Below are 45,686 nucleotides of genomic sequence, written 5' to 3'. Positions count from 1 at the left end.
TTGCGCCGTGCGGGACGGGTCTTTGACCCGCCATCACGTGAGGGTTTTCAACTCGTTGGCCACCGCGAAGTCACAACCGGTCATCCGGGCGAGCTGTTCCAGCGTGACTTCGGCGGCTTTTTCCTTCAGCAGCAGTCCGTTCTGCGCGTCCACATCAAAGACGGCATACTCGGTGATAATCATGTCGACACACCGCCGTCCGGTCAGCGGCAGGTTGCACTCTTTGAGAATCTTGTGCGAGCCGTCTTTGGCAGTGTGAGTCATCGTGACGATGACATGCCGGGCCCCGGCCACCAGATCCATCGCCCCGCCCATTCCCTTGATCAGTTTGCCGGGAATCATCCAGTTGGCCAGATCGCCGTGCTGCGACACCTGCATGGCGCCGAGGATGGTAATGTCGATATGGCCGCCGCGGATCATGGCGAAGGAATCGGCCGAGGAGAAATACGAGGAGCCGGGAATCTCGGTGATCGTCTGCTTGCCGGCGTTGATCAAGTCGGGATCTTCCTCGCCGGGGTATGGGAAGGGCCCGATCCCAAGGAGGCCGTTCTCCGACTGCAGGATAATGTTGACGCCCGGCGGGATGTGGTTGGCCACGAGGGTCGGCATCCCGATGCCGAGATTGACGTAGTAGCCGTCGCGCAGTTCCTGCGCGGCGCGGCGGATGATGCGATCCTGTGGATTGCTCGGCATGGCGGCTCAGGGACGGGGACGCGTCGTGCGCTGTTCGATGCGCTTTTCGTAGCGCACGCCCTGGAAGAGATGGTGAACGTAGATGCCGGGTGTGTGCACATGGTCCGGATCGATCGCGCCGACCGGAACCATTTCCTCGACTTCCGCCAGCGTGATGCGCCCGGCGGTGGCCATCATCGGGTTGAAATTGCGCGCGGTCTTGCGGTAGACCAGATTGCCGAGCGGATCCCCGCGCCAGGCCTTGATCAGCGACAGGTCGGCCGTCAGGCCGCGTTCGAGCACATACTCGCGCCCGTCGATGACCCGCGTCTCCTTCCCTTCGGCCACCAACGTACCGACACCGGTGGGAGTGTAAAACCCCGGAATCCCGGCGCCGCCGGCGCGGATGCGTTCGGCGAAGGTGCCCTGCGGGACAAATTCGATCTCCAATTCGCCGTTCAAGTATTGCTGCTCGAAGATCGCGTTCTCGCCGACATAGGTGGAGATCATTTTGCGGATCTGTCGTGTTTGCAGAAGCAAACCCAGACCAAAATCGTCGACGCCCGCGTTGTTGCTGATGACGGTGAGATTCTTGATGCCGGAGTCGCGCAAGGCGGCGATCAGGTTCTCCGGAATGCCACAGAGACCGAATCCGCCGGCCATGATGGTCATTCCGTCGCGTAGATCCACTTTCGACAGCGCCTCGCGGGCATCGGCAACGACTTTGCTCATCGTCTCATCCCTCAGAGCCGGGGAAGATACAGGAGCGCAGCGGGCGAAATCAACCCATCAGGGGACCGTTTGACACAAAGTCGAAGCCCGATGGCCGACTGTGACCGTCGTGCCTGCGGGAAAGCGGCAAGTCGCCTATTTTTTCAGCGGCTCGGACAATTCGATCAGCGTGCCAAGCGCCGAGGACGGGTGCACGAACGCGATCTTGTCGTGCTCGGCCCCGCGACGGGGGGCGGCGTCGATCAGTTTCACGCCGTGATCGGACAGGAAGGCCATCTGCTTTTCGATGTTGTCGGTCTCGAAACAGATGTGGTGGATGCCGGGGCCATGCTTGGCCAGAAACCGCCCGACCGGCGAATCCTCCCGGGTGGGCGCGATCAGCTCGATCTTGGTGCCCGCGGAGAAGTTGACGAAGGCGACCTCCACCTTCTGGTCGTCGACACGGTGACGGTCGGTGATCTCGCCGCCCATGACATCGTGATAGAAGGCGCAGGCGCGATCGAGGTTGGTGACGGCAATCGAGATATGGGCGATCTTCTTAAGCATCCTGGTCTCCTTCCAGAAGGGACGGACGGTCGGGTTTGACAGACGGGGTCGGCAGTCACCCGCCTTGGGCGCGTTGGTATTCTCCCCAGACTGCGCGGAGCGTGTCGGCGATCTCGCCGAGAGTGGCCTGTGCCTCGACGCAGGCGACGATTTGCGGCATCAGATGGCCGTCGCCGCGCGCCAGCGTCTCCAGTTGCGCCAGCGCGCCGGCAACCTGCGCCGCATCGCGGCCGGCGCGGGCGGCGGCCAGGCGCGCGCATTGCTCGCGCTCCAACGCCGGATCCAGCTGGGCGATGGCAATCGTCGCGGTCTCGTCTTTGACGAAGCGATTGACCCCGACGACGGTCATCTCGCCACTTTCGATGCGTCGCTGGTAGTCGACGGCAGAGCGCTCAATTTCGCGGGCAAAGTACCCCGTTTCGACGGCGGCGACCGCGCCGCCGAGTTTATCGACCGCGTCGAGCAGGGCGGTCACCCGCGTTTCGAGTTCGTTGGTCAGTGATTCGATGAAGAACGAGCCGGCGAGCGGGTCGGCGGTCTCGACGGCGCCGGACTCATAGGCGATCACTTGCTGGGTGCGCAGCGCCAGCTCGGCCGATTCGGCGGTCGGAAGCGCGAGCGCTTCGTCGTAGGCGTTGGTGTGCAGCGACTGCGTGCCGCCGAGAACGGCCGCCAGCGCCTGCAGCGTGACGCGCGGAACGTTGACCAGCGGCTGCTGGGCGGTGAGCGTGGAGCCGGCGGTCTGTGTGTGGAAGCGGAAGCGCATCGACTCGGCTTTCCGCGCGCCGTAGCGTTCCTTCATGATCCGGGCCCAGAGGCGGCGGGCGCAGCGGAACTTGGCGATTTCCTCGAACAGATTCTTGTGCGCGTTCAGGAAGAACGACAGCCGCGGGGCGAAATCATCCACCTCCAACCCGGCGGCGCGCGCGTTGTCAACGTAGGCGATGCCATTGGCCAAGGTGAAGGCGATCTCCTGCGCCGCGGTGGAACCGGCCTCGCGGATATGGTAGCCGGAAATCGAAATCGGGTTCCAGCGCGGCAGGGTCGCGTGGCAATAACGGATCGTGTCGGCAATCAGCCGCATCGACGGCTTCGGCGGATAGATGTAAGTGCCGCGGGCGATGTACTCCTTCAGGATGTCGTTCTGGATGGTGCCGGAGAGCCCGTCGAGGGGCACACCCCGCCGTTTGGCGACCGCGACCACCAGCGCCAGCAGGATGGCGGCGGTCGCGTTGATGGTCATCGAGATCGACACCTGTTCGAGCGGAATCTGATCGAGGAGGACTTCCATGTCCCAGAGTCCGTCGATGGCGACGCCGGTGCGGCCGACTTCGCCGCGCGCCAGGCGGTGGTCGGAGTCGTAGCCCATCTGCGTGGGCAGATCGAAAGCAATCGACAGCCCGGTCTGCCCCTGCGCAAGCAGATGGCGATAGCGGGCGTTGGATTCGCGCGCGGTGCCGAATCCGGCGTACTGGCGCATGGTCCACAGGCGCCGGGTGTACATGCCCTCGTAGATGCCACGCGTGAAGGGGTAATGGCCGGGGACGCCGAGATCACGCGATGGATCGAAACCATCGGGCCAGCGATCGTAGAGCGGCGCAATGGGAATTCCGGAGGACGTGGTGGGCGGGGCTTTTGGTTTATCGTCCATGGGCGGCGCTCAACCCTGATAGGCCTTCCAGGCCTGGTAATAGGTGCTGACGGCATCGAGAAAGCCGCCGTGACGCGGATGCCAGCCGAGCACACGCACGGCCTTGCGCGAGTCGATGTGCTGATCCAGCGCGAGGCAATCGGCGAACAGGCCGAATTTGGCGCGCGCCTCCTCCATCGGCATGGTCGGGATCGTCCCTTGGTAGCCGGCGGCACGCGCCGCGGCGGTGGCCAGTTCCAGCACGGTGTGGCGCGAGCGGTCGGTCAGGTTGAAGATGTCCGACGACCGTCCGCTCTCCACGGCCTTCACGTAACCGGAGGCGACGTCGTCGACATGGATCATCGACCAGCGGTTGCGTCCATCGCCGACGACCAGCGGCGGTTTGCCTTCGGAGGGCCCCTTGAACCAGAGTCCGGTCATCCCGCCCTGCCGACCGTAGACACACCCCGGACGGATGACGATGCCGCGCAGGTTGCCGGCCTTGAGCACCATCTCCTCATGCGCGGGGCGCCATGGCTTGAGTTTGACCGGGTTGAGCGGCGCGGTCTCATCGATCAGCGCATTGCCGGTGTCGCCGTAGACCCAGACGCCGCTGGTGTAGACCAGCGTCTTGGGTTGCGGCCCCTTGCCGGCGATCTGGAGGAATGCCTCGAGGCACTGGTGGTCGAGCCGCTCGTTGTCGGTCTTGTCCTCGGCGGCGTGCACGATGACCGAACAGCGGGCGGCGGCGTCAAGGAAGCCGGTGATGTTGTCGAGGGCGCCGACAACCGGATGAATCTCATGCCGGGTCAGCTTAACGCCCTTCTCCGCCGAACGCACCAGTCCCCAGACCTCATGGCCGGCGCGCCGCAGCGCAAGCGCAACGTTCATGCCGATGTATCCGGTGGCGCCGGTGACGAAGATGCGCATATGAATCCATCCTGTTCTATTCAATGACCGCCAGTTCACGCCCGCCTTCGACCGCCTGGCCGGCGTTGACCGACAAGGATAATACGCGTCCGGCGCGCGGCGCCTTGACATCGTTTTCCATCTTCATCGCCTCGAGCACCAGGAGCCGGTCGCCCTTCTGCACCTGCGCGCCCGCCTCGACGAGGACTTTCACGACCAATCCGGGCATCGGCGCCTTGACCACGGTGCGTCCGGCGGGGCGATCGGAGAGGCCAGCGCGCCGCTGCAGATCGGCCAGCCGTTCATCAAGCACGGTGCAGTGATAGCGATTGCCGACGTAAGTCAGCGCCAAACGCCCCTCTTCCTCTTCCACGCGCAGATCATAGGAGCGGCCGTTGACGATCAGGTGCAGGTTGTGTCCGGTGCCGCCGATCCAGGCGTGAGAGTACTCGACCGGGCGACCATTGAGGATCACCCGATGGTCTTCGGGAGGAAATTCGATCCTGATGCGGTCGTCTCCGATTTCAGCGATATAACCTTTCATAGACTCCTCACCGTGGGTCCCTGGTGCGCCATGGGCCAGCGCAGGGTTGATTCAACCCGTCCCTGTCGCAGCCAGTTGGATGCCTCCACCGCAACGCCGTCGCGGGTGACCGGGGCGTGCCGCTCCGCCTTATTGCGCGTATAGAGCGCGGCGGCCAGTGCGATGGCGTTGGCGACGCCATCGGAATGAATCGGCACCGGCTTGAACTCGCCGAGGTAGCGGGAGATGAAGTCGGTGGTCGTATTGCCCTTGCGGAACTCGGGATGCACCAGGATGCGGCGGTGGAACTCGATGGTCGAGACCACGCCGACGATTTGATACTCCTCCAGCGCCGCCGAAGCGCGCGCCATGGTCTCCTCGCGGTCTCGTCCCCAAACCACCAGTTTCGAAATCATCGGGTCATAGTAGATGGGCACGGTATAGCCCGAATAGACGCCGGAGTCGACGCGCACACCCGGCCCCTGCGGCTGACGGTAGACCGCCAGCCGCCCCGGCGTCGGCAGGAAGTTGTTCTCCGGATCTTCGGCGTAGATGCGAAACTCCATGGCGTGCCCGAACGGCCGTTCCGGTATCGCCGGCGGGGTCCATTGCACCCCCGAGGCGATGCGGAACTGCTCGATCACCAGGTCGACGCCGGTGACGGCTTCGGTGACCGGGTGTTCGACCTGCAGCCGGGTGTTCATCTCGAGGAAATAGAAATTGCGGTCGTTGTCGACGAGGAACTCGACGGTGCCGGCGCTGACATAGCCACAGGCCTCGGCGGCGGCCACCGCCGCGCGCGACATGCGGGCGCGCAGATCATCGGTCATCAGCGGCGACGGCGATTCCTCGATGACCTTCTGATGCCGCCGTTGGATCGAGCATTCCCGCTCAAACAGCGAGATGGCGCGTCCATACGGCCCGCCGAGCACCTGGATTTCGACATGGTGGGGGCGCTGGACGTATTTTTCCCAAAACATGCGTCCATCGCCAAAGGCGCGCTGGGCTTCGCGGCGGGCGCCCTCGAAGGCGTCGTTCCAGTCCTCGGGACGCTCGACCATGCGCATGCCCTTGCCGCCGCCGCCGGCCACGGCTTTCAGCAGGATCGGGAAACCGGCCTGCTGCGCCGCGCGCAATGCCTGCGCGGGATCCTCGATCGGCGAATCAGATCCGGGGACGACCGGCACCCCCGAGTGCCGCATGAGACGCCGGGCGGCAATCTTGTCGCCCATCAGCGAGATCGCCGAGGGCGGCGGGCCAATCCAGATCAGTCCCTCATCGACCACCCGCTGGGCAAAGGCCGCATTCTCCGACAGGAAGCCATAGCCGGGGTGAATCGCATCGGCGCCGGCTTTCCTGGCGGTGGCGATGATCATGTCGACGTTCAGGTAGCTTTCGCTGGGCGGCGGCGCGCCCAGATGGTAGGCGTGATCGGCCATGCGCACGTGGAGGGCGGCGCGATCGGCATCGGAATAGACCGCCACCGACTCGATGCCATAGCGTCGGCAGGCGCGGATGACCCGGACGGCGATCTCTCCACGGTTGGCGATCAGTACACGGCGCATGATGCGGCTCCCCTATGCGGATCGAATGCTTGTTACAGCCGGTCAGCGGCGTTCGGGCGCCCTCGGCCGCCGGACGTCGCCGGCGATACGTCCGCGCGGCGTTGTCATCACAGCGGAATGTTGCCGTGTTTTTTCGGCGGGTTCTGCTCGCGCTTGGTCTCGATGATGTCCAGGGCGCGAATCAGGCGCGCCCGGGTTTCCCGCGGCTCGATGACATCGTCGATATAGCCATACTGGGCCGCAACATACGGGTTGGCAAACTTGGCGCGGTACTCTTCGGCCAGACGTTCGGTCTCGGCCGCGGGGTCCTTGGCCGCCGCGATTTCCTTGCGGAAAATGATCTCGGCGGCGCCCTTGGGGCCCATGACCGCGATTTCGGCGGTCGGCCAGGCGACATTGTAATCGCCGCGGACGTGCTTCGAGTTCATGACGTCGTAAGCGCCGCCATAGGCCTTGCGCGTGATGACGGTGACCTTGGGCACCGTCGCCTCACAGAAGGCATAGAGCAGCTTGGCCCCGTGCTTGATGATCCCGCCGTGTTCCTGGGCGACACCGGGCAGGAACCCCGGGACATCCTCGAATACGACCAGCGGAATGTTGAAGGCATCGCAGGTGCGCACAAAGCGCGCGCCCTTAATCGACGAGGAAATGTCGAGCACGCCGGCCAGAACCGCGGGCTGATTGGCGACAATCCCGACGGCACGTCCGGCAAGCCGGGCGTAGCCCACCACGATGTTGCCCGCGTAGTCCGGCTGGATCTCGAGGAACTCGCCGTCATCAACCACGCGGGTGATGACTTCCTTGATGTCGTAGGGCTTGTTGGGATCCAGCGGCACGACGTTGTCCAGTTCGGCGTCGGCGCGGTCGGGCGGATCATCGGACTTGCGGCGCGGCGGCGTGTCGAGGTTGTTCTGCGGCAGGAAACTGAACAGCTTGCGCGTCAGGAGCAGGACCTCGGCGTCGTTGTCGGCGACCAGGTGGGCGATGCCGCTTTTTTCGGCGCAGACCTGCGCGCCGCCCAATCCCTCGAAATCGATTTCCTCGTGGGTGACGGTCTTCACGACATTCGGTCCGGTCACAAACATGTACGAGGTGCCGCGCACCATCAAAATGAAGTCGGTGATCGCCGGCGAGTAGACCGCGCCGCCGGCGCAGGGACCCATGATGAGCGAAATCTGTGGAATCACCCCTGAGCAAAGGGTGTTGCGCAGGAAGATGTCGGCATAGCCGCCGAGCGAGACCACGCCCTCCTGGATACGCGCGCCGCCGGAATCATTGAGTCCGATGACGGGCACGCCGGTCTTCAGCGCCATGTCCATGATCTTGCATATCTTGCGCGCGTGGCCTTCGGCCAGGGTGCCGCCGAAGACGGTGAAGTCCTGGCTGAAGACATAGACCGGGCGTCCCTCGATCCGTCCCGAACCGGTGACGACGCCGTCGCCCAGGGGGCGCTGGTCGGCCAGTCCGAAGTCGGTGGAGCGGTGGGTGACGAAGCGGTCCAGTTCTTCGAAGCTGCCTTCATCGAGGAGGATTTCGAGCCGCTCGCGGGCCAGCAGTTTGCCTTTGGCGCGCTGGGCGGCGGCGCGCTGCGCCCCGCCCGGCTCGGCGGCCAGGGCCCGCATCTCATGAAGTCGTTCGATCGGTGTGGGTTTGTTCATCGGTCTGACTCCCAACGATGGATTGTCATGCGGTGGTCGCGTTGGTGCCCGGCACGGGCTCGACATCCAGCCACTTTTCCTTCTGCACCAGACGTCCGAACATGATCGTCGTGTCGTGGTCAAAACCGATGATCGTGCGCGGATCGAGCGCGTCGGCCAGCAGCTTCTTTTTGGCCTTCATTGTGTCCATCGGGAACATGTCGACGGCCGCGACATAGGCGCCTTTGAGATGGAAGCGCGACGGGATGATATCGGCGTAGTAGAAAAAGCGGTCGTCGCCGCGGGTGACGCGTACCCCCTGGTGGCCGCGGGTGTGCCCGCCGGTTTTTACCACGCGGACGCCGGGAATGATGTCGATGTCGCCGTCGAGCAGGTGCAACTGGCCCGATTCCTCCAGCGCGCGCAGCCGGTGCTGGATGTAGACGGCGCTGGTGCGCTCGTCGGGGTGGGTCGCGTCCTCCCACTCGTCGCGCTGGACAAAGAAATCGGCGTTCGGGAAACGGAGACGCGGAGCGTCGGGATCGCCGGCAAATGCGCCGTTGGAGTGATCGGTATGCAGGTGCGTGAAGATAACGTGCGTCACTTCCGTGGGATGAACGCCGAGGGCCGCCAGCGATTCGTTGATCCGCGACGGCCCGCGGGGATCGTAGAGACGGATATCGAACTTCGAGAGGGCGTCGCCGAGGCCGGTGTCGAGCAGGACCACGGCCGTGCCGGTCTTGACCACGAACAGATTGGCCTGCAGCGGCACGCGGTTTTCGTCGTCGGGCGGGATCAGCTTCTGCCACATCATGCGCGGCACGACGCCGAACATGGTGCCGCCATCGAGCGCGAAGCGGCGTTCGACAAACCCGGCGATGTCCCAATCGCCCAGACGGATCGACTGCAGCTGCGGACCGTCCCCCGCCGTCATAGCAACCTCACTGACCGCTACGCCGGATCGCGCAGCATCGCGGCGGCGATGACCAGGCGCTGGATTTCCGACGTGCCCTCATAGATTTCGGTGATCCGCTGGTCGCGATACAATTTTTCGATCATCGAGAATTCGCCGATGTACCCGTAGCCGGCGTGAATCTGCATGGCGCGATCGACGCAGAAGTTGGCGGTCTCGGTGCAGTACAACTTCGCCATCGAGGCCTCCAACCCGAACTTGGCGCCCTTGTCCTGGAGCATGGCGGCGCGGTAGGCCAACCCGCGGGCGGCTTCAGTGCGCGTCTGCATGTCGGCGATCATCCACTGGATCGCCTGCTTCGAGGCCAACGGCTCGCCGAAGACCTTGCGCGACTTGGCGTAGTTGATCGACTCCTCGAGCGCGCGCTCGGCGATCCCCAGCCCCTGCGCCGCCACCCCGATGCGGGCCGAATCGAGCGTCGCCATCGCGTAACGAAAGCCCTTGTCGACTTCGCCCAGCAGGGCCGACTGCGGCACGCGCGTGTTGTTGAACCAGACGCGTCCGGTGGTCGCCGCGCGCATGCCCATCTTGTACTGCAGCACTTCCTTGCGGATGCCGTTGTGGCCGTTGTCCTCGACGATCCAGGCGGAAATTTTGTGGCGCACGCCCGGCTCGTTGATCTTGCCGAAGACGACGTAGAGGTTGGCCACGTCGCCGTGCATGATAAAGATCTTCTCGCCGTTGATCACCCACTCGCCGTTGTCGAGCACCGCCTCGGTGCTCTGATTGGCCGCGTCGGAGCCCGCGTTGGGCTCGGTCAACGCGAACGCGGGAATGATCTCGCCGGTCACGATGCGGGGGATGTACTTCTTCTTTTGTTCCTCATTGGCGAAGTGCCAGATCGGCTCGGTCGCCAGCACGGCGACCGCCGCCAACAGGCAGGTCGGCGGATCCCAGAAGGTCAGCTCTTCGCAGAGGGTGCAGTATTCGATCGAGGAATGACCGGTGCCGCCATACTCCCTGGGCAGCGGGAATCCGATGAAGCCCTGTTTGGCGAGTTTGCGATAGTAGTCAACGGGGAACTTGATCGGCTCGGGCATGCGATCCATGGCGGCCGCGACAGGCGTGATTTCCTTTTCCGCGAAGGCGCGAACCATATCGCGGATTGGCTGCTGGCGGTCATCGACGTTGAAACGATACATGTGTTTTTCCCTCCGTCTGTCGTCTGCCGCCCCACGCGGCGAAGGGAAGCATGCTAAGAGTTGTGGGAAGCAAAATCAAGCGCGGCCGCGCGGGCGCGGAATGTTTATGTCATTCAGCATCAGAGACTTGCCGCCGACGCACGGCGCGCAAATGACAATTGCCCCAACGGCCGCGGTCAATAACGAAACGAACGCGTCGCTGGGGTCATGTATTCCATGATGAATACAGTAGCAAGACCACTGCGGCAATGTCCTATTTTCGTCGTTGGGGCACGCACGCGCGACGTGTCAAATTCGCGCGCCGGGTGTCACGGAGGCCCGGAGAGGGATACACTCCCGGCGCGGCACATCGTATCCTCGGATGCGGGATTCAGGTCGAATACCGCGAGGAGAAACCGATCATGAGCACAAAGCCATTCAACGCGTTCGCCATGGCGCAAGCGCAATTCGACAAGGCCGCCGACGCCCTGGGGCTGGACGCGTCCACCCGCGCGCTGTTGCGCGAGCCGTTGCGCGAGTACCACTTCAGCATTCCGGTGCGCATGGACGACGGCACGGTGCGGGTGTTCAAGGGATTCCGGGTGCAGCACAACGACGCGCGCGGCCCGGGCAAGGGCGGACTGCGCTTCCATCCGCATGAGACAATCGACACGGTGCGCGCGCTGTCGATGTGGATGACATGGAAGTGCGCGGTGGTCAATATCCCGCTGGGCGGCAGCAAGGGCGGCGTGATCTGCGATCCCCATCATCTGTCCGACCGCGAGCAGGAGCGCATTTGCCGCGGGTGGATGCGTCAAATGGCCCACGACGTCGGCCCGAATCGCGACGTGCCGGCGCCCGATGTCATGACCAACGCCCAGCACATGCTGTGGATGCTGGATGAATACGAAACGATCGTCGGCGAACGGCGCCCGGGGATGATCACCGGCAAACCGGTGGGCATGGGCGGGTCACTCGGCCGCGCGGAGGCCACCGGCTTCGGCGTCGTCTATACCGTGCGCGAGGCGCTGCGCGAACTGGGCATCCCGATTGAGAAAACCACCGCCAGCGTGCAGGGCTTCGGCAATGTCGGGCAGTACGTCATCAGGTTGTATCAGCAACTCGGCGGCAAGGTGATCTGCGTCGCCTGCTGGGACCAGACGTCGCAGAAGGCGTTCAGCTTCCGCCGGAATTCCGGCATCAATCTCGACGAACTGCTGGGCATCACCGACCGGTTCGGCGGCATCGACAAGACCCAGGCGCAGAAACTGGGGTACGAGGTCCTCGACGGCGACGCCTGGATCGCGCAGGATGTGGACATCCTCTTCCCGGCGGCGATGGAAAACCAGGTCACCGGCGACAACGTCGGACGAATTTCCAAGCAGGTGAAGTTGGTGGCCGAGGGCGCCAACGGCCCGACGACGCCGGAAGCCGACGCGGTGCTGGCGCAGCGGGGCATCTTCGTGATTCCCGATTTTCTGGCCAATGCCGGCGGCGTGACCTGCAGCTACTTCGAGCAGGTCCAATGCAACATGAACTACTTCTGGCAGAAGGAAGAGGTCCTCGCGAAGCTGGACACGACGATGACCGCGGCCTATCTGGCAGTGAGCGAACTGGCGCGTAAGAAGAAACTGTACATGCGCGACGCGGCCTACTTTATCGCCATCAGCCGCGTGGCCGACGCCTGCCGCGCCCGTGGCTGGGTGTAGAACGACTTCCAAGCCCAAGACGACACGGCCGGGACGGGACCACCGTTCCGGCCGTTTCTGTGTCCGACAAAAGCGCACCGGTCACCGCTTGAGACTCGCCGCGCCGGGTCCGACCTCTTATCTTGAGACGCGGTTTGCGCGCGCCGATTGTCCGGCGTCGCGTTCAACCGGCGACCGCTATGAGCGACCCCCATCCTTCGACAGAACGACTGCTGGAAGCCCTGCGCGAGCGGGCCAAGGAGCTCAACTGCCTGTATGACGTTGAGGAGATCCTGCGGCACGATGAATTGGACGCCGCCGGAATTTGCCGGCGTTTGGTGAAGACCATTCCGGCCGGGTGGCAATTCCCCGACCTGTGCCGCGCGCGCATTGTGCTGGACAAGCAGACCTATCAGGATCACGAGTTCGATGACACGCCATGGAAACTGGAGGCGCCGATCCTGATCAACGGTCGCCCGGCCGGCGCGCTGCAAATCTTCTATACGCAGGCCGCCCCGGGAATGGAGGAAACGCCGTTTCTGCCGGAGGAGTCGCGGCTGCTGCAGGTGATCGCCGAGCGGCTGGGGCAGCATCTCGGACACCGCGAGACGCGGCGCGTGGCCGCCGGGGCCGACACGGCGCCCACGGCCGCTGCGCGGACACGGCCGGAGTGGCATGCGGTGCTCGAACTTTTGCGGCAGACCGACCGTGATCTGCACCTGCGCGTCTGCCGTCGCATGCTCACACGTCTGGCGTTGGCCGGCATTCCCGAGGCCGACGAGCTGCGCCGCCGTCTGCAGGCCGGCACGGAAGCCACCGCCGAGGACGATCCCAACCGGCCGCAGCGCGCGGTCCCCTCGCCGCACCGCTTAAGCGAGATGAGCGACGAATTGTTTGCGATCGCGGCGCGTTATCAGCCCGAGGACGAGCTGCTCGCCGATCTGCGCCGCTGGATCCAGGAAGATAAGCTCAGCGTGTTGTCGATGATCATCAGCCGGCAGGTCCCGCTGCCGGCGGTGGCCGACGCGATCCGCCGGTATCAATTGCTCGCCTCACCGGCGTCGACGGAATCCTCGACGACCAAGCGCGGGGTCGAAGTGGCGCTGATCCGCCGCTTTCTCTCGGAGCAGTTGGAGTACATCAACTGTGCGAAGCGATACCTGGAGCTGGCGGATTTCCATGACCTGCTGTCGCGACTGGTCTTCGCCACCGACAGCCATGGGCGTCTCGGCGGCAAGAGCGCCGGGCTCTACCTGGCCGCCGGCATCCTGAAGCGGTCGCCCGACCCGACGGGCCTGCTGGCGGGCATCCGCATCCCCAAGACCTGGCACCTGACATCGGATCTGATCCTGCATTTCATGCACTACAACGATCTCGATGACCTGATCGAACAGAAGTACAAGGACCTCGATCAGATTCGCCAGGAGTACCCGCACGTGGTCCAGTTGTTCCGTCAGTCGCCCTTTCCGCCCGATGTGCTCAAGGGCCTGTCGATGGCATTGGACGATTTCGGCGACAAGCCGTTGATCGTGCGCAGTTCGAGTCTTCTGGAAGACCGGATGGGCGCGGCCTTCGCCGGAAAGTATAAGAGTCTGTTTCTGGCCAACCAAGGCGGCAAGCAAGAGCGCATGAAAGCGCTCACCGATGCGATCGCCGAGGTCTATGCGTCCACGTTCGGCCCCGATCCGATCGAGTACCGGATCGAGCGCGGGCTGATCGATTTCTCCGAGGAGATGGGAATCATTCTCCAGGAGGTGGTCGGCACGAGGGTCGGGCCCTATTTTTTCCCCTCCTATGCGGGCGTGGCCTTCAGCCGCAACGAATTCCGCTGGTCGCCGCGCATCCGGCGTGAGGACGGACTGGTTCGTATCGTGCCGGGGCTGGGAACACGCGCGGTGGACCGTCTCAGCGATGACTACCCGATTCTGATCGCTCCCGGCCAGCCACGCATCCGCGCCAATGTGTCGGTCGATGAGGCGTTGCGCTATTCGCCGAAGCACATCGACTTGATCAACCTCGAGTCCAACTCCTTCGAGACGGTGCCCCTGGCGCCGCTGTTTCGCCGCTACGCCGACGACATTCCCGCGTTCGACCAGATTGTGTCGATCGTCGATCCGGCCGGGATGCTGCGTCCACCGGGATTCCATGTCGACATCAGCCAGGGGGATTTCGCCGTCACCTTTCTTGGCTTAAGCGAGCGTTCCGACTTCGTCCACCGCATCGGCGCGACCTTGCGCACGTTGGAAGAAGCGATCGGAACGCCGATCGATATCGAGTTCGCCTCCGATGGCAAGGATCTCTACATCCTACAATGCCGGGCGCAAAGCTCTCCGGCGGCGTTCACCGCGGCCGAGATCCCAAAGGACATCGCGCCCGACCGGGTGATCTTTTCGGCGCGTCGTCATGTTCCCAACGGCCAGATCAGTGGGATCACCCACGTTGTCTATGTGGATCCGCAGCAATACCAGCGGCTGTCGGATCGCGGCGACTTGTTGGCGGTCGGCCGAGTGGTCGGCATGCTCAACGAGCGTCTCCCCCGCCGCAAGTTCATTCTGATCGGTCCGGGCCGCTGGGGCAGCCGCGGCGACATCCGTCTGGGCGTCAGCGTCACCTATTCCGACATCAACAACACCGCGGCGCTGATCGAGATCGCGCGCCGCACCGGAGACTATGTGCCGGAGGTCTCCTACGGCACCCACTTCTTTCAGGACTTGGTTGAGGCGGGGATTCACTACCTGCCGCTGTACCCGGATGAGCCCGGGAACGCCTGGAAGGAGGAGTTCTTCACCGGTTCGCAGAATTTCCTCACCAAGGTGCTGCCCGACTACGAGCGCCTGGCCGGCGCGGTGCGTCTCATCGACGTCCGCCGCGCTTCGGGCGGTCACACGCTGGATTTGCTGATGAACGCCGATCTCGGCGAGGCGGTGGCCATCCTCGCCGGGACATAAGTCCGTTGCGGGGGCTACATCACCGACTCGGGCCTGCGCCCGGCGGCGACCTTTTTGATGTAGGCGACAATGTCCTGCGTGGTGGTCCCCGGCCCGAACAACTTGCCTATGCCCTGCCGCTCGAGTTCTTTGGCCTCCTGATCGGGAATGATTCCGCCGCCAAAGAGATGAATGTCGGCGGCGCCGCGTTCCTTCAGCAGGCGCTGGACTTCGGGGAAAAGCGTCATGTGCGCCCCGGAGAGAATCGACATGCCGATGAAGTCGACATCTTCCTGGATGGCGGCTTCGACAATGCGTTCCGGGGTCTGGCGCAGGCCGGTATAGATCACTTCAAAGCCGGCGTCGCGGAGTGCGGCGGCGATCACCTTGATGCCGCGATCATGGCCGTCGAGGCCTGGCTTGGCGAGGAGGATGCGGATCTTCTGCATAGAGTTACTCGTGGATGTCCCGGGCATGCTCGTCCGGTTTGAAATACTCCGCCAGCCAGCCGCGCCGTCCGACGGAGTGGAAGACGAACTGGGCAATCTTTTCATCGTCGCCGGAAAAATCGGGCGGAATCGGGAAGGGTGTCAGGGTACCCAGCAAATGCGTGTCGACCAGATGGCGCACATACGCGGCCAGATACTCGGGAGTCTGCTGGTCGAACGGCTCCTCGCCGGGGACCCAAAGGCGGGTGATGCGGGCGCCGGCCGACGGGATGCGCAGGAAGTTGGACATGAAGATAAGTTGCCCGGACCAGCTGCGGCGGAAGTAGATGCGCGAGCCGATGCAGTCGATCATCCACATGTCTTCGGCGACTTGCGGACGCATCCCCCCGGCGATCGCTTCGGCTTGCTCGAAATCGAAACGCCAATCGACCGCGACCAGCCAGGCGTTGTCGGGCGACTTCCCCTCAATCTCGCTGCCATCGGAAGAGCAGTTTGCGCTGAACCGTTCCAGCGCTTCCTTGTCCTGCGTGATCAGCTGCACGCCCAGGGCGTAGGCACGGCAATCCAAGCAACGCCGTCCCGTGGGCGAGTCCTCTCCGTTGAGCCACTTGACCTCGGGCAGATCGGCCATCGACCCTTCGGCTTCGGAGGCCCCCCGCTTGCGCCCACGATGGTAGGCGAAGTGGATGGCCCAGGCGATGACCGCCAGCGCCAGTCCGCCGTAGAATGCGTATGAGGTCAGTGGATCCATCTCGTCAGTTCGGCCTTCTGTAAAGCGCCGGCCCCAGATCCTCACCGCGACCTTCGCCCCGCTCCCGGGAGAGGGGACCTGCAAGGGCAGGCGGGCGGCAGACTTGTGGCTGCCGCGGAGGACTCAGATCATCGGCGGTTCTTCGTACTCGCCGTACACCCCACGGAGTACGTCCACTATCTCTCCCAAGGTACAATAGACGCGGGCGCAGTCGATAAAAGCGGGCATCAAATTGTCACCGCGCTCGGCGACCGCCTTCATCTCGGCCAGAGTGCGCTGAACCTTGTCGTTGTCGCGCGCCTGCTTCAATTGGCGCAACGATTCGATTTGTTCGCGTTCGACCGCCGGGTCAATTTTGAGTACGGGGATTTCCAGCGTTTCGTCGTCCATCGTGAACTTGTTGACGCCCACGATGATACGTTCGCCCTTTTCAACTGCTTGTTGATAGACATAGGCCGACTTGGCCAGTTCGCGTTGGAAGTATCCCTGCTCGATGGCGGCCAAGACGCCGCCACGACGCTCGATTTCAGCGAAGATCTCCTCGGCGCCCTCCTCCATTTGTTTTGTCAACGACTCGACAAAGTATGACCCCGCCAACGGGTCGATGGTGTTGGTCAAGCCGCTCTCGTAGGCGATCAGTTGCTGGGTGCGCAACGCGATCAGCGCCGCCTTTTCGGAAGGCAGGGCGAGCGTCTCATCCATCGAGTTGGTGTGCAGCGACTGCGTGCCGCCGAGGGCGGCGGCCATCGCCTGCCAGGTGACGCGGACGATATTGTTTTCCGGCTGCTGCGCGGTGAGCGAGACGCCGGCCGTCTGGGTGTGGAAGCGCATCAGCAGGGAGCGTTCGTTCTTGGCGCCGTAGCGGTCGCGCAGGTGACGGGCCCAGAGCTTGCGCGCGGCGCGGTACTTGGCGATCTCCTCGAAGAAGTCCAGATGCGAGTTGAAGAAAAGCGACAGCCGCGGCGCGAACTCGTCGACATTCAGCCCGCGCTGCATCGCCGCCTCGATATAGGCGAAGCCGTCGGCCAGCGTGTAGGCCAGCTCCTGCACGGCGGTCGCGCCCGCCTCGCGAATATGGTAGCCGGAGATCGAAATGGTGTTCCACTGCGGCATGAACCGCGTGCCGTACTCGATCGTGTCGACGATTAGCTTCATCGACGGCGGCGGCGGGAAGATCCACTCCTTCTGGGCGATGTACTCCTTCAGGATGTCGTTCTGGAGCGTGCCGCGCAATTGATTGGGCTTGACCCCCTGCTTTTCGGCGACGACGATGTAAAAGGCGAGAATGATCGCTGCCGGGGCGTTGATCGTCATCGAGGTCGAGATCTTGCCGAGGTCGATCCCCTTGAAGATGACCTCCATGTCCTTGAGTGAATCGACCGCCACGCCGCAAACGCCGACTTCGCCCTTGGAGCGCGGGTGATCGGAATCGTAACCCATCAGGGTGGGCAGATCGAAGGCGACGGACAACCCCATCTGGCCGTTGGCAAGCAGGTAGTGATAGCGCTCGTTGGTCTGCGCCGCCGAGCCCATGCCGGAAAACTGGCGCATGGTCCACAGCTTCTGGCGGTACATCGAGGGGTGCACACCGCGGGTATAGGGCCAGAAGCCGGGATAGCCGATGTCACGGTCGAAGTCGATGTCAGCGACATCCTCGGGGGTGTAGAGCGCCTTGACCGGGACGGAGGAGACGGTGATGAACTTGCGGCCATCAAGCTGGTCGGCGTCGGTGCACTTTTCCGCCCACAGGTCCTTGACGCTGGGCGAACGGCCGGGGATCCGTCCGAGAATGCCGCGGTCCGCATTGGGTTTCTTGGCCGGTTTGGAAATGTCGGTCATGGATGATTCATCCTCTATCTTTTCGGGGTAGATCGACGCACGCGAGCGCGGAACTGAACCAAATAAATATGCTCCCGTTGGGTCATGTTGTCCAATGGTTTATACCACCGCCGCTGTCATAATGTTGCCGGCGGCGACACACCCGGCCGGTTCGGCATTATGCCTGACCGCGCCAGTCCGCGAAGAGCTTCTGCGCCATCGTGTACGGGTCGGCTTGGCTGGAAACGATCTGATCGACCGCCTGCTCAAGTCGCGGCGATTCGAGCAGGTCGGCGTCCAGCTGGCGACGCGCCAGTTCGAGCAGCGCCAGGATGAGATCGGAACGCACGCGCAGCCGCATATGTCCGGTCGGGTCGCGTTGCTCCCGGTAGGCGCGGTGCTTCTGGATTGAGTCCCAGAGCGCGGGAATTCCCTGCCCCGAGGTCGCCACCGACATTGTCACCGGTGGGTGCCAATCGGAGAACGTGCCCAGCGACTTGCGAACCTCGCGGCGCACTTCAAGGATCGATTCCAGTTCGGCCTTGATGCGATCGGAACCGGGACGGTCGCTTTTGTTCAGGCAGAAGACATCGGCGATTTCCATCAGGCCCGATTTCATCGCCTGAATGGCATCGCCCGATTCGGGCACGAAGACCACGGCCACGGTGTCGCAGACGGCGGCGACATCGAGTTCGATCTGGCCGACACCGACAGTTTCAATCAACACAATGTCGAAGCCGAATCCCTCCATGACCACGCAGACGTCTTTCGTGGCGGCGGCCAGCCCGCCGGAGGAACCGCGGGTGGCCATGCTGCGGATGAAAACATTCTCGATGCCGTAGAGCGACTGCATGCGCACCCGGTCCCCCAGAAGCGCACCGCCGGTAAACGGGCTGGAGGGATCGACCGCGATCACGCCGACTTTATGCCCCTCGCCGGCCAGCATCAGCGCCAGCTGGTTGACCAGCGACGATTTCCCGGCGCCGGGCGGGCCGGTCAGCCCCACACGATAGGCGCCATGGCGGTGCGCAAAGATGCGCGCGAGCACCTCGTGGTAACCGGGCGCGCGGTTCTCGACATGCGTGATGATGCGGGCCAAAGCCACACGGTCGCCGGCAAAGAAGCGGTCGAGGAGCGTCATCGCCTCCTAAGGAAACGTGGCGGGCCGGAGACCGCCAGTCTTCCCTCAGAAATGACGGCCGGAGAAGGCACAAAACGTCAAAAATCCAATTGACGGATAAAAGTTGTCCGGTTAACATAATTCTGCTGTTGTCGAGATTCTTTCCGTTGTGGCAGTCCCATCGACCTTCCGATACGGCCGTCCCGCCGGCGGCCGCCATAGTAGTACGATGCCGTCTTCGGGGATGGCCCGGGGACATCAGCAGGTGGAGAATGCACCTTGCCCGACAGCATTCCTGTGGTGGTTATAGGACAACGCCCGGCCCGGCCCTGACTGGGGGCCGCATCCTCGACCTCGGTCCGCACTGCAAGGAACCGCACACACCGTTTGCGTACTCGCGGGTTGTCCCAACGTCGCGACACCCTGGCCCGACGGCAGTGCGGAAGGCCACGCGCCGCAATGATTGCAAAGTCGGTCGCGTGGCTGACGGCCCCTGTCGGAATGGACTCCCACGCGGTGCGAGTTCCCTGCCCGAAATCTCGCGGTCACGAAACCGATACCCCGGCGGGGGAGTGCGCGCGCCTTCTCCTGCCGTTCCGACGACGTGAAGCGGGTCTGAAGCAACACCATGAAGAACAGTCCGTCTTGCAGACATAGCCGCAGTTTTCATCCCCCGGTCCGAGGCCGGGGCCAGCAGGAGGTGGATCGTGAACACTGTTCGACAGCGTTCCTGGAGTTTCTCCCGGGCGACTGCTCTATCCGTCGTGCTTGCGACAGGGTGGGTAGGGACAAGAGCGCATTCCGCCGTCTACACGGTGACAAACACAAGCGACATGGGCCCGGGATCGCTGCGTCAGGCAATAACCGACGCCAATAACAATCCTGGACGGGACTCCGTCGTCTTCAGTATTCCCGGAGCCGGCCCCCACGTGATCACTCCCATTGGAGTCGGCTTCTCAATCGGGGAGCAAGCAATGATAGACGGATACTCGCAGCCCGGGAGCAGCCCCAACACGCTGGCTGTTGGCAATGACGCGGTTCTGAAGATTGTGATCGATTGTGGTTCCTTAGGGCCTTTTCAGGACGCGCTGACCGTGAGCCAGTTTCCCGCCGCAAGGGGGACCATAATCCGCGGACTCGTCATCAACAATGGAATAGGGAACGCGTCAAATGCGGGCAAATACCTGGAGCTGCGAGAAGCCGATACACGGCTTCAAGGGTGCTTCATCGGGGTCGACGCAACCGGCACATCAGTGGTAGGTTCCGTGGGATCATGCATGGAGATTTGGGACTCCTGCCTCATCGGTGGTGATACACCCGCGGATAGAAACGTAATCGCCGGTGGAAGCAGTGAGAATGTGATGCTGGGAGGATCAAATGGCATTGGAGACAACATCCTGAAAGGCAATTACATCGGTGTCAACGCCCAGGGAACGGCTGCTTTCAGCTTATCTTCGCCCGACAAGAGCGTGGTTACGTCGGGGAGCGGCAACATCATCGGTGGCCCGACCTCCGCGGAGCGAAACGTCATCGCGCCCGCCAAGAACTTCGCAGTGTGGGTGACGCGGCCAGCCGAGGTCACCGGCAACTATATCGGAGTCGACGCCACCGGGATGTCAGATTTGGGCGAAGGCACGGGCTTCAACTACGGCGTTTACGTCGAATACTCCCCTGCCGGCGGAACGACAATCACCGACAATCTCATTTCGGGTTTTGGCAGCGGCATCTTGCTTGTGAATGCCTCACATGTCACCATTCAGGGCAACCGCGTCGGCACGGATGCATCGGGAAGTCCCACACTAGGCAATTATGTCGGCGTCCGGATTTATGGTGTGCCGGGCCAGGGAGGCGACAGCACACTGATTGGCGGCGATCTGCCAGGCCAGGGAAACGTGATTGCGGGCAACGACTTTGGCATCGTCATCGAAAGCGACTTGCACTCGATCTCCATACTCGGAAATTCCATCTGTTGCAACATCGTGTCGGGGATCGACCTGGGCTTCTACAATGGCGTCACCGCCAACGACCCGGGTGACGCCGACGGCGGTCCCAACTTCCTGCAAAACTTCCCGGTGCTCGTCGAGGCCCTGGACCAGCCAACTCAGAGCTGGATTACCGGAACACTGAACACCACGCCGAACACGCAAATTCATGTCGAGTATTTCTACAGTCCGGCGTGTGGTGCGTCCGGCAATGGTGAGGGACAGACATTCCTCGGTTCTCAGACGGCTTCCACGGACGGGGCGGGAGATGTCGATCTTGATTTCATCGGCCCCCCGATCGCCGCGGGCGGAGTGGTCACCGCGACGGCAACCGACCCGGATGGAAACACCTCCGAATTCTCCGCCTGCCTGCTGGTTGTCGCGGACAACGACGGCGACAGTCTGGCTGACGCCAACGACAATTGCCCGCTGATCAGCAATTCAGATCAGGCGGATGCCGACGGCGACAACATCGGCGATGTGTGCGACACCCTGGTCGTCACCGTCTACTCTCCGGTGGACATCATCGTCGTCTCTCCCGACGGGCAGGACTCCATCGGGCTCGATTTCAACACCATGGGAGCAACAGCAGGTTACATCACGACGACCGATTTCGGCATCGGGCCCAATGGCGTTGCCGGTGAACTCGACGACCGCGTCTGGATTCTGGCCCCGCGGTACGGCAGCTACAAGATCCGGATTGTCGCGGAGATCGGCGCCGATCCATCCGACAACTATTTCCTCGGGATTCGTGACCCCGGCGGCAACGTAAGCGGATACGTCTCTGTGACAGGAACGGGAGCGTCCACACAGGTGGCCTTCTCGAACACTCCGGTCGCCAACGCGGTGCCGCCACAGGGAGAGTCGTCGAATCTGCTGATGCTCTCGGCCCCGCAGCGCCGCGGTGACATGAATGACGACCACATTTTCAATGTCTTGGATGTCACTATGATGATCGGGGTAACATTCCGGAGCGCCGCGCTCCCGAACCCTCCGGACGTGGCCGATCTCAACGGCGATGGAATCACGAATGTTCTGGACGTCATCTACATCATCAACACGACATTCCGTAATGGACCGGAGCCGATTCCGTAGTTGACTCTGCCCAGCAAAAGGGCGGGTGCGATCTCGCACCCGCCCTCTCATTTTTCCGCACCCGCTCACGCCCCCGCGGGCGGCTCCCAGAGTTCGATCTTATTGCCCTCGGGGTCCATGATCCAGCCGAACTTGCCGAGCTCCGACTCGTCAACCTTGTCGGCCACCCAAACGCCTTCGGCGCGCAGGGCCGCCAGGACCGCGTGGAGATCACGCACGCGATAGTTGAGCATCATCGGCGATTCGCTGGGCTTGAAGTAGTCGGTGTCCTGGTTCATCACCGACCAGACCGTGGTGCCGGGGGTGTCGGACTTCTCATCGCGCCAGCGGAAGGCGATGTAGCTGTCCCCCTGCCAGGGATCGCTGCCGGCCGCGGGGAAGCCCAGGTGTTTGCGGTACCATTCCATCATCCTGGCGGGGTCTTTGGCCTTGAAGAAGACGCCGCCGAGGCCGGTGACGCGGGGGGCGTTTTCGGACATACGTTTCCTCTGGTTTTGGGTTGCGCGGCTTGAGAGCCGCTTCTACATCGTCGGTGTCTGGGACGGCAGGCGGCTCAAGAGCCGCCACTACGCCGGGTTCAGCTGTGGCCACCCGGGTCGGCGGGATCACGACAGCCGGAAATCCTTCACACGCAACTGCAGGCGCTTGTTGTTGTCCCACTCGGTGCGTTCGGGGACATAGACCAGGTCGATGGTGCCGGTGTGCGATGCGAGCGAGCCGAGACGGTCGCCCATGTTGAACCCGATGCAGTCGAAGACCTGACCGTTGCGCCGGATACGGAACTTCAGGTGGTTGTTGCCGACGATGAACGGGTTGCCCGCCAGTTGGATGTTGTCTGTCACGAAGACGGGGCGCGTGTTCTGCGGCCCGAACGGGGCGAACCCCTCGAGGATGTCCATGAACCCCTCGGTGAGCGCATCGGGATCGAGCCGCGAGTCGATGGACAACTTCGGCACCATGTCGTCGCTGGTGAGCCGGTCGATGGCGACGCGTTTGAAGCGCTCGATGAAGGCCGGAATCTTGTCCGTGGCGATCGACATGCCGGCGGCGTACTTGTGCCCGCCAAAGCGCAGCACCAGATCGCTGCACTCGCGGAAGGCGTCATAGAGGTCGAAGGCGGCAATCGAGCGCGCCGACCCTTTGCCCTCGTCGCCGTCAATGGCGATCATCACCGTGGGCACATGGAAACGCTCGACCAGCCGTGAGGCGACAATCCCGATCACACCCTGATGCCAGCCGGGCGAGGCGAGCACGATGGCGCGGTCGCGGTCGGGATCGAAGTGCTGCTTGACCTGCCGCAGCGCCTGGGTGAGGGTCTCCTCGTCGAGTTTCTTGCGCTTCTGGTTTTCCCGTTCGAGGTGGTGGGCGATGTCGGTGGCGACGCTCTCGTCGCGGGTGGTCAGCAGGCGCACCGCCTGCTTGGCGTCACCGAGCCGTCCCACCGCGTTGATGCGCGGCGCCAGCACAAAGACAATCTGTCCGGTGGTGATCGGCCGTCCCATGAGACTGGCGACAAAGCAAAGCGATTTGAGCCCCGGCTTGCTGGAGCGTTCGATCTGGCGCAGGCCATACTTGGTGATGATGCGGTTTTCGCCGGTCAGCGGGACAATGTCGGCGGCGGTGCCGAGCGCGACCAGATCGAGGTGCTCCTCCAGTTCGCTTTCATCCTGCGACAGGGCGCGGTAGAGCGCCTGCGCGAGCTTGAACGAGACACCGACACCGCAGAGATCATCGATGGGGGTGCCGGGCGCGAGGAGTTTGGGATTGATGATCGCCGCCGCCGCGGGCAGTTGCGGACCGGGCTGATGGTGATCGGCGACGATGACCTCGATTCCCTTGGAGCGGGCGTATTCGACCTCCTCGACCGCGGTGATGCCGCAGTCGACGGTCAGGATCACGCCCACGCCGTTGTCGACGGCGTAGTCGATCCCGTCCGGCGAGAGTCCATACCCCTCGATCAAGCGGTTCGGCAGGTAGTAGATGACTTCGGCGCCGAGACGGTTGAGCACGAGATAAAGCAGCGAGGTCGAGGTGATCCCGTCGACATCGTAGTCGCCGTAGACCATGACGCGTTCGCGTTCGCGCATGGCGCGGACGAGGCGTTCGACGGCCTGGTCCATCCCGGTCAGCATGAAGGGATCGGCCAGTTCCCCCAGGCGCGGTTCGAAAAACTGCCGCACCCGCTCGGGGGTGTCGACATGACGAGACAACAGCAGACGGGCGATTGGCAGGGGAAGATTGCTGGCCTCGGCCAGATGGCGCGCTTCATCCCCGTTCGGCGAGCCGGAAAACTCCCACTGAACTGGTAGCAAGTGTGACCTGTGTCGAATGAGAAGAATAAGCGCGGATCGGCAGGCGGTAAGCCGGGTTCTGTGTCACCGTTGCGGCGGGCAGGCCCGCCGCGGACGGGGAATGGCGGCCATTGATCTGAGCCGTCCTGTCGCCAGTACGGTCATGCAGCCGACCCGGGAATCAATCGGAGCGAGCGACTCCTCTTCCCTGCTTGGCCTTGCTCCGGGTGGGGTTTACACGGCCGCCACGGTTGCCCGCGACGCCGGTGGTCTCTTACACCACCTTTTCACCCTTGCTCCATCCTGCTTGCGCGGGACGGGGCGGTAATTCTCTGTCGCACTTTCCGTCGGATTGCTCCGCCCAGCCGTTAGCTGGCACCCTGCTCTGTGGAGCCCGGACTTTCCTCATCCGCCGGCGCCCAAGGGCGCTACGGACGCGGCCGCCTCACCTACCGATCCGTCGTTCTCCTCTCTCACTCTATGCTTGAGGTTATATGACCAAACTACAATAACTTGCGCGTTTGAGGGGCGGTGGACTCACGCCCGGCAACTCTCTGACAATATAGTACGGAATCGGCGGCGAAAAAGTCGAAACTGTCTGGCGTCCCGATGTTCGGATCGCGCGCCGAACCGCTCCGGCATCCCCGCGCCCGTGTCGGGCACCGCTGTTCAGGAGTTTTTCGCACACTTCAATTCCGAATTCCCGATATCGCGCGGCTAACTCCTCTGGCTGATTGCCCCCTGCTTTGGCCGGGACGGATCGCGGAAGTTGATCAGTGTAAATCCTGATCAACGCCCGGCGTGTCGATCGGGGTTTTTTTCGCGGCATGGCGGATCGCTCTCAAGTTTGACGCCGAGGCGCGCCGAAGAGAGGAGTGCGAGTCAGGCCGGCACCATGTACCACCGTCTGTCGCCGCAAGTCAGCGAGACACTCAACGCAAGTAAGGAGGAACGGCATGCGTCTGGCATTATGGATCGTGGCAGTGGCCATCCTGATTGTGCCTTTGATCGCCGGCAGCGTGGATGCGCAGCCGGCGGCGGTGGAGACCTCCACCGACACGCTCGGCGCCAACGAAGTGACCTGGTCGTCGGCCTTCGCGGACACCAACTACACCGAAGGCGCGCCGGTGACGTTCACCGTGACCTGGAGCGCCACGGGCGCGGTGGCGTTCGACGGCGTCTCCCTGCGCGGTTACAACCCCAAGTCCAAGGGCGCGGTGCAGGGCACCGACCTGGTGTTTGCCTATCCGGGCAGCGCCGGCGCCAACTCCGTGGACATCACCGTGCAATTTCTGTCGCTGCACTTTGATGGCAAGACCAACGCCGAAATCGGCATCGGGCACTACACTCTGAAATTGCTCGTGGATGAGGACGGCGACGGGGCCACCGACGGCTCCGCGGGCTTCGGCGTCAACCTCTGTGTCGCCGATCCGCTCTAAGTCGCCTTGGTGAAAGCGTGCCGGCCTGCTCGCATTCACCGTCCGCGCGCGGACGATTACGCCCGCGGATAGTTCGGCGCTTCCTTGGTGATCGCCACGTCGTGCGGGTGGCTTTCGCGCAACCCCGCGGCGGTGACCCGCACAAACCGCGCGGTGCGCCGCAGGGTCTCCAGATTGGGCGCGCCGCAGATGCCCATGCCGGCGCGCACACCGCCGATCAACTGGTGGATGGTCTGGGCCAGTTCGCCCTTGTAGGCGACGCGCCCTTCGATCCCCTCCGGCACCAGCTTTGACAGCTCCTCTTCACCCTGGTAGTAGCGGTCGCGTGCGCCCTGGGTCATCGCGCCGATCGATCCCATGCCGCGGTAGACCTTGAAGGAGCGTCCTTCGAGGAGGACCTTTTCGCCCGGGGCTTCCTCGGTGCCGGCAAACAGCGAGCCGATCATCACCGCCGAGGCGCCGGCGGCCAGCGCCTTGGTGATATCGCCGGAGTATTTGATCCCACCGTCGGCAACGACGGCGGTGTTGGTCTTGGCGGCTTCTTCGCAGCAATCCATGATGGCGGTCAACTGCGGCAGGCCCGCGCCGGTCACGATGCGGGTGGTGCAGATGGAACCGGGCCCGATGCCGACTTTGATCACATCGGCGCCGGCGGCGATCAGGTCATGCGCCCCTTCGCGGGTGGCGACGTTGCCGACCATCAACAGCACCTGCGGATACCGGGCGCGCAATTTCGCCGCGGTGTCCATGACCGAACGGGTGTGCCCATGCGAAGTGTCGATGCAGATGCCATCGACGCCGGCATCGACCAGCGCCTGCGCCCGCGCCAGCCCTTCCTGCTCGCCCACGCCGACCGCGCCCAGCACGCGCAAACGGCCGCGCTCATCCTTGCAGGCGTCGGGGTACTGCCCCTTCTTGATGATGTCCTTGACCGTGATCATGCCGCGCAGATTGCCGGCGCGGTCCACGATCAGCAGTTTTTCGATGCGATTCTTGTGCAGGATTTCCTGCGCCGCGGCCAGGTCGGTCCCCTCGGGCGCGGTGATCAGCGGCGCCTTGGTCATCACTTCGCTGATGGCCACCGACGGGTCCCGCTGAAAGCGCAGGTCGCGGTTGGTGATGATGCCGACCAGACGGCCATTGTCGGTGATCGGGATGCCGGAGATCGAGTAACGGCGCATGACTTCGAGGGCGTCGCGGATCGGCCGATCGGGGGCCAACGTGATCGGGTTGTTGATCATGCCGCTTTCGGACCGCTTGACGCGCTCGACCTCGGCGGCCTGACGGTCGATCGACATGTTCCGATGGATGGTGCCGATGCCGCCCAGCCGGGCCAGCGCGATCGCCAGGCGTGATTCGGTCACCGTGTCCATGGCGGCCGAGATGATCGGGATCGGCAGCTGGATCGGGCCGATGCGGGTGGAGACATCGGTCTCACGCGGCATCACCTCAGACTTGGCGGGCACCAGCAGGACATCGTCGAAGGTGAGCGCCTCGGCCAGGATGCGATCGCGCGGGGCGACGGTCTCCGGGGTCATGACGGGCCGCGGGGCGGTCTGGTTGGCGGGGCTGCTCACTGGATTCATCGGTCGGTCCTCGTGTTTGGTCTGTCAACGCAGACAGCGCGCGGGAGGTTCCCCCCCGCGCGCTGTCTGGTGTGTCTCGGTCTCATTTGGCCTCTGATACGGTGATCGAGGCGGCGTGTTGGCGCCGCGGCGCTATTCGTCGTCGGACCAGATCAGGATGCGTCCGCAGGAGTCGCAGGTGATCAGGCGCTCGGCGCGGCGGATCTCCTGCACCAGTTGCGGCGGCATCCGCTTGAAGCACCCCGAACAGGCGCCGTGGCGGATGTGCACGATCGCGCCGCCGCCCTTGCCGCGGCGCACGCGCTCGTAGATGGCCACCGTGGCGTCATCGAGGCGCACGATGATGTTTTTGCGCTCGTCTTCCTTGATGCGGATCTTGTCGCCGACCGAGTCCATCTCGCCCTTGATCGAGGAGAGCTGGGCGCCGTTGGCGGTCTGCACCTGCAGCGTCCGCTCTTCCTTCTCCTTGATCTCGTTCTGGAGCGCCTCGATGCGGTCGAGGGTGGAGAGGATGCCTTCCTCGCTGGCCGTGATGTCGGCTTTGACATGGTCGATCTCGCGCGCCAGGGCGTCGTATTCCTTGTTGGTCTTGATGACCATCATCTGCTTTTGCAGCCGCTCCAGTTCGCCCTGCTTTTCCTTGACGCGCAGTTCGAGCCGTTTGTTTTCCAGGCGGGTCGCTTCGAGCTGGTCCTTGGCGTTGGCCAGCTCCTGCAGGGCCTGTTTGATCTCTCCTTCGAGAGTGCCGATCATGTCGGGGAGGTATTCCTTGGAGCGTTCGAGTTCGCCGAGCTGGTAGTCGAGGCCCTGCAGCTTGAGCAGCAGGTCCACGGCTTCGTGCATGGTTGCTTTAGTCGCCATAGTCTGTGTCATGGAAGGGGACGGAAACGAAAACGCGCGCACCGGGATGGTGCGCGCGGCAGACGCGGCCCGGACCGTAGGCGGCCCGCGGCGCAAGAGCGTGAGCAGAAAGCGTTGTCGGTATATCAGTCACAGCCATCGTAGAGCTTTCAGTGGTGGGCAATACTGGACTTGAACCAGTGACCTTTCGGATGTGAACCGAACGCTCTAACCAACTGAGCTAATCGCCCGCCTTATCCGTTCGACCAGTCCCGGTTCGTCCTGCCTTGCGGCGCGACCCCTTGCGGAACCTGGCCCTGTCCTTTCCCCCGTGGTGGGCCCACCAGGACTCGAACCTGGGACCTACTGATTATGAGTCAGCAGCTCTAACCGCTGAGCTATGGGCCCTGCGTAGAGCCGAAATCTGCCGCGAACTCGCCGCCGCTTGCGCGGTGGTAACCCTCATTATGCCCGATTTTTGCCATTTCAGTCAAGGGGTTTTTCCCCCGCCGTAATCTCCTTTACCCGCTTTTCCCTCAGCAGGTTCCGTCTTATCGAGGCGCAGTTGTTCGGCGAGCCGTTCGGTCAGTTCACGCGCCTTGGCAGTCTCGCCCGCGCGCTCCGCCTGCGCAATCAACTGGCGCAACTGCGGCGCGGGACGCCGTCGTTGCGCGAAGTCCCGCAAGCCGTCCTCAAAAGCGCGGTCGCGCGTGGCGGGATCGACGCTGTGGGTCATCAGCCGCGACCAATGCTCGACTTCCTCCGGCGTGGCGCCCAGTTCCTGCGGCGTAGTCGGCCAGGAACCATCGGCGGTCTTGTCGAGCAGCGCCTGGTACATCGCGCGCAAAAGCGGGTGGTCGAAGTCATCGGCGAGCACCGCCAAGCGGGCACGCGCGACATAGTCGGGCGATTCAAGCAGCAGGCGCAGGAAGCCGGCGTGGCCGCTCAGCAGTTCGCGCGGCGGCGCCTCCGCCTTGGGCGGACGCGGGGCCGGCGCCAGTTTCAGCGCCTGGCGCACCACTGACATCTCGACTCCGACGGTGGCGGCGACTTCGGCGAGGAAGGCCTCGCGCCGGGTTGGGTCGGCCAGTTTCACCGCCAGCTCGCCGAACTCCTTGATCAGTTTTTCCTGCGCCAGAAAATCCAAACGGCCCCCGGGGGCCTTGGCACGCTCGTTTTCGACCCGGTACTCAACGATGCCGACCGCCGCGTTTAGCACCCGGCGCAGGGCCTGGCCGCCCTGCTTGCGGATCAGGCTGTCGGGGTCTTCGCCTTTGGGCAGCACCGCGATGTCGACGCCGAGGGCGGCGTTGTAGGCGATGTCGATGCCGCGCAGCGCGGCGCGCTGGCCAGCTGCATCGGCGTCGAACATCATGGTCACCCGCTCGCAGAAGCGCGACAGCAGCTTGGCCTGCATGTCGGTCAGCGCCGTGCCGGAGACCGCCACCACGTTGTCGATGCCGGCTTCGACCATCGTCAGCCAGTCCATGTATCCTTCGACCAGGATTGCGCGATTCTCGCGACGGATCGCATCGCGGGCGACCACGAGCCCATAGAGCAGGCGGCCCTTCTGATATAGCGCCGTTTCGGGGGAGTTCAGGTATTTGGGCTGATCCTCATCGGAGAGGGCGCGGGCGCCGAAGCCGACGGTCTTGCCGGAGAGGTTGACGATGGGAAAGGTGACGCGGTTGCGGAAACGGTCGTAGGGATTTCCGCCCTTGGCCGAATGCGTGATCAGCCCGGCCGCCTCGAGGATCTTGCGCGTGATGCCGCGCGCTTCGGCGGTCTTCAGCACGGTTTCGTAACCGGGGGGCGCATAGCCGATCCCGGCGCGCTTGAGCGTCTGTTCCTGGAAACCACGATTTTTCAGATAATCGAGCGCATGCTTGCCGACGGGAGTGAAGAGGGTGTGCCGGAAGATCTTGTCGGCCAGTTCGAGCGCCGCTGACATTTCGTCGCGCAGTCGCGACTGCGGGTCATCGCGCTCGCGGCGCTCCGGCAGGGTGATTCCGGCTTTCTCGGCGCAGTACTTGAGCGCCTCGGGAAACGACCATCCCTCATGCTCCATCAGGAACGTGAAGACATCGCCGCCCTTGCCGCAGCCGAAGCAGTGGAAAAACTGCCGGTCGGCATGGACCGTAAACGACGGCGTCTTCTCGGTGTGGAACGGACAGAGGCCGATCAGGTTGGTGCCGCGCCGGCGCAGCGTGACATACTGGCCGATCACCGCGACAATGTCGGTCGCCTCCTTGACCTGATCTTTGATGGCATCGTCGGGCATTCGACCGTCAAGATACGAAAAACGCGCGGCCAATGCGCGGGGTCCACGTCGCTGTATCCACCGGGGCGGCCCTGACCCTGGTCAGAGCCTGCAGCTGGTTGTGCGTGAGCGAATGGTACCGATCAATTTACTGGCACCGAGGAGCAGGCTCGGCGGGAGCCTCGCCCTCCACAAATGCCATCTCCCAGCAGGGGTGGCCCTGACCGAGGTCAGGGCCACGGCGATGTGCGCACACGATTACGATGATTTCAACCGCGCGATCGTCACCCCATCGGCGCCTTCGTTCCACTCGCCGAGGCGGCGCGATTCGACGCGCTTGTCCTTGGCGAGGAACTCGGTCACGGCGCGACGGAGGATGCCCTCCCCCTTGCCGTGCACAATGCGCACTTCCTGCCAGCCGGCGAGGATGGCGTCATCGAGGTAGCGATCAAGCAGGATCAGCGCATCCTCGGCGGTCTCGCCGCGCAGCGAAAGTTCGGGGCCGATCTCGGTGGTCGATTGCACACGGATGCGGATCACCGGTTTGGCGGGTTCGGACTCTGCGGCGCCCTTGACCCGGGTGACCGCCGAGCGGTCGAGCGCATAGAGGAAATCGCCGATGCGGACTTTGAGCTTGCCGCGGGCGGTGTCGAGGTCGATCACCTCGCCTTCCTTGCGGAAGGCCTCGATCCAGACCTTGTCGCCAACGGTCAGCGGGCCTTGGAGCTGCTCCGGCGCCGCTGGTGTCGGGGCGAGTTCGCGTCTGCGTTCGCGGATGTCCTCGAGGCGGGCGGTGATGGTGTGGTGCGATTGCTTCACCTTGTCCTTCTCCGCCTGAGTTTCGCGGATTTCACGCACCAGGTTCTCCATCTCGCGGCGGGTGCCCTCGACGATTCGTTCGGCTTCGGCCAGCGCCTCCTGCTTGCGCTCGCTGGCCGACTTCTCCAGCGTGGCCACACGGGCCTTGTACAGTTCCTCCAGCGAGGCGGCGGCGCGCTGCTTTTCCTCCAGGTCCTCCTGTTGGGCGCGCAGCGTCTCGAGACGCTCATCGAGCTCATTGAGCAGACTGGTGAGGTCGCGTTCCTGCGCATCGACCAGGGACATGGCGCGGTCAATGACCGTCGGCGACACCCCCAGCCGGCGGGCGATGTCGATGGCATAGGAGGCGCCGGGCAGCCCGACACGGAATTGGTAGGTCGGCGAGAGCGTCTTCACATCGAAGACCAGCGACGCGTTCTCGATGCGGGGATCGTGCTGGGAGAGCGTCTTGAGCGCCGAGTGGTGGGTGGTGACCACCAGCCGGGTGCCGCGTTCGGTCAATTCGCCGATGATCGCCTCGCCCAGCGCCGCGCCCTCCTTCGGGTCGGTGCCGGCGCCCAGCTCGTCGAGCAGGACGAGCGTGCGGTCGTTGGCGCGCGCCAGCGCGTCGTTGATGCGCATCAGGTGCGACGAGAACGTCGACAGCGAAGACTCGATCGATTGCTCGTCGCCGATGTCGGCGATCACATGGTCAAACAACCCGATGGCGGTGCCCTCGGCGACCGGCAACGGCCAGCCCGCCTGCGCCATGAGGGTCAGAAGCCCGACGGTCTTCAGCGCGACGGTCTTGCCGCCGGTGTTCGGTCCGGTGACGATGATCGCGGTGTGCTGATCGCCGATGGCAAGACTCATCGGCACCACCGGCGCGCGCTCGGACTTCGGCAGACGCGCCGCCTTAAGCACCAAAAGCGGGTGACGCGCCTGCCGCAGGGTAATCGACGCGGTGGCGACCCGTCCGGGCACAATCCCGTCGATGTGCAAGCCGAACCGGGCGAGCGCATGGACGGCGTCGAGCGCGCCGATCGAGTCGACATCATCGGCAAGCGGTTCGCGGTGGTCGCGGACCTGCTCGGTGAGGGCCAGGAGGATGCGGCGCACTTCGCGCGCCTCTTCCAGACCGAGCCGTTGCAGCCGGTTGTTCAGCTCCACCACCGCCATGGGTTCGACATAGAGCGTCGCGCCCGAGGAAGAGCGATCCTGGATAATGCCTTCGCCGGCGGCGGGATCGCCCTCGCGGACCGGAATGACAAACCGGTCATTGCGCAGGGTGATGAGGTCATCCATGCGCGACGGATCGGTCTTGCGCTGGGCGAGGATGCGTTCGAGGCGTCCGACCACCGCGTCGCGCGCGCCGCGTTTTTCCCGACGGATCTTGGCCAACTCGGGCGAGGCGGAGTCGGCAACCTCTCCTTCCGGGGTGATCGAACGGCTGATCGCCTGGCGCAGGGGGTAGATCGCCGAGAGCGATTCGAGATATTCCTCCACACGCGGCGCTGACTCGCGCGACGTCCTGGCGAAGGCCAGAAGCGCATCGACCCCTTGCAGGAATTCGCCGATCTGAAGAAGCTCGGGTGGATCGAGAAAGGCGCCGTCGAGGGCCGACTTTTCGAGATGGGGACGAATGTCGGGCAGTCGGTGCAGCGGGAATCCGCCGGTCGCCGCCAAAGTCATCATCTCGCGCAGTTCGGCAAAGCGGGCGTCGACCCAGTCGGGATCGGCGCTGGGTTGGCGGCGACGGATTCGTTCGCCGCCCATCGGCGTCAGACAGAAGCCGGCGGTGGATTCGACGATGCGGTCGAACTCGAGGACCGAAAGCGTATGGGCGTTGGCAACCGGAGTGTCGGGCATGGGGTGAATATAATGCCCCGGCGCGCGGGATGGAGATGTCGTGGGCCGATTCGTTTACGCGCTGATGTCGATCGGGGCGGGCGGCGGTTGAATCTGCGCGAGCGGGATATCGACCGTGACGGTGGTGCCCTGACCTTCAATGCTGTCAATGCGCAGGGTGCCGTTATGCGCCTCCACGATGCGGTAGCTCACGGGCAGCCCCAGTCCCATGCCAATGCGTCCTTCCTTCAGGTTGTCATTCGGATGGTCCGCCAACGAACAGGCATCGGGTGTCTTCCCGACGGCAATCCCAGGCACATCGGCCGACAACGGACGAAGTGAATCCGGCGGCCGGGCGGCCTACCGCTCGCGGTGCGGGTCGGTCAGTATCGAGGTGAGCCGTTCGACGCGCTGGGTAAGCGTCTCGATCATCTCGCGCAATTCGGCGATTTCGGCGCGCGACTCGCGCTGCTCGCGGGCCAGCGATTCGAGTTTCGGCGCGGTCTTTTCCGCCTGATCGGCCAATTCGCCCAGGAGTTCTTCAAACTCCAAGAGACTGGTGTCCAAGACTCCCAGCAGTTCCTCAATGCGCTGGTCGCCGCTTGCGCCCATGCAGGGAAGGTACTCAGTTTCGGGAGAGGGAGGAAGATACAACATCAAAGGCCCAGTGCAACGCGCTGGAAAGCGAGGCGAAGCGCTGGGTCGAGGTGCGGGCGCCGAGGACCACGGCGGTGACATCGTCCCCCTGCCCGGAGAGGGCGCGGGCGGCGATGCACCAGCCGGCGTCGTTGATATACCCGGTCTTGGCGCCGAGGAACTGCAAATCGGTCTGCAGGAGCCGGTTGGTGTTCGACAGCGCCACGTTGCGGCGGCGATTGAGTGGCCGGATGGTGTGGCCGGTCAGGGACGTGATGTGGCGGATCAGATGATTCTTCAGCGCCGCGTTGACCAGAATGGCGCAATCGTGCGCAGTGGAGCGGTTTTCGTTGGACAGGCCGGTCGGCTCGACGACATGGGTCGAGTCCATATCGAGTTCGCGCGCCTTGTCGTTCATGCGGGCGATGAACATCGCCTGGGTCATGCCGGCCGAACGCGACAGCGCCCGTGCCGCGCGGTTGTCGGAGGAGATCAGCGCGGCGTGGAGAAGGTCGCGGACGGTGTACTCTTCGCCGGGACGCAGACGCGAGCGGGATGACTCGTAGGCATCCTCGGGGGTGATCGTTGTGGTGGTGTTCAGGTCTACGCCGGATTCGAGGAAGACCAGCGCGGTCAGCAGCTTGGTGATCGAGGCGATCGGGCGCACCTGGTGGGCGTTCTTCTCGAGGATGATCTCCCCGGCCTTATTGTCGAGGATGAAGGCCGATGCGCAGCGCAGATTGGGCATCGACTTCAGTTCCGCAAACGAGGTCTTGGGCACCCAAGCCGCCGGCTGCAGGTCCTTCGGCCTGGGGGCCGGGGAATCGGGATGCAACGAGGGCGACAACTGCTGGGTGACGCCGACGACCAAAGCCGCCAACGCCCAGACCACGACACCAACCCTGATCAACAGCCGTTTGGACATAATGGACAACGTCAGACCGCCCCCCGTGGGCAGGTCCTCGTAACCTATACGCGATGGCCATACTCCGCAATAGTAATTATCGGCTCGATCGGCACTTTAGCTTAGGCATGATTACTTACTGGCACACAATATGTTACATCGTGAGCAAATCGGGCGGCGCGTGTTCCTTTTTTCAATTCTGACAGGATTGTTTCACGCGTCTTCCTCGCCCAGCAGTTCGAGAAACCGGTGGGCGTCACGGACGGCGCGGCCGAGGTGGCAGTTGTTGAAGAAGACGTAGATGCGGTCGGTCTGGGCGCGCAGGGAGTCGAGGCGTCCGACCCATTCGCGCAGTTGGTCGTCGCTGTATTGATAGTTGTATCGCTCCGCGCCACCCTCCCACCACTGCGCGGCGTTGCGTCCATGGAGACGGATGTACCCCACCGGGGTGGTGGCCGCGGCTTCGGGGGGCAGCAGATGCGGCAGGGGCGGTTCATCGACGTTGCAGTAGCCGATCTGCGACTGACGCAACGCTTCCTTCACTTCCGGGTGCAGCCAACTGTCGTGGCGAAATTCGACGAACAGCGGGATTCCCGCCAGCCGGTCATTCTGACGGCGCAGGTAGTCGAGGTTGGCGGGGGCAAAGCGGAAAGAGTAAGGGAACTGGGCCAGCAGCCCGCGCAGTTTCCCGGCTTCGCGCAGCGGCGCGACCGCTTCCAGCAGCGGCGGAATGTTGGCTGCGGCCTGGTCGCGCTGGTGGGTGAAGCTGCCGTGGGTCTTGACGAGGAACTCGAACGCCGGCGGGCTCTTGCGTTCCAAGTTGGCGAAGACCTTCGCGCTCGGGATGCCATAGTACGTGGAGTTGATCTCGACGGTGTCGAAATCGGCGGCGTAGTGGTCGAACATGCGGCCGCGCGCGATCCCGGCGGGATAGTAGGAGCCCACCCAGTCGGCGAAGGAGTAGCCGCTGGTGCCGACACGGACATTGGGATACCGACGGGCTACTCGTGCTCGGGCTTGCGCGATCGCGGAGGGCGCACGCTCTGAAACCGGACCTTCTTGCAGACCGGGCAGATCCATTTGCGGCGTCCGTGGAAGACCCGCTTTTGCTCGACCATGGCGCGGCGGCAGCGGGGGCAGATCATCGTCGTGGGTTCCGGACATCGGATCAGATCACGCCGAGCCAGTCGGACAACAGGAACTCGAGACGCCCGATCAGGAGCGCCATGCGTGACATGACCGTATACGCAAACGTGGCGCCGAAGAATATCATCATAAAGTACCGCCCGGCGACGGCCGCCCGCCCCCAGGCGCCGGTGTGACGGCGGGTGAAGACGAAATACATCAGCGTCACCAGCACCCCCAACAAAATGATCACGCCATCGACGGTGCCGCTGCCGGAGATGGTGGCGGCGGTCTGCTTGAGCACCCGTGCCTGCATCATCGCCGGGATGGCGGCGCCGGCGCCGGCGCCGATCAGGAGCGCGAGCGGAATCTGCGACCAGGGGGCCAGGCGGGGATGCACACGCAGGAACATCGCCGAGCCGAGAATGACCGGGATTAACGCCGCCCATTGGCCGTCTCCCAAGGGCGCGATCGCCTGCGGGATCAGAATCGATTTGACCGTCACCACCAGCGAGTAACCGATCGAGAGCCCCAGCAGGAGATGCTCGGCGAACTTGAAGATCGGATTGTCGCCGACCAGAATGGTGTAGATGGCTAGCGTCAACAGCGCGGTGATCGTGGTTTCCCACCACATCTCAGGCGGCCCTCCGTTTGCGGGAGCGCCATGCCTCGATGTTGCCCCAGAGCACGAGGAGGGCGATCAACACGTGCGCGGCCGACTGCGCCGCCATGCCACGCACACCCGCGGCGGGCGATTGCAGGAGTTGCTCGTATTCGGCGGCGCCCTTCAAGCCGGTGAGGATGCCGGCCAGTTGCCCGGATTCCTGATAGGGCGTAAACGAGGTCACCATGACCGCCGAGAGCGCCGCGACGACCTTCTCACCATAGCGATTGGCGGCGTATTCGATCCAATAGGTCGGCATCGACCCATCGGCGACCGAGACCACCAGATCGATGTCCTCGTAGTTGCGGACACGCGCGCCCAGCGGCAGACGGGACAGCGGCGCGCCGAGATAGTCGGTGGCGAAAACTTCACCGATGTCCTCCCCCATTCCGAGGATGGCGGCGGTGTACTGCGGACGGAAGCCGAGGTAGATCCAGTCGTCGCCGTACTCTCTCCCCTGCCGTATGGCGCGCCGGGAGAGCAGGTCGTAGCCGATGGCGTTCCCTTCGGAAAACAGCGCCAGCCCGACCACTTTGATGCCGCGGCGGAAGCAGTGATCGGCGATGGCCGCGCCGATCGGACCGATCTCGGGCAGACTGGAGGCCTCGTGATCGAAGGAGATCATCACCACCGCGTTCGAGTCGAGGGCGTCGATCATGGCGAAGACGGCGCGGGTGGAATCGGTGACCGTGATCGGCAGCCGCGGCCGCCAGATCATGACGGCGATCATCGCAACCGCCAGCAGCGCAAAGATGATCCGCCGCGCGCGCACCCTACCGTCCCCCCAGGTAGGTGCGCTCGACGCCGGCGATGACTTTCAGGGCGGTGGCGACCATTCCCAGTCCGATACCAATCAGGATGGCGCGTTTGGCGGCCAGCGCCGGCACATTGACAATCCACTCGGCCGCCGCGGGCAGTTGCGCGCTGATCTGCTCGCCCAACGGGACCCGTCCGATGAGCACGATCAACCCCGCGGCGATGAGCACCGCCGATTCCACCGAGCGGGCACGGAACCCACGAAAGGCCGCCGAGGTCACATAAAAGGCCAGAAGCGAGAAGACCGTGGCCTGCATCGGCGCCTGCAGGTGATTGAAGGCCCAAAGAAACGACGAGCCCTGATCGATGCCGCCGGAAAACCCCATCGACGCCATCGCCGCCACCGAGGCCAAAAGCACCAGCGAATACGGCCGTTCGGCGCGACGGCGTCGGAGACGCACGATGTGGTTTTTCACCACTGCGGCGATGCCGACCATCAAGGCGCAGGCGAAGATCACCTGCATCCAATTGAGAATCGCGCGGTAGGTCGCATCCATTCCCGGCGATGTGACGAAGTACTGCACGACCATGAAGACGCCGGCGGTGGCGGCGGTCAGAATGGTGAGGCGGTCGCGCAGCATGCTCATCGTCGCGTCATTTCGCCAGCCACGGACCGGCGTCATAGGCGGCAAGCCACAGAACCAACGCCCCGCAGAGCAGAAGGGCCAGCGCCAGATACTTCAGCCAATCCTGCGCCCAGAGCGCGCCGAGGGCGCGCGCATCGCCGGAGAGAACACCCGAGGCCGCGAATACCTCCTCGCCGATCAGCGTGTAGTCACAGGCGACCAGGAAAAACGACAGCTGGATGGTCGAATCGGTGCCGGCAATGGTGACCGCGCCGGAGCGATGCGCCGCCTCGGCGAGGATCAGCGCCTCGCCCTCGAAAGTGCCCAGCAGCAGGACCGCCCCGGGATGTTCGCGCGCGACGATCCCCTCGATCGCGGCGGCGTAGCCGAACTGGCTTTGTGTGACAAAGGTCGCGGCGGTCAGCGCCTTCCACTCCGGGCGACCCGCCAGCGAGGCCGCCTGCGTGATCGTGTCATCGGCCACCTGCGCGATCACCGGATCGTGGCTGGGGAAAAGCAGTCGGCAGTTGTACTGGGCGGATTGCCGCGCGACATGCGAGAGAATCTGCATCGAGGCCATGGTGGTGGGACGTCCCATATCGCCCCCCCAGCCGGTGATGTAGACCACCGGCGTGCCGGTCTCGGTGGCGCGTCCGATGGCATCGGGCAGAGCATCAAGCGGCGGCAGGGGACGCAGCGCCGGCGCGCCGCGCCGTTTCACCAGCCGGCCGGCGACGAAGGCCGCGGCGATGACCAGGACAATTGCGATGAGTTCGGGCAGACGTTGAGTCTGCACGGCCAGCGCCGGTATGACATCCCGCGGCCCGGCCATCGCCACCGCCGGGATGCCGCAAAGCGAGAGGGCTGTCAGAACGCGGAGCCGCCGGCGCATGCGGGTTATAAACCGCCATCCGTCGGAAGCGTCAACACCAAAGGCGGAGGGTGATTACGGACGCACCGTCAGGCCGAAACGGTGGGTACTGCCCAGATCGTCGGAGTACGGCGCGAAGGCGTAGTCGACACCGAAGCGTTGATCGGCGGTGCGGATGCCGGCGCCGGCGCTGAAGGTCTGGGTGTCATAGCCGAGACGCACGCCCGCGCGCAACGCCAGACGTGGATCGGGGGTGTACTCGCCGCCGAAGTGCCAATGCAGATTTTCGTCCTCGGCCGCCAGAAACTCGCCGCGCAGAGAGAGTTGCTCACGACTCCAGGCCCCGCCGACGTGGACCCGGTTGGGCATCTTGAACTCGCGCTCGATGAACTTGGCCTTGGGGCCGACGTTGGTGAAGGCGATGCCGAAGTGAAAGTTGCGATGGATTCGGTACCGCGCCCCCAGGCCGAGGATGGCATTTTGCGCGGTCTCCGACTCGATGTGCTCGAGCACATAGGCGGCCGACAGCCCGACCGAGAGCCGCTCATCGACCACACGCCCGATCGCGGCCTGGAAGATGCCGCTGGCCGCGTCGTAGTAACCGATCGGGTCCTGCGAGGGGCCGGTGCGTCGGGGGATATCGCCGGTGCCCAGGTAGGCCACCCGCGCGCCGAACGACCATTTCTGCCAGGGCACCGCGACCGCGAGGTATTCGCCGCGGGTGTCCTGGAAATAGACGTTATGGGCAAACGAGAGGACGGTCTTCGGAATGCCGACCAATCCGGCGGGATTGTACTCGGTGGCGAAGGGATCTTCGGCGTCGGCGACCATCGTTTCGGCCAGCGCCACCGCACGGGCGCCGCCGCCGATGGTCAGGAAGCGAAAGCCGATGGGGTCGGTCGCGTTCGACTGCGCCGCCGCGCTCCGGGCCGTCGCGACCAATGAAACGACCGCCATGACAAGACCGGCGGCACAGTGTGTAAGCGATCGCATCGTCGACATCCCGTTCCGCATTCGTTAGAAGCGCACGCCCAGCGAGAAGACATGCTCGGCGTCGATTTCATCGGGCTGCACCGCGAACGCGTAGTCGAGCACAAAACGGACACGGCTGGAAGCGCGCGGCTCCACTCCGCCGCCGAAGGTGAGACGGCCGTCATCGACGCCGGCGCGCACCGCGATCAGTTCACGGAAGCGGCCTTCGGCGCCGACGTGCACGGTCGCGCCTCGGTCGGCATCCACTTTCACATCGACTGCGCCGAGCGCGCGCCCATTGAACACAAGCGCCGCCACCCCGCCGCGCACCACCACCGGGAATCTCTCATCAAATGACGATCCCCCCGACTCCCCTTCCTCGATCCAGTAGTCGCTGGTGGTCCAGGGGTATTTCTGGTTGAGCCGCTGGACCGCCACGCCAAGCCGCAGTTCGTTGGGGACGGCATCGGCGGCCATGCCGCGCTTGAGCATGCGGTGGCGCAACTGTGCGCCGAGGTCGAAGCCGACCGTGTAGGCGCTGATGTTGGCGATGTTGTGCTGGACATAGCGCAGGTTCACGCCCAGGGAAACGGCGGTCGGGGCCGTGCGCTCGGTGAACCGGCGCGCAAAGGTGAAGGCGAAGGCGTTCGAATAATCGGAGATCTCATCGCCGATCTGGCCGTCGATGTCGCGGGCGAAGATGTCGCCGACACCGGCGTAGATCCACGAGAACCCCATCGCCGCTTCCTCGCGGCCGAAGGGGTGGATGTAGTTGATGTAACCGGCCTGACGGTCGAAGGACATCTTGCGCAGGGCCATTTCGACGGCGTCCTGGCGGGTCTGCGCGATTCCGGCCGGGTTCCACCAGGAGCCGCTGGGGCCTTCGGCGGTGGCGGTGAAGGCCGAGCCCATGGCGACGGCGCGCGCGCCGACGCTCCAATCCAGCATCGCGCCCGGCTGGCCGCCGTCTTCCTGGGCCGCCGCGCCCACCGGCCAGAGCGCCAGCGCCGCCGTCAACGCGGCGATCCAACGACGAGTGCCAAGGGTCTGAGTCATTGCGTCTGCGCCCCTCACGGAATCACCACCACTTTACCCCAGTGCGTCTGGCCGCCAGAGTATTCGATGACAAAGAAGTAGGTGCCCACGGCGACGACCTCTCCCTCGCCGTTGCGTCCATCCCAGATATCGAGCTCGTCGTATTGACGTCCCCCCTCGCGCAGCGCGCCATCGGTGACGGTCTTGACGAGATTGTTGGCGTAATCGTAAATCTTGATCGTGACCGGGCCGTCGGAAGGCGGCGTGTAGTGGAAGCGGATGCCGCCGGAGGAGATGTTGGGCGAGTACGGCACGGGGGTGGCATAGGCCCCTCCCTCGCCGCCTGCGGCCCCCGGCTGCACGGACTTGAAGCCACGGCGCACCGCCTTGGTCTGGCCGTTGCGGGTCAGGATCGCCATGCCGTTGGCGGTGCCGACCCAGATTTCATTGCCCACCAGTTCAACCGCGAAGACCTCTGTGGTCGAGTCGATGACCGCGCCGGTTTCGGGATCGGTGAAGGTGCTGATCGTGTCCCACGAGACGCCGTTATCGGGCGAGTAGAGCAATCCCTGCGAGGAGGCGGCCCAGACGATGGCGCCATCGAAGGCGAAGTTCCAGATCTGATGGCCGGTGAGCGGCACCGACCAGGTCCGTCCCGCATCGCGCGTCACCGAGAGGCCATCTTTCTCCTTCGATCCGGTAAAGATGTTGGCGAAACGCCCTTGGCCGGTGGCCTGGGTGGCCGCCCAGATGGTGCCGCGCCCGCCCGGCTGGAAGCCGATCGCGGTGATGAAATTGCCGGAGAGTTGCTCGAACCCGGCGATGGCGGTGTCATCATCGCGATAGCGGAAGAACTCAAGCAGATCGAAGTCGTTGGGATTGGAGTTGGAGAAGACCACGCCCCAGGTGATGCCCTTGTCCAGCGTGCGCGCCATCATCGAATCGGTGCCGACCCAGAGGGTCTTGAGAACATCGGCGCCGGTCAGGTCATCTTTGCCGATCTCGGCGGCCAGCGACAACGGCGTGGCGCCGATGCGCTTGTTGTTGACCATGTTCCTGTAGGAAGCGGTGAACATCAGACTGTCGAGGTTGCGGATATCGCCCTCGGCCAGCCCACTGTCGGTGGCCAACCAATAGCGGCAGCCCTCGAAGACGACATCGCGTACGCCAAGACGCCGCGATGAGACATTCCAAGTCTCGCCGCCATCGGCGCTGATCGCAAATCCCGGTGTGCCGAAGCCGTTGGAGCCGGGTTCACAGAGCGCCCAGATCACGGAGTCAAACGCGGTCGTGCACGGAGTCTGCTGGTATCCCATGCCGATCACCCGCTGTCCGATGGAGTCGGCTTCGACCCCGATGGGCATCGTGGCGCCGGGCAATGGCGATCCGGACACCGGCCAGGCGTAGACTCCGACTTCGGTGCCGATGAAAACGGTCTCCGGATCATCCGGCGGCGCGGGCAGAAGCGAATACGCATCTATACCGAGAGCGTTTTCCCACACAACGCCCGGCATGTCGGCGTAGATCGTTCCACCGTCCTCGCAGGCCACCCAGACACGTCCGGGTGTCAACGCGATGTCCCGCGGACGCCGCCTCGGGCCGGTGGCGTGGAAAGGCTGGGTGACCGTCCAGTCGCGGCCATTGTTGAAGCTGTAGGCAAGCCCCAATCCGGAATCGTTGTCGGGACTGGCCAGACCGACCCAGAAGGTGTCGCCTTTGGCGGCGGTTGAGATGACGTAATCGGACGGGAAGCCATCGTAGAGCGCGTTGTAGGTGCGCCAACTGCCGCCGCGGTCCGGCGTGCGTGACATGCCATCGTCGGTGGCGGCATACAGACGCGCCCCGTCGAGATAAAGGTCATGGAAGACCTTGCCGCGCGGCTTGAGCGTGTCGGTCAGAAAAATCATCTTGTTGATGCCGTAGGCGGTTCCCGCCCACAGCGCCAGCGAGTCGGGACGGGTCGAGTCGACCACCGCGGCGAAGTAACGATTGTTCAGATCGTTGAAGGTCTTGTTCTCGAAATCCGAGCGGGCGGTGCCATCGGCGAAGATGTTTTCCCAGGTCAGGCCATCATCGTCGCTGACCAGCAGTCCGCCGGCAAAGCAGGTGGCGAACAAACGGCCGCGCGCATAGGCCAGATCGTAGGCCAACTGAAACGGACCGGAGGCCTGATTGCTCGACGGGGTCCGTCGCTCCCACTCCTCACTCACCTCATTGAAGCGGTAAAGGCCATCCCCCCAGGTCACCACACGGCCATCGCGCACTTCGGTGTGGCTGGTCGCGGACCAGGCGCCGTTGGGAAAGATGCCCATCGCCGGTACTTGGAGGGACGGCAGACCATCGGTGGTGTCATAAGTCAGCCACTGATCCCCCGGCAGCGTCAGACGGCTCGGTCCCTTGGCGGTCGCGGCCCAGACATCGGGGGTGATGTGGATGATATCGACTACGTTGTTGGAGCCGGGCACGGTGTCGGTCGACACGGCCGGTTTGGACAAGGCGGCGTCCTCGGCCGGATCAATCTGCCAGGCGCGCGGCAGGTCGGCGGCAGAGGCAACGGCCGGTCCGAGCAAAGCCAGCGCGACGAACCAGGCAAGCGGCCGAAGCCAGCGGGTGCGTGTGTGTGAGATGCTCATCATGTCGTTTGGGTGGAAGTGAAACCCGAAGGCGTCGTGGCATCCGGGTCTGGCTGACAGACGCGCCCCCATGCGCATCGTAAGGGAGCGAATGTCGTCCCCAAGTTGGAGTTGGTCAAGGGGTTTTCTGGTCGCGGTCGAGGGTCGGCAACCGCTACGGCAGGCCGGCGAGTTGGGCCGCCACGCCCCAACGCAGGCCACGCGCGGAGACCGTCACGCGCCGTGCGTTCAGGCGGTTTAACACCGCGGCCCAGAGGTAAGTTCCAGCGACAATCACCCGGGCCCGCGCCGGATCATAGGGCAGAAGTTTTCGAAGACGCGCGATTGGCAGCCGCGCCAGCTCCGCGGCGGTGGCGCCGATCCAATCGGCGCTGAGGACGCGGCCATGAACCACTTCCGGATCGAAGCGTCGCAGCCCGGCCGCAAGGGCCGCCAGCGCGGTCAAGGTCCCTCCCACTCCAACGATGGCGCTTGTGTCACGAAAGACATCGGGATTCAGCGTCAGGAACGCGCGGTCGGCGCAGCCGAGGTAGTACCAATCGCGCGCGGCCGGGTTTTTCGGCGCGTGCGTAACCCATTGGTCGGTGGCGCGCGCCGCGCCGATCTTGAAGCTGCGAAAGACACCGGAGACGGGCTCGAGGATTTCCGTGGAGCCCCCGCCGAGATCGATGACTAGTCGCTGCGCGGTTGCGCCCCGCATCCCCGACAGCGCGCAGCGCGCCGAGAGCGCGGCTTCGCGCCGGGCGCTCAGCACCTGCACCGGAAACGACGTTGCCCGGCGCAGTTGTTCCACCACGGCGGCGCGGTTGCCGGCGGCGCGTATCGCGGCAGTCGCCGCCACCAGGCCGGCAGAAACTCCATGCTGGCGCGCCAGCGCGTCGTAGCGCGAGAGCACACGCCCCGCGCGACGCACCGCCTCGGTGGGGAGACGGCCGTGACGGTCGCTGGTGAGGTCCACGGTCCGACGTTCTTCACAGAGGGGATGCAATCGTCCCCGCCGCAACTCGGCAATCAACAGCAGCGCCGAGAACGTGCCCAGATCGATGGCGGCGACACGCATGCAGATGTCCGGCGCGCTACCCGCCGAGTTTTTCCTTGAACACGCGAGTGATCTCGGGGAGATAGGCAAAGACATCGCCGACGATGCCGTAGCTGGCGACTTTGAAGATCGGGGCGTCGGCATCCTTGTTGATGGCCACGATCACCCGCGACGATTGCATGCCGACCAGATGCTGAATCGCGCCGGAAATGCCGCAGGCGATGTAGAGTTTGGGATTGACGGTCTTGCCGGTCTGGCCGACCTGCTTGTCATAGGGGACCCAACCGGCATCGACGATGGCGCGCGAGGCGCCGGCGGCGGCGCCGAGAACCTGCGCCAATTCCTCGACCATCTTGTAGTTTTCCGGCGCGCGCAGGCCGCGTCCGCCGGAGACGATGATATCGGCTTCGGTCAATGGCACGCTGCCGGCGCCAATCGATTCGGCCGCGACCACACGCACCTGCGGCGCGCCGAGGCCGTCGGCGGGACGAGCCTCGACTGATCCTTTGGGCTCGCGCGCTTGGGACTCCTCGGACGTCTTCGGGCGCATCGTGACCAGCCAGGGTTTGGCTTCCGAGAAGACGTATTCCGTGAAGGCCTTGCCGCCATAGGTGGCCTTGGTCACATGCGGGAGCCCATCCTTCCACTCAATGCCGCCGGCATCGGCGACCAGACCGGCGCCGAGACGCGCGGCCAGTCGGGCGAAGAGGGCGCGTCCATAGACGGTCGCGCTGCCAATGACCAGATCGGGCTTGTCGGCGGAAATCCAGCGGGCGAGCAGATCGGCGTACTGGTCATCGACAAAGTGGGCCAGCGAAGGATCATCGGCCACCAACGCGCGATCCGCGCCGCGCGCAGTGAGCGCGGCGGCGTGGTCGCCGACGCCGTGCCCGAAGAGCACCGCGGTGACCGTCCCGCCCCCGGCATCGGCCAGACGACGCGCCACGGTGAGCAGTTCATAGGCGCCGGATGACACCGCGCCGTTACGTTGCTGGGCAAAAATCCAAATCGACAGACTGGCCATCTTATCCTCGCTTCCGGTTGCTCCCCGGGTTCTGATCGTAATACAGGCGGGTGACCCGATCAATGATTTCGACCAGCGGGAGCGCATGTTTTGACGCCGCGGCGCGGCAGTCGTCGTACTCGGGGATGGCGCGCGCGCCGTCGGCGGTTTCCGCGACCTTGACGCGGATCGGACCCCACGGCGTCGCGATCGTCTCGATGC

At 64.2% G+C, this 45,686-nt stretch carries 38 protein-coding genes, 2 tRNA genes and 1 other RNA gene; 4 read left to right on the top strand and 37 right to left on the bottom strand.

Annotation, left to right across the window (positions count from 1 at the left end; genetic code table 11):
* Positions 1 to 33: 33 nt before the first annotated feature.
* The 10 genes from VNN55_00635 to VNN55_00590 form a co-directional block, all read right to left on the bottom strand.
* Positions 34 to 693, bottom strand: a complete 660-nt coding sequence (locus VNN55_00635; protein HWO56053.1) for a CoA transferase subunit B — start codon at positions 691 to 693, stop codon at positions 34 to 36.
* A 6-nt stretch (positions 694 to 699) separates the two neighbouring features.
* Entirely contained in the window at positions 700 to 1,404 is a 705-nt protein-coding gene (locus VNN55_00630) for a CoA transferase subunit A (protein HWO56052.1), read from the bottom strand.
* Positions 1,405 to 1,539: 135 nt separating this feature from the next.
* Positions 1,540 to 1,950: a methylmalonyl-CoA epimerase gene (mce, locus tag VNN55_00625; protein ID HWO56051.1), complete on the bottom strand. Its 411-nt coding sequence runs from the start codon at positions 1,948 to 1,950 to the stop codon at positions 1,540 to 1,542.
* Positions 1,951 to 2,005: 55 nt separating this feature from the next.
* A complete protein-coding gene (locus tag VNN55_00620; protein ID HWO56050.1) occupies positions 2,006 to 3,601 on the bottom strand; it encodes a methylmalonyl-CoA mutase family protein in 1,596 nt (531 codons plus the stop codon).
* A gap of 9 nt (positions 3,602 to 3,610) precedes the next feature.
* Positions 3,611 to 4,510 (bottom strand): NAD-dependent epimerase/dehydratase family protein, encoded by a 900-nt coding sequence (locus tag VNN55_00615; GenBank protein HWO56049.1) that lies wholly within the window; start codon positions 4,508 to 4,510, stop codon positions 3,611 to 3,613.
* A 16-nt stretch (positions 4,511 to 4,526) separates the two neighbouring features.
* Complete coding sequence (locus VNN55_00610; GenBank protein HWO56048.1) at positions 4,527 to 5,033, bottom strand: biotin/lipoyl-containing protein; 507 nt, start codon at positions 5,031 to 5,033, stop codon at positions 4,527 to 4,529.
* Entirely contained in the window at positions 5,030 to 6,577 is a 1,548-nt protein-coding gene (locus VNN55_00605; GenBank protein ID HWO56047.1) for an acetyl-CoA carboxylase biotin carboxylase subunit, read from the bottom strand. The genes VNN55_00610 and VNN55_00605 overlap by 4 nt, the downstream gene beginning before the upstream one ends.
* Positions 6,578 to 6,684: 107 nt before the next feature.
* A complete protein-coding gene (locus tag VNN55_00600; protein ID HWO56046.1) occupies positions 6,685 to 8,235 on the bottom strand; it encodes an acyl-CoA carboxylase subunit beta in 1,551 nt (516 codons plus the stop codon).
* Between the two features lie 25 nt (positions 8,236 to 8,260).
* Positions 8,261 to 9,148 carry an MBL fold metallo-hydrolase gene (locus VNN55_00595; GenBank protein ID HWO56045.1) on the bottom strand — a complete coding sequence of 296 codons (888 nt, stop codon included), beginning with the start codon at positions 9,146 to 9,148 and terminating at the stop codon, positions 8,261 to 8,263.
* 17 nt (positions 9,149 to 9,165) lie between these two features.
* A complete protein-coding gene (locus VNN55_00590; protein HWO56044.1) occupies positions 9,166 to 10,329 on the bottom strand; it encodes an acyl-CoA dehydrogenase family protein in 1,164 nt (387 codons plus the stop codon).
* 401 nt (positions 10,330 to 10,730) lie between these two features.
* On the opposite strand from VNN55_00590, the gene VNN55_00585 reads away from it, so the two are divergent.
* Positions 10,731 to 12,017: a Glu/Leu/Phe/Val dehydrogenase gene (locus VNN55_00585; protein ID HWO56043.1), complete on the top strand. Its 1,287-nt coding sequence runs from the start codon at positions 10,731 to 10,733 to the stop codon at positions 12,015 to 12,017.
* Positions 12,018 to 12,196: 179 nt separating this feature from the next.
* Entirely contained in the window at positions 12,197 to 14,944 is a 2,748-nt protein-coding gene (locus VNN55_00580) for a PEP/pyruvate-binding domain-containing protein (protein HWO56042.1), read from the top strand.
* Between the two features lie 14 nt (positions 14,945 to 14,958).
* On the opposite strand, the gene VNN55_00575 is transcribed toward VNN55_00580, so the two are convergent.
* From VNN55_00575 to meaB, 4 genes are all read right to left on the bottom strand, one after another.
* Positions 14,959 to 15,372 carry a cobalamin B12-binding domain-containing protein gene (locus VNN55_00575; GenBank protein HWO56041.1) on the bottom strand — a complete coding sequence of 138 codons (414 nt, stop codon included), beginning with the start codon at positions 15,370 to 15,372 and terminating at the stop codon, positions 14,959 to 14,961.
* Between the two features lie 4 nt (positions 15,373 to 15,376).
* Positions 15,377 to 16,123 carry a hypothetical protein gene (locus tag VNN55_00570; GenBank protein HWO56040.1) on the bottom strand — a complete coding sequence of 249 codons (747 nt, stop codon included), beginning with the start codon at positions 16,121 to 16,123 and terminating at the stop codon, positions 15,377 to 15,379.
* 123 nt (positions 16,124 to 16,246) lie between these two features.
* Positions 16,247 to 17,962, bottom strand: coding sequence for a methylmalonyl-CoA mutase family protein (locus VNN55_00565; protein HWO56039.1), 1,716 nt, complete (start codon positions 17,960 to 17,962; stop codon positions 16,247 to 16,249).
* A 157-nt stretch (positions 17,963 to 18,119) separates the two neighbouring features.
* Positions 18,120 to 19,082 carry a methylmalonyl Co-A mutase-associated GTPase MeaB gene (meaB, locus tag VNN55_00560; GenBank protein HWO56038.1) on the bottom strand — a complete coding sequence of 321 codons (963 nt, stop codon included), beginning with the start codon at positions 19,080 to 19,082 and terminating at the stop codon, positions 18,120 to 18,122.
* A gap of 953 nt (positions 19,083 to 20,035) precedes the next feature.
* On the opposite strand from meaB, the gene VNN55_00555 reads away from it, so the two are divergent.
* Positions 20,036 to 22,138 carry a NosD domain-containing protein gene (locus tag VNN55_00555; protein ID HWO56037.1) on the top strand — a complete coding sequence of 701 codons (2,103 nt, stop codon included), beginning with the start codon at positions 20,036 to 20,038 and terminating at the stop codon, positions 22,136 to 22,138.
* Positions 22,139 to 22,203: 65 nt separating this feature from the next.
* Here the strand turns inward: VNN55_00555 and VNN55_00550 are convergent, their stop codons facing one another.
* From VNN55_00550 to rnpB, 3 genes are all read right to left on the bottom strand, one after another.
* Positions 22,204 to 22,617, bottom strand: coding sequence for a VOC family protein (locus tag VNN55_00550; GenBank protein HWO56036.1), 414 nt, complete (start codon positions 22,615 to 22,617; stop codon positions 22,204 to 22,206).
* 126 nt (positions 22,618 to 22,743) lie between these two features.
* A complete protein-coding gene (recJ, locus tag VNN55_00545; protein ID HWO56035.1) occupies positions 22,744 to 24,450 on the bottom strand; it encodes a single-stranded-DNA-specific exonuclease RecJ in 1,707 nt (568 codons plus the stop codon).
* 31 nt (positions 24,451 to 24,481) lie between these two features.
* An RNA gene (gene rnpB / locus VNN55_00540) (RNase P RNA component class A) lies at positions 24,482 to 24,886 on the bottom strand.
* Between the two features lie 499 nt (positions 24,887 to 25,385).
* On the opposite strand from rnpB, the gene VNN55_00535 reads away from it, so the two are divergent.
* Positions 25,386 to 25,868 carry a hypothetical protein gene (locus tag VNN55_00535; GenBank protein HWO56034.1) on the top strand — a complete coding sequence of 161 codons (483 nt, stop codon included), beginning with the start codon at positions 25,386 to 25,388 and terminating at the stop codon, positions 25,866 to 25,868.
* 56 nt (positions 25,869 to 25,924) lie between these two features.
* On the opposite strand, the gene guaB is transcribed toward VNN55_00535, so the two are convergent.
* The 20 genes from guaB to larC form a co-directional block, all read right to left on the bottom strand.
* Positions 25,925 to 27,406: an IMP dehydrogenase gene (gene guaB, locus VNN55_00530; GenBank protein HWO56033.1), complete on the bottom strand. Its 1,482-nt coding sequence runs from the start codon at positions 27,404 to 27,406 to the stop codon at positions 25,925 to 25,927.
* A 180-nt stretch (positions 27,407 to 27,586) separates the two neighbouring features.
* Entirely contained in the window at positions 27,587 to 28,315 is a 729-nt protein-coding gene (locus tag VNN55_00525) for a C4-type zinc ribbon domain-containing protein (protein ID HWO56032.1), read from the bottom strand.
* 153 nt (positions 28,316 to 28,468) lie between these two features.
* Positions 28,469 to 28,545 (bottom strand) — tRNA-Val (locus tag VNN55_00520).
* Between the two features lie 81 nt (positions 28,546 to 28,626).
* Positions 28,627 to 28,702: transfer RNA gene (locus tag VNN55_00515), tRNA-Ile, on the bottom strand.
* Between the two features lie 82 nt (positions 28,703 to 28,784).
* Complete coding sequence (gene dnaG, locus VNN55_00510) at positions 28,785 to 30,575, bottom strand: DNA primase (protein ID HWO56031.1); 1,791 nt, start codon at positions 30,573 to 30,575, stop codon at positions 28,785 to 28,787.
* 237 nt (positions 30,576 to 30,812) lie between these two features.
* Positions 30,813 to 33,221, bottom strand: coding sequence for an endonuclease MutS2 (locus VNN55_00505; GenBank protein ID HWO56030.1), 2,409 nt, complete (start codon positions 33,219 to 33,221; stop codon positions 30,813 to 30,815).
* 54 nt (positions 33,222 to 33,275) lie between these two features.
* Positions 33,276 to 33,530, bottom strand: coding sequence for an ATP-binding protein (locus tag VNN55_00500; GenBank protein ID HWO56029.1), 255 nt, complete (start codon positions 33,528 to 33,530; stop codon positions 33,276 to 33,278).
* Positions 33,531 to 33,560: 30 nt separating this feature from the next.
* Positions 33,561 to 33,812 carry a hypothetical protein gene (locus VNN55_00495; protein ID HWO56028.1) on the bottom strand — a complete coding sequence of 84 codons (252 nt, stop codon included), beginning with the start codon at positions 33,810 to 33,812 and terminating at the stop codon, positions 33,561 to 33,563.
* A gap of 13 nt (positions 33,813 to 33,825) precedes the next feature.
* Entirely contained in the window at positions 33,826 to 34,761 is a 936-nt protein-coding gene (locus VNN55_00490) for a serine hydrolase (protein ID HWO56027.1), read from the bottom strand.
* 192 nt (positions 34,762 to 34,953) lie between these two features.
* Entirely contained in the window at positions 34,954 to 35,820 is an 867-nt protein-coding gene (locus tag VNN55_00485; GenBank protein ID HWO56026.1) for a DUF72 domain-containing protein, read from the bottom strand.
* An 88-nt stretch (positions 35,821 to 35,908) separates the two neighbouring features.
* Positions 35,909 to 36,499 carry a hypothetical protein gene (locus VNN55_00480; GenBank protein HWO56025.1) on the bottom strand — a complete coding sequence of 197 codons (591 nt, stop codon included), beginning with the start codon at positions 36,497 to 36,499 and terminating at the stop codon, positions 35,909 to 35,911.
* Between the two features lies 1 nt (position 36,500).
* Positions 36,501 to 37,301 (bottom strand): hypothetical protein, encoded by an 801-nt coding sequence (locus VNN55_00475; protein HWO56024.1) that lies wholly within the window; start codon positions 37,299 to 37,301, stop codon positions 36,501 to 36,503.
* Between the two features lies 1 nt (position 37,302).
* Positions 37,303 to 37,932, bottom strand: coding sequence for a hypothetical protein (locus VNN55_00470; protein ID HWO56023.1), 630 nt, complete (start codon positions 37,930 to 37,932; stop codon positions 37,303 to 37,305).
* Positions 37,933 to 37,939: 7 nt separating this feature from the next.
* A complete protein-coding gene (locus tag VNN55_00465; protein HWO56022.1) occupies positions 37,940 to 38,803 on the bottom strand; it encodes a DUF6754 domain-containing protein in 864 nt (287 codons plus the stop codon).
* 54 nt (positions 38,804 to 38,857) lie between these two features.
* The gene (locus VNN55_00460; protein HWO56021.1) at positions 38,858 to 39,775 is read right to left on the bottom strand and encodes a PorV/PorQ family protein; all 918 of its coding nucleotides are present in this window, start codon (positions 39,773 to 39,775) and stop codon (positions 38,858 to 38,860) included.
* 24 nt (positions 39,776 to 39,799) lie between these two features.
* Positions 39,800 to 40,810, bottom strand: a complete 1,011-nt coding sequence (locus VNN55_00455) for a hypothetical protein (GenBank protein HWO56020.1) — start codon at positions 40,808 to 40,810, stop codon at positions 39,800 to 39,802.
* 14 nt (positions 40,811 to 40,824) lie between these two features.
* On the bottom strand, positions 40,825 to 43,425 hold the full coding sequence (locus VNN55_00450; GenBank protein ID HWO56019.1) for a FlgD immunoglobulin-like domain containing protein: 2,601 nt from the start codon (positions 43,423 to 43,425) through the stop codon (positions 40,825 to 40,827).
* Positions 43,426 to 43,576: 151 nt separating this feature from the next.
* Positions 43,577 to 44,482 (bottom strand): hypothetical protein, encoded by a 906-nt coding sequence (locus VNN55_00445; protein ID HWO56018.1) that lies wholly within the window; start codon positions 44,480 to 44,482, stop codon positions 43,577 to 43,579.
* A gap of 16 nt (positions 44,483 to 44,498) precedes the next feature.
* On the bottom strand, positions 44,499 to 45,485 hold the full coding sequence (locus VNN55_00440; protein ID HWO56017.1) for an electron transfer flavoprotein subunit alpha/FixB family protein: 987 nt from the start codon (positions 45,483 to 45,485) through the stop codon (positions 44,499 to 44,501).
* Position 45,486: 1 nt separating this feature from the next.
* Positions 45,487 to 45,686 (bottom strand): nickel insertion protein (gene larC / locus VNN55_00435; GenBank protein HWO56016.1); only part of this gene is annotated, 200 nt, incomplete at its 5' end.

The organism is bacterium (genome assembly GCA_035559435.1).
Classification (GTDB): domain Bacteria; phylum Zixibacteria; class MSB-5A5; order WJJR01; family WJJR01; genus JACQFV01.
This window is presented reverse-complemented; position numbering and strand designations above follow the sequence as displayed.

What these genes read in the sequence shown, in the direction of transcription:
- VNN55_00635 (HWO56053.1), bottom strand. Translation starts at nt 693, where the DNA reads ATGCCGAGCAATCCACAGGATCGCATCATCCGCCGCGCCGCGCAGGAA.
- VNN55_00630 (HWO56052.1), bottom strand. Translation starts at nt 1,404, where the DNA reads ATGAGCAAAGTCGTTGCCGATGCCCGCGAGGCGCTGTCGAAAGTGGAT.
- mce (HWO56051.1), bottom strand. Translation starts at nt 1,950, where the DNA reads ATGCTTAAGAAGATCGCCCATATCTCGATTGCCGTCACCAACCTCGAT.
- VNN55_00620 (HWO56050.1), bottom strand. Translation starts at nt 3,601, where the DNA reads ATGGACGATAAACCAAAAGCCCCGCCCACCACGTCCTCCGGAATTCCC.
- VNN55_00615 (HWO56049.1), bottom strand. Translation starts at nt 4,510, where the DNA reads ATGCGCATCTTCGTCACCGGCGCCACCGGATACATCGGCATGAACGTT.
- VNN55_00610 (HWO56048.1), bottom strand. Translation starts at nt 5,033, where the DNA reads ATGAAAGGTTATATCGCTGAAATCGGAGACGACCGCATCAGGATCGAA.
- VNN55_00605 (HWO56047.1), bottom strand. Translation starts at nt 6,577, where the DNA reads ATGCGCCGTGTACTGATCGCCAACCGTGGAGAGATCGCCGTCCGGGTC.
- VNN55_00600 (HWO56046.1), bottom strand. Translation starts at nt 8,235, where the DNA reads ATGAACAAACCCACACCGATCGAACGACTTCATGAGATGCGGGCCCTG.
- VNN55_00595 (HWO56045.1), bottom strand. Translation starts at nt 9,148, where the DNA reads ATGACGGCGGGGGACGGTCCGCAGCTGCAGTCGATCCGTCTGGGCGAT.
- VNN55_00590 (HWO56044.1), bottom strand. Translation starts at nt 10,329, where the DNA reads ATGTATCGTTTCAACGTCGATGACCGCCAGCAGCCAATCCGCGATATG.
- VNN55_00585 (HWO56043.1), top strand. Translation starts at nt 10,731, where the DNA reads ATGAGCACAAAGCCATTCAACGCGTTCGCCATGGCGCAAGCGCAATTC.
- VNN55_00580 (HWO56042.1), top strand. Translation starts at nt 12,197, where the DNA reads ATGAGCGACCCCCATCCTTCGACAGAACGACTGCTGGAAGCCCTGCGC.
- VNN55_00575 (HWO56041.1), bottom strand. Translation starts at nt 15,372, where the DNA reads ATGCAGAAGATCCGCATCCTCCTCGCCAAGCCAGGCCTCGACGGCCAT.
- VNN55_00570 (HWO56040.1), bottom strand. Translation starts at nt 16,123, where the DNA reads ATGGATCCACTGACCTCATACGCATTCTACGGCGGACTGGCGCTGGCG.
- VNN55_00565 (HWO56039.1), bottom strand. Translation starts at nt 17,962, where the DNA reads ATGACCGACATTTCCAAACCGGCCAAGAAACCCAATGCGGACCGCGGC.
- meaB (HWO56038.1), bottom strand. Translation starts at nt 19,082, where the DNA reads ATGACGCTCCTCGACCGCTTCTTTGCCGGCGACCGTGTGGCTTTGGCC.
- VNN55_00555 (HWO56037.1), top strand. Translation starts at nt 20,036, where the DNA reads ATGATAGACGGATACTCGCAGCCCGGGAGCAGCCCCAACACGCTGGCT.
- VNN55_00550 (HWO56036.1), bottom strand. Translation starts at nt 22,617, where the DNA reads ATGTCCGAAAACGCCCCCCGCGTCACCGGCCTCGGCGGCGTCTTCTTC.
- VNN55_00535 (HWO56034.1), top strand. Translation starts at nt 25,386, where the DNA reads ATGCGTCTGGCATTATGGATCGTGGCAGTGGCCATCCTGATTGTGCCT.
- guaB (HWO56033.1), bottom strand. Translation starts at nt 27,406, where the DNA reads ATGACCCCGGAGACCGTCGCCCCGCGCGATCGCATCCTGGCCGAGGCG.
- VNN55_00525 (HWO56032.1), bottom strand. Translation starts at nt 28,315, where the DNA reads ATGGCGACTAAAGCAACCATGCACGAAGCCGTGGACCTGCTGCTCAAG.
- dnaG (HWO56031.1), bottom strand. Translation starts at nt 30,575, where the DNA reads ATGCCCGACGATGCCATCAAAGATCAGGTCAAGGAGGCGACCGACATT.
- VNN55_00505 (HWO56030.1), bottom strand. Translation starts at nt 33,221, where the DNA reads ATGCCCGACACTCCGGTTGCCAACGCCCATACGCTTTCGGTCCTCGAG.
- VNN55_00495 (HWO56028.1), bottom strand. Translation starts at nt 33,812, where the DNA reads ATGGGCGCAAGCGGCGACCAGCGCATTGAGGAACTGCTGGGAGTCTTG.
- VNN55_00490 (HWO56027.1), bottom strand. Translation starts at nt 34,761, where the DNA reads ATGTCCAAACGGCTGTTGATCAGGGTTGGTGTCGTGGTCTGGGCGTTG.
- VNN55_00485 (HWO56026.1), bottom strand. Translation starts at nt 35,820, where the DNA reads ATGGATCTGCCCGGTCTGCAAGAAGGTCCGGTTTCAGAGCGTGCGCCC.
- VNN55_00480 (HWO56025.1), bottom strand. Translation starts at nt 36,499, where the DNA reads ATGTGGTGGGAAACCACGATCACCGCGCTGTTGACGCTAGCCATCTAC.
- VNN55_00470 (HWO56023.1), bottom strand. Translation starts at nt 37,932, where the DNA reads ATGAGCATGCTGCGCGACCGCCTCACCATTCTGACCGCCGCCACCGCC.
- VNN55_00465 (HWO56022.1), bottom strand. Translation starts at nt 38,803, where the DNA reads ATGCGCCGGCGGCTCCGCGTTCTGACAGCCCTCTCGCTTTGCGGCATC.
- VNN55_00460 (HWO56021.1), bottom strand. Translation starts at nt 39,775, where the DNA reads ATGCGATCGCTTACACACTGTGCCGCCGGTCTTGTCATGGCGGTCGTT.
- VNN55_00455 (HWO56020.1), bottom strand. Translation starts at nt 40,810, where the DNA reads ATGACTCAGACCCTTGGCACTCGTCGTTGGATCGCCGCGTTGACGGCG.
- VNN55_00450 (HWO56019.1), bottom strand. Translation starts at nt 43,425, where the DNA reads ATGATGAGCATCTCACACACACGCACCCGCTGGCTTCGGCCGCTTGCC.
- VNN55_00445 (HWO56018.1), bottom strand. Translation starts at nt 44,482, where the DNA reads ATGCGTGTCGCCGCCATCGATCTGGGCACGTTCTCGGCGCTGCTGTTG.
- VNN55_00440 (HWO56017.1), bottom strand. Translation starts at nt 45,485, where the DNA reads ATGGCCAGTCTGTCGATTTGGATTTTTGCCCAGCAACGTAACGGCGCG.